54 protein-coding genes and 3 tRNA genes (2 of these 57 running past the window's edge) are annotated in these 55,563 nt (G+C 59.7%); 38 read left to right on the top strand and 19 right to left on the bottom strand.

Annotation, left to right across the window (positions count from 1 at the left end; all coding sequences use genetic code 11):
- The 4 genes from L861_RS12210 to L861_RS12200 all read left to right on the top strand — a co-directional run.
- Positions 1–410, top strand: the 3' portion of a protein-coding gene (locus L861_RS12210; protein ID WP_016416279.1) for a sulfite exporter TauE/SafE family protein. The gene continues 337 nt to the left of window position 1, outside the view; the window shows 410 of its 747 coding nt (coding positions 338–747); the start codon falls outside the window, past its left edge; the stop codon is at positions 408–410.
- Positions 411–482: 72 nt separating this feature from the next.
- Positions 483–638: an entericidin A/B family lipoprotein gene (locus L861_RS23645; RefSeq protein WP_016416278.1), complete on the top strand. Its 156-nt coding sequence runs from the start codon at positions 483–485 to the stop codon at positions 636–638.
- Between the two features lie 167 nt (positions 639–805).
- Positions 806–937 (top strand): entericidin A/B family lipoprotein, encoded by a 132-nt coding sequence (locus L861_RS12205; RefSeq protein WP_016416277.1) that lies wholly within the window; start codon positions 806–808, stop codon positions 935–937.
- An 86-nt stretch (positions 938–1,023) separates the two neighbouring features.
- On the top strand, positions 1,024–1,365 hold the full coding sequence (locus L861_RS12200; RefSeq protein WP_144063021.1) for an I78 family peptidase inhibitor: 342 nt from the start codon (positions 1,024–1,026) through the stop codon (positions 1,363–1,365).
- Positions 1,366–1,381: 16 nt separating this feature from the next.
- Here L861_RS12200 and L861_RS12195 read toward each other — a convergent pair whose 3' ends face one another.
- On the bottom strand, positions 1,382–1,999 hold the full coding sequence (locus L861_RS12195) for a LysE family translocator (protein ID WP_236617149.1): 618 nt from the start codon (positions 1,997–1,999) through the stop codon (positions 1,382–1,384).
- Between the two features lie 83 nt (positions 2,000–2,082).
- Here L861_RS12195 and L861_RS12190 point away from each other — a divergent pair, with 83 nt between their 5' ends.
- Both L861_RS12190 and L861_RS12185 read left to right on the top strand, forming a co-directional pair.
- Entirely contained in the window at positions 2,083–3,477 is a 1,395-nt protein-coding gene (locus L861_RS12190) for an aminotransferase-like domain-containing protein (protein WP_016416274.1), read from the top strand.
- A gap of 61 nt (positions 3,478–3,538) precedes the next feature.
- The gene (locus tag L861_RS12185; protein WP_016416273.1) at positions 3,539–4,582 is read left to right on the top strand and encodes a hypothetical protein; all 1,044 of its coding nucleotides are present in this window, start codon (positions 3,539–3,541) and stop codon (positions 4,580–4,582) included.
- Between the two features lie 8 nt (positions 4,583–4,590).
- Here L861_RS12185 and L861_RS12180 read toward each other — a convergent pair whose 3' ends face one another.
- The 9 genes from L861_RS12180 to L861_RS12140 form a co-directional block, all read right to left on the bottom strand.
- Positions 4,591–5,592 (bottom strand): ion transporter, encoded by a 1,002-nt coding sequence (locus L861_RS12180; RefSeq protein ID WP_016416272.1) that lies wholly within the window; start codon positions 5,590–5,592, stop codon positions 4,591–4,593.
- Positions 5,593–5,625: 33 nt separating this feature from the next.
- Complete coding sequence (locus tag L861_RS12175; protein WP_016416271.1) at positions 5,626–6,615, bottom strand: MDR family NADP-dependent oxidoreductase; 990 nt, start codon at positions 6,613–6,615, stop codon at positions 5,626–5,628.
- 11 nt (positions 6,616–6,626) lie between these two features.
- On the bottom strand, positions 6,627–7,115 hold the full coding sequence (locus L861_RS12170) for an acyl-CoA thioesterase (RefSeq protein WP_051149339.1): 489 nt from the start codon (positions 7,113–7,115) through the stop codon (positions 6,627–6,629).
- Between the two features lie 138 nt (positions 7,116–7,253).
- Entirely contained in the window at positions 7,254–8,564 is a 1,311-nt protein-coding gene (locus tag L861_RS12165; RefSeq protein ID WP_016416269.1) for a short-chain fatty acid transporter, read from the bottom strand.
- Positions 8,565–8,627: 63 nt separating this feature from the next.
- A complete protein-coding gene (locus L861_RS12160) occupies positions 8,628–9,962 on the bottom strand; it encodes an MATE family efflux transporter (RefSeq protein ID WP_016416268.1) in 1,335 nt (444 codons plus the stop codon).
- Between the two features lie 111 nt (positions 9,963–10,073).
- On the bottom strand, positions 10,074–10,703 hold the full coding sequence (locus tag L861_RS23640; RefSeq protein ID WP_016416267.1) for a porin family protein: 630 nt from the start codon (positions 10,701–10,703) through the stop codon (positions 10,074–10,076).
- 382 nt (positions 10,704–11,085) lie between these two features.
- The gene (locus tag L861_RS12150) at positions 11,086–11,334 is read right to left on the bottom strand and encodes a YfhL family 4Fe-4S dicluster ferredoxin (protein ID WP_016416266.1); all 249 of its coding nucleotides are present in this window, start codon (positions 11,332–11,334) and stop codon (positions 11,086–11,088) included.
- 32 nt (positions 11,335–11,366) lie between these two features.
- The gene (gene coaD / locus L861_RS12145) at positions 11,367–11,846 is read right to left on the bottom strand and encodes a pantetheine-phosphate adenylyltransferase (protein WP_016416265.1); all 480 of its coding nucleotides are present in this window, start codon (positions 11,844–11,846) and stop codon (positions 11,367–11,369) included.
- Between the two features lie 18 nt (positions 11,847–11,864).
- Positions 11,865–13,745 (bottom strand): beta-ketoacyl synthase, encoded by a 1,881-nt coding sequence (locus tag L861_RS12140; RefSeq protein ID WP_027947730.1) that lies wholly within the window; start codon positions 13,743–13,745, stop codon positions 11,865–11,867.
- 351 nt (positions 13,746–14,096) lie between these two features.
- Between L861_RS12140 and trmB the strand changes: the two genes are divergently transcribed.
- Genes trmB through dacB form a run of 3 tightly spaced genes read left to right on the top strand, consistent with a single transcriptional unit; the run spans position 14,097 to position 16,599 of the window.
- Complete coding sequence (trmB, locus tag L861_RS12135) at positions 14,097–14,783, top strand: tRNA (guanine(46)-N(7))-methyltransferase TrmB (protein WP_021029181.1); 687 nt, start codon at positions 14,097–14,099, stop codon at positions 14,781–14,783.
- A gap of 15 nt (positions 14,784–14,798) precedes the next feature.
- The gene (locus L861_RS12130; RefSeq protein WP_174329830.1) at positions 14,799–15,131 is read left to right on the top strand and encodes a DMT family transporter; all 333 of its coding nucleotides are present in this window, start codon (positions 14,799–14,801) and stop codon (positions 15,129–15,131) included.
- A gap of 40 nt (positions 15,132–15,171) precedes the next feature.
- The gene (gene dacB, locus L861_RS12125; protein WP_016416261.1) at positions 15,172–16,599 is read left to right on the top strand and encodes a D-alanyl-D-alanine carboxypeptidase/D-alanyl-D-alanine endopeptidase; all 1,428 of its coding nucleotides are present in this window, start codon (positions 15,172–15,174) and stop codon (positions 16,597–16,599) included.
- A 16-nt stretch (positions 16,600–16,615) separates the two neighbouring features.
- On the opposite strand, the gene L861_RS12120 is transcribed toward dacB, so the two are convergent.
- Entirely contained in the window at positions 16,616–17,590 is a 975-nt protein-coding gene (locus L861_RS12120; protein ID WP_016416260.1) for an MDR family oxidoreductase, read from the bottom strand.
- 154 nt (positions 17,591–17,744) lie between these two features.
- On the opposite strand from L861_RS12120, the gene L861_RS12115 reads away from it, so the two are divergent.
- From L861_RS12115 to aroQ, 4 genes are all read left to right on the top strand, one after another.
- On the top strand, positions 17,745–18,116 hold the full coding sequence (locus L861_RS12115; protein ID WP_016416259.1) for a diacylglycerol kinase: 372 nt from the start codon (positions 17,745–17,747) through the stop codon (positions 18,114–18,116).
- Between the two features lie 96 nt (positions 18,117–18,212).
- Complete coding sequence (glnE, locus tag L861_RS12110) at positions 18,213–21,218, top strand: bifunctional [glutamate--ammonia ligase]-adenylyl-L-tyrosine phosphorylase/[glutamate--ammonia-ligase] adenylyltransferase (protein WP_027947731.1); 3,006 nt, start codon at positions 18,213–18,215, stop codon at positions 21,216–21,218.
- 116 nt (positions 21,219–21,334) lie between these two features.
- On the top strand, positions 21,335–22,258 hold the full coding sequence (locus L861_RS12105; RefSeq protein WP_016416257.1) for a branched-chain amino acid transaminase: 924 nt from the start codon (positions 21,335–21,337) through the stop codon (positions 22,256–22,258).
- 222 nt (positions 22,259–22,480) lie between these two features.
- On the top strand, positions 22,481–22,921 hold the full coding sequence (aroQ, locus tag L861_RS12100) for a type II 3-dehydroquinate dehydratase (RefSeq protein ID WP_027947732.1): 441 nt from the start codon (positions 22,481–22,483) through the stop codon (positions 22,919–22,921).
- Between the two features lie 51 nt (positions 22,922–22,972).
- On the opposite strand, the gene L861_RS12095 is transcribed toward aroQ, so the two are convergent.
- Both L861_RS12095 and L861_RS12090 read right to left on the bottom strand, forming a co-directional pair.
- Positions 22,973–23,926, bottom strand: a complete 954-nt coding sequence (locus tag L861_RS12095; RefSeq protein WP_016416255.1) for an AEC family transporter — start codon at positions 23,924–23,926, stop codon at positions 22,973–22,975.
- Between the two features lie 117 nt (positions 23,927–24,043).
- Positions 24,044–24,835: an IclR family transcriptional regulator domain-containing protein gene (locus tag L861_RS12090; protein ID WP_016416254.1), complete on the bottom strand. Its 792-nt coding sequence runs from the start codon at positions 24,833–24,835 to the stop codon at positions 24,044–24,046.
- A gap of 471 nt (positions 24,836–25,306) precedes the next feature.
- Between L861_RS12090 and L861_RS12085 the strand changes: the two genes are divergently transcribed.
- From L861_RS12085 to eno, 7 genes are all read left to right on the top strand, one after another.
- Entirely contained in the window at positions 25,307–26,137 is an 831-nt protein-coding gene (locus L861_RS12085; RefSeq protein WP_027947733.1) for a CoA transferase subunit A, read from the top strand.
- Positions 26,137–26,913 carry a CoA-transferase subunit beta gene (locus L861_RS12080; RefSeq protein ID WP_016416252.1) on the top strand — a complete coding sequence of 259 codons (777 nt, stop codon included), beginning with the start codon at positions 26,137–26,139 and terminating at the stop codon, positions 26,911–26,913. The genes L861_RS12085 and L861_RS12080 overlap by 1 nt, the downstream gene beginning before the upstream one ends.
- A 9-nt stretch (positions 26,914–26,922) precedes the next feature.
- Positions 26,923–28,128, top strand: a complete 1,206-nt coding sequence (pcaF, locus tag L861_RS12075; protein WP_016416251.1) for a 3-oxoadipyl-CoA thiolase — start codon at positions 26,923–26,925, stop codon at positions 28,126–28,128.
- Between the two features lie 172 nt (positions 28,129–28,300).
- Positions 28,301–29,101, top strand: a complete 801-nt coding sequence (locus L861_RS12070) for an alpha/beta fold hydrolase (protein WP_016416250.1) — start codon at positions 28,301–28,303, stop codon at positions 29,099–29,101.
- A gap of 235 nt (positions 29,102–29,336) precedes the next feature.
- The gene (gene pyrG, locus L861_RS12065) at positions 29,337–30,998 is read left to right on the top strand and encodes a CTP synthase (protein WP_016416249.1); all 1,662 of its coding nucleotides are present in this window, start codon (positions 29,337–29,339) and stop codon (positions 30,996–30,998) included.
- A gap of 9 nt (positions 30,999–31,007) precedes the next feature.
- On the top strand, positions 31,008–31,859 hold the full coding sequence (gene kdsA / locus L861_RS12060; protein WP_016416248.1) for a 3-deoxy-8-phosphooctulonate synthase: 852 nt from the start codon (positions 31,008–31,010) through the stop codon (positions 31,857–31,859).
- Between the two features lie 66 nt (positions 31,860–31,925).
- Complete coding sequence (gene eno / locus L861_RS12055) at positions 31,926–33,221, top strand: phosphopyruvate hydratase (RefSeq protein WP_016416247.1); 1,296 nt, start codon at positions 31,926–31,928, stop codon at positions 33,219–33,221.
- A gap of 577 nt (positions 33,222–33,798) precedes the next feature.
- Here eno and fdxA read toward each other — a convergent pair.
- The 3 genes from fdxA to L861_RS12040 all read right to left on the bottom strand — a co-directional run bounded on the left by fdxA (position 33,799) and on the right by L861_RS12040 (position 38,963).
- Complete coding sequence (gene fdxA, locus L861_RS12050) at positions 33,799–34,122, bottom strand: ferredoxin FdxA (protein WP_016416246.1); 324 nt, start codon at positions 34,120–34,122, stop codon at positions 33,799–33,801.
- A gap of 208 nt (positions 34,123–34,330) precedes the next feature.
- Positions 34,331–36,925 carry a DNA mismatch repair protein MutS gene (gene mutS / locus L861_RS12045; RefSeq protein WP_016416245.1) on the bottom strand — a complete coding sequence of 865 codons (2,595 nt, stop codon included), beginning with the start codon at positions 36,923–36,925 and terminating at the stop codon, positions 34,331–34,333.
- Between the two features lie 160 nt (positions 36,926–37,085).
- Entirely contained in the window at positions 37,086–38,963 is a 1,878-nt protein-coding gene (locus L861_RS12040) for a HEAT repeat domain-containing protein (RefSeq protein ID WP_161629054.1), read from the bottom strand.
- 105 nt (positions 38,964–39,068) lie between these two features.
- Between L861_RS12040 and L861_RS12035 the strand changes: the two genes are divergently transcribed.
- The 9 genes from L861_RS12035 (at position 39,069) to L861_RS11995 (ending at position 46,328) form a co-directional block, all read left to right on the top strand.
- Positions 39,069–39,581 (top strand): CinA family protein, encoded by a 513-nt coding sequence (locus tag L861_RS12035; protein ID WP_016416243.1) that lies wholly within the window; start codon positions 39,069–39,071, stop codon positions 39,579–39,581.
- Positions 39,582–39,708: 127 nt separating this feature from the next.
- On the top strand, positions 39,709–40,773 hold the full coding sequence (gene recA, locus L861_RS12030) for a recombinase RecA (RefSeq protein WP_016416242.1): 1,065 nt from the start codon (positions 39,709–39,711) through the stop codon (positions 40,771–40,773).
- 3 nt (positions 40,774–40,776) lie between these two features.
- The gene (locus L861_RS12025; RefSeq protein WP_016416241.1) at positions 40,777–41,241 is read left to right on the top strand and encodes a regulatory protein RecX; all 465 of its coding nucleotides are present in this window, start codon (positions 40,777–40,779) and stop codon (positions 41,239–41,241) included.
- Between the two features lie 152 nt (positions 41,242–41,393).
- Complete coding sequence (gene alaS, locus L861_RS12020; RefSeq protein WP_016416240.1) at positions 41,394–44,003, top strand: alanine--tRNA ligase; 2,610 nt, start codon at positions 41,394–41,396, stop codon at positions 44,001–44,003.
- Between the two features lie 89 nt (positions 44,004–44,092).
- Complete coding sequence (locus tag L861_RS12015) at positions 44,093–45,343, top strand: aspartate kinase (protein ID WP_016416239.1); 1,251 nt, start codon at positions 44,093–44,095, stop codon at positions 45,341–45,343.
- Positions 45,344–45,542: 199 nt separating this feature from the next.
- Positions 45,543–45,740 carry a carbon storage regulator CsrA gene (csrA, locus tag L861_RS12010; RefSeq protein WP_016416238.1) on the top strand — a complete coding sequence of 66 codons (198 nt, stop codon included), beginning with the start codon at positions 45,543–45,545 and terminating at the stop codon, positions 45,738–45,740.
- 192 nt (positions 45,741–45,932) lie between these two features.
- Positions 45,933–46,025 (top strand) — tRNA-Ser (locus tag L861_RS12005).
- 40 nt (positions 46,026–46,065) lie between these two features.
- Positions 46,066–46,142: transfer RNA gene (locus tag L861_RS12000), tRNA-Arg, on the top strand.
- A 109-nt stretch (positions 46,143–46,251) separates the two neighbouring features.
- Positions 46,252–46,328: transfer RNA gene (locus L861_RS11995), tRNA-Arg, on the top strand.
- A 159-nt stretch (positions 46,329–46,487) separates the two neighbouring features.
- On the opposite strand, the gene L861_RS11990 is transcribed toward L861_RS11995, so the two are convergent.
- Positions 46,488–47,465, bottom strand: coding sequence for a tRNA dihydrouridine synthase (locus L861_RS11990; protein WP_016416237.1), 978 nt, complete (start codon positions 47,463–47,465; stop codon positions 46,488–46,490).
- A gap of 166 nt (positions 47,466–47,631) precedes the next feature.
- Here L861_RS11990 and L861_RS11985 point away from each other — a divergent pair, with 166 nt between their 5' ends.
- The 3 genes from L861_RS11985 (at position 47,632) to L861_RS11975 (ending at position 51,140) form a co-directional block, all read left to right on the top strand.
- Complete coding sequence (locus tag L861_RS11985; RefSeq protein ID WP_016416236.1) at positions 47,632–47,889, top strand: OadG family protein; 258 nt, start codon at positions 47,632–47,634, stop codon at positions 47,887–47,889.
- A gap of 88 nt (positions 47,890–47,977) precedes the next feature.
- The gene (oadA, locus tag L861_RS11980) at positions 47,978–49,807 is read left to right on the top strand and encodes a sodium-extruding oxaloacetate decarboxylase subunit alpha (protein WP_016416235.1); all 1,830 of its coding nucleotides are present in this window, start codon (positions 47,978–47,980) and stop codon (positions 49,805–49,807) included.
- A gap of 10 nt (positions 49,808–49,817) precedes the next feature.
- Positions 49,818–51,140: a sodium ion-translocating decarboxylase subunit beta gene (locus tag L861_RS11975; RefSeq protein WP_016416234.1), complete on the top strand. Its 1,323-nt coding sequence runs from the start codon at positions 49,818–49,820 to the stop codon at positions 51,138–51,140.
- 63 nt (positions 51,141–51,203) lie between these two features.
- On the opposite strand, the gene L861_RS11970 is transcribed toward L861_RS11975, so the two are convergent.
- On the bottom strand, positions 51,204–51,818 hold the full coding sequence (locus L861_RS11970) for an IMPACT family protein (protein WP_016416233.1): 615 nt from the start codon (positions 51,816–51,818) through the stop codon (positions 51,204–51,206).
- Positions 51,818–52,288, bottom strand: coding sequence for a transcriptional repressor LexA (lexA, locus tag L861_RS11965; protein ID WP_016416232.1), 471 nt, complete (start codon positions 52,286–52,288; stop codon positions 51,818–51,820). Before lexA ends, L861_RS11970 begins: the two co-directional genes overlap by 1 nt.
- A 249-nt stretch (positions 52,289–52,537) precedes the next feature.
- Between lexA and ccmA the strand changes: the two genes are divergently transcribed.
- The 6 genes in view from ccmA to L861_RS11935 are tightly spaced (at most 15 nt apart) and all read left to right on the top strand, a layout consistent with a single transcriptional unit that may run on beyond the window.
- Positions 52,538–53,182 carry a cytochrome c biogenesis heme-transporting ATPase CcmA gene (ccmA, locus tag L861_RS11960; RefSeq protein ID WP_016416231.1) on the top strand — a complete coding sequence of 215 codons (645 nt, stop codon included), beginning with the start codon at positions 52,538–52,540 and terminating at the stop codon, positions 53,180–53,182.
- Positions 53,169–53,885, top strand: a complete 717-nt coding sequence (gene ccmB / locus L861_RS11955) for a heme exporter protein CcmB (protein ID WP_016416230.1) — start codon at positions 53,169–53,171, stop codon at positions 53,883–53,885. Before ccmA ends, ccmB begins: the two co-directional genes overlap by 14 nt.
- A gap of 15 nt (positions 53,886–53,900) precedes the next feature.
- On the top strand, positions 53,901–54,641 hold the full coding sequence (locus tag L861_RS11950) for a heme ABC transporter permease (protein WP_016416229.1): 741 nt from the start codon (positions 53,901–53,903) through the stop codon (positions 54,639–54,641).
- Positions 54,641–54,844 carry a heme exporter protein CcmD gene (gene ccmD / locus L861_RS11945; RefSeq protein WP_016416228.1) on the top strand — a complete coding sequence of 68 codons (204 nt, stop codon included), beginning with the start codon at positions 54,641–54,643 and terminating at the stop codon, positions 54,842–54,844. The genes L861_RS11950 and ccmD overlap by 1 nt, the downstream gene beginning before the upstream one ends.
- Positions 54,834–55,352, top strand: a complete 519-nt coding sequence (gene ccmE, locus L861_RS11940) for a cytochrome c maturation protein CcmE (protein WP_016416227.1) — start codon at positions 54,834–54,836, stop codon at positions 55,350–55,352. Before ccmD ends, ccmE begins: the two co-directional genes overlap by 11 nt.
- Before the next feature lie 12 nt (positions 55,353–55,364).
- Positions 55,365–55,563, top strand: the beginning of a protein-coding gene (locus L861_RS11935; protein WP_016416226.1) for a heme lyase CcmF/NrfE family subunit. The gene runs 1,799 nt beyond the window's last position; 199 of the gene's 1,998 nt are visible here — the first part of the coding sequence; it begins with the start codon at positions 55,365–55,367; its stop codon lies beyond the right edge, outside the window.

Genomic DNA, 55,563 nt, shown 5'->3' with positions numbered 1-55,563 from the left:
TGGCGATGCTGCTACCTCGACCACATGTCGATACCCGCCCCCTTACGCCGGAGCGTTTGACGCCGACGCTGTATCTCGCCATGTTCGGTATCGGTGTGTATGGCGGCTTCATTCAAGTGGGAGTCGGTATCCTATTCATGACGGTACTCTACCGCATGCTCCGGATCGACTTGGCTCAGGTCAATGTCTTCAAGGTCTTCATTATCCTGATTTATATGCTGCCAGCTCTGGCGCTGTTCGTGTATCACGACCAAGTACGCTGGGGTTATGGCCTGTTGCTGGCTGCCGGCAGCATGGTAGGAGCCTGGTTGGCGGTCAAGGTCAATATGGGCCCGCGAGGTGCAGTTTGGATCAAGTGGCTGACTGCCGCTGTGATCGTCGCCATCATTCTCAGGCTGCTGCTGGGCTGACGAAACAAAGCGGACTAGATTGATATCAGGAGCCATGTCTGGCCTGTGATACCGAGAAGAAAGGAGACTCCCATGAAGCGCTTTTTCGCAATGGCATTGCTGGCATTGTTCTGTGCATCGGTGCTGAGTGGTTGCAACACGATTCGTGGCGCGGGGGAAGATATCGAGCGCGGTGGGGAAGCCGTGCAAGACGCTGCCGACGGTAACGGTGGCGACGGCGGTTACTGAGTGGCCCCTCATTGCCATTGATGACCCCGAATGGGGGGACGGTGTACCCGTAAGGAACATGGGCTGTCGTTGTGTAGTCCAAACCTTGCCTGCTAGGCTGAGGCCTAGGGCGAGGCACCCATACAAGCAAGGGTGCGACTGGATATCCCGTCTGTTAAGGAGGACCCATGCAAAGATTCATTTGTCTGATGTTCGTCTTGTTGATGAGCGCCAGTGTATTGAGTGGCTGCAACACCATGGAAGGCGCCGGTGAAGACATCGAGAGTGGTGGTGAGGCCATACAGAACGAGGCCGAATAATACCGGTCGTGAATGCAAAAACATTGAAGGCAGACCTTGGGTCTGCCTTCATCGTTTGACGTGATCCCCCAGCAAAGGATTCGCCAATGCCATCCTCTCTCTTTATGCGACTCCCCTTGCTAAGTGTCGTGCTGGCAATAGCGGCGTGTAGTGCCAGTTCCCAGCCAGCGGCCAACCGTGATGAAGCGCCTCCTCCTCCACGAATCGACAACGGGCCGGGAGCCGATGCCTGTGGTGCCCAGTCGGTCCAGGACCGCATTGGTCGCGCGTTCGGTGATGCCCTGCGGGAAGCCATCGCCGAAGAGAGTGGCGCCGGGCGCGTTAGGGTACTGCGTCCAGGAGACATGGCCACCATGGACCATCGCCCCGACCGGCTGAACATTCATCTGGATGACAATGATGTCATCGCCCGCATCGAGTGTGGCTGATGCATTGCCTGCTGAACTAGCCAAGGATAAAGATGACGCAGGCAGCAGTCATGGCGCCCATCAGGCCGTTGAACACCTGCCAGGCACGTGCGCTCTTGAGCAAGCGGCCGATCGCCAGGCCGAAACCGGCCCACAAGGCGATACAGGGCAGGGCAATCAGTTCGGCGAAGGCAGCCAACAGCAACGCATTGATCATGGTATCGCCGCCATGGGGCAGGAAACCGGCCATCAATGCCAGTCCCATGACCCACGCCTTGGGGTTAGCGAACTGAAAAGCTGCCGCCTGCCAAAACGTCAGAGGGCGACCTTCACTCTCCGTGCGCAAGGTTGGAGGGGGGGCGGTCGCGATCTTCCACGCCAGATAGAGCAGGTAAGCGCTACCGACGATCCGCAATAGCATCTGTACCGACGGATAACGCTCGAACAGTAAGCCTAAGCCGAGGGCGATGCCGGAGAACAGCGCGAAGCAGCCGCCCAGGATGCCGAGGATATGTGGCATGGTCCGCCAGAAACCATAATTGGCGCCCGAGGCCGTGAGCATGACGTTATTGGGCCCAGGCGTGATGGTCATGGAAAACATGTACAGTGCTGCCGGTCCCAGGAAAGCCAATCCCTCGATCATAATTGCACCCATACAATTTTGCTTGGTTAGTTTAAATTGCGTGCAATTTTGAGCATAATGGGTGCAATTTCGACGTCAATGGATTTATTGTCACCATGACAATTTGGGTGCCCGAACTACCTGAACAAGGGCCGCGTTACCGTGCCATCGTCACTGCCATTACCGAGGCTATCCATCGGGAGCAGTTGAAGCCCGGTGAACGGCTGCCGCCTCAGCGTCGCCTGGCCGATGCCTTGAGGGTTACGGTGGGTACGGTAAGCCGGGCCTATGCTGAGGCCGAACGCCAGGGGCTGGTCGAGGGCCGAGTTGGTAGTGGGACCTATGTGCATGGAGGCGAGAGGACATCGGTCGCTTTCCGTCAGACCACTCCCGATGGCGATGAAATGCTCGTCGATCTCAGTCTTAGCCTTCCACCGCCGCACCCGGATCGCCCCCAAGGATTGGGTGAGGCACTCGCTGATATCGCCCGCGATCCACTGGCACTACGGCATGCCGTGGATTACCAGCACGAGCAAGGCATGGTACGACACCGCGAAGTGCTGGCCGAATGGATGACACGCCTGGGTATTGCCGTCGATGCCGAGGAACTGGTCATCACCCAAGGGGGGCAACATGGAATTTTCCTGGCACTTCAGGCATTGGCACAGCCGGGAGAACGTATTGCTGCCAGCATGCTTACCTATCCGGGATTGATCTGTGTAGCTCAGCAACTGCACCTGAAGACGCTTCGGGTTCCCTTGGATGAAGCGGGAATGGACGTCGAGGCACTGGCTCGGTTGTGTGCTCAGCAGCCTCCACGATTGGTCTATATTACGCCGGATCAGAATAACCCCACCGGCGTGAGCCTGTCCGAGTCGCGTCGTGTGCGCTTGGCTGAGCTGGCCCGCGAACATGATTTCTGGATCGTCGAAGATGGCGTGCAATACCTTCCGCCCGAAGAGCAAGGCACGCCGCTGTATCGGTTGGCACCCGAGCGTACGCTGTATCTGTTCAGCACTTCGAAAGTGATCGCCGGTGGGCTGCGCATCGGTACCCTGCGTGCGCCGTCCATGTTACGCGAGCGGCTGGCCACCCTGCAGCGCGCCCAAAGCTGGATGGTGCCCCCGCTGATGGCCGAGGCCGTCTGTCGTTGGATCGACAGCGGTGCTGCCGAGCGACTGCTGGATTGGCAATTGGACGAAATTGCCGCCCGGCAGCGTCTGGCGAGAGAGCGGCTAGCATCCTTTCGGATCAGCGGTCAGCCCCATGGCTTCCATGTATGGTTGGAATTACCGGCAGGTCAGCGTGCCGCTGCCCTGCTCGAGCAGCTCGAGCGGCAGCATGTAAGGGTCACCAGTGCCGAGCCATTCTGTGTCGGTAGCGAACCGGCTCCCCAGGCGATTCGTTTGTGCGTAAGCGCCGCTCGTAGTCGTGAAGCCTTGACCAGGGCCCTGGATACACTGGTCGCACTGCTGGAGACGCCGCCGGATATCCCTTGGCGCACCCTGTGACTTGCATATGTCGTGAAGGCCCTTCAATGTGAAGAAGGAACCCGCCTGAAAGGAGGTACGCATGATCCGGGCTAGCGTCGTGTGTCATGGAACCCTTCACTGCTTTCCCGCTGGATTGCGCGATGAGCGAGGTAGATTGGTCAATGCCGAAGTATCGGCCGTGGTCTACGACGGGGGACGCCTGATCCTCGCCAGCGACAAGCCGATCCCAGGGCCCGGGCGCTCGGCCGTGTTCGCCGTGGATATCGATGAAGAAGGGATACCCGACGACACGACACTCGAGTACTTCACCGCCGATGCCATCGTGCGAGCCACCAAGTACGAAGACTTCGCCCTTACCGCCGATGGTCGTCATGTGCTGGCGACCACGGGTTTCGATCGTATCGATGATGTGAGCCATGACCTCAATGCCTACAATCATTTGCTGATTTGGCCACTGGGCGAACCAAACAAGGTTCAAGTGGTGGATCCAGACCCACGTGACGGCGTCGAAGGCTCGCTGGAACTACGCGCCAAGCTCGATGGGGCGATCGGTACGACCTATTACAAGATCGAGGGACTAGCGGCGATTCCTGGGAAGCGTGGAGACGGCCTGCTGCTGTTCGGGGTACGCGAGCAAGGCAATACCCATGACGATTTCGATTACGTGTGTCGTGTGGTAGGGGCCCATTATCGGATTAACGGCGTCGGTAACCTGGAGTTCGTAGACGAGCTGAGAAGTCTCTACCACTTCGAGCCGGAAGCGCATGAGGGGATACGGTACGTTTGTGGTCTGTCGAGTCTGGAATACGATCCCTTCAATGATCGTCTCTACCTGTTGACCAGTTTCGAGACCGAGGATGCTGGTATCGAGCGCATCGGTGGTTATCTGTGGCAGGTATCGCTGGCCGATTTTACCGCGGGTGGAGCGCCACAATTGGTATGTGCCGAACAGGAGGTACCACTGGAGTTCGAGCACAAGGCCGAGGGTTTGGCGGTACTGAGCGCATCTCGTTTGTTCGTTGCCTATGATAACGACCGCCACTTGGGCTTGGGGTCGATCGACGAGCGTGACGAGCGCCATGCCTGCGAGGCGCCCTATACCCTGCTCGACATGCACGCCTGATCGACAACTCAGTCATATTTATCGCGCCATTGCTTGACGTTGATCTTGTCCTTGAGCATTTCGAGCATGTCGATCAGCACCTGTTCGGTCACACGGTCGGTATGCTTGTCGACCTTCAGCCAGGCATCGAAGCCGCTGTCAGCGATACGCTCGACCAGCACATTGAACTCGGGCGAGCGTAGTCCCTCCACCGCTTCGTGGACCAGGCGGCAAGCGATGTCGCTAAGCGAGGAATCCAGGGCATTGGCGAGCTGACTGCCCATGGGCAAGCGTTTGAGGCGCTGAATTTCACGGCTCTCGGCCAAGGTGCGACCGACCAGGGCACTAACGTAGCGCATCAGGTCACCACGGTTATGGGCATAGGCATTTCCCGCCATGTCTTCGAGGCGGCGAGTGATCTCATGAATCAACTGCTGCTTGCGCGGCATGACCACATCATCGGCAAGACGTCTGGACAGGGAGTCGCTGGCACGAACCTGGTCCTGAACACCGCTCAGCATGCGTAGAGCGATGCGGTCCGAGAGCTCTTCCATCAAGATATCGTAATACTTGGCGTAGACGGCATAGAGCTGCCAGCGGCGGATGTCGATCAACCCCAGGCGCTGCAAGCGATGCAGCAGCGATATGACGCGTAAGACGCGCAGGAGCCGGAAGCCACCGACCGGGATGCAGCCCAGCACGTCGTACCAGTGCACGAAGGGGTAGAAGAACCAGCGGTGATAGCGGCGTTGAGCAATGGCGACCGCCCAGCCCAATAGTACATCGAGGATGAATACCGCCACGAATGCTAAGTCGATGACAACGAAATTGGCGTGCACATAGCGATCGTAGAGGCTGTACAAGCTTGGCGCCAACGACTCGAAGGCGGCATTGAGCGGGGGGAGCAGAAATAGGCTGTCGAACAGCAATAATGCCAAGTTGGCGATGACCAGCACGATGATCGCCAGGTCCCACGCCAAGTGGGCACGTTCCAGGATCAGGTTGAGCGGACGTAGTGTCGAAGAGGGCATGGCGCCTCCTTGTGCCGTCTGTCCTCTTCCAGCCTAGAGGGCGACGATCCGCTTGCCCAGGTTGTCACCATCGAACAACCCGATTAGGGCACCGGGAATCGCCTCGAGCCCGCCCTGCATGGTGTCCAGTCGCCAGTGAAGGCGGCCACTTGTCACCAGAGGGGACATCTCGTCCAGAAATGTCTCGAAATGCCTCTCGAAATGGGGGGCCACGAAGGGAATTACCGCCACGCCACGTTCTCCGAGTCGAGCCATGTTATGCGGGGCTCGACGCGGCGCCTCCTGCTGATACTGGCTGACCAAACCGCAGACGACGACGCGCCCGCCAGAACGCATGGCATCGATGGCGGCGGCGAAGGCCGACCCGCCTATCGTCTCGAAATCCAGGGTCAGCCCCTCGGGGGTGGTATGCCGCAATTGTTCGCTGAAATCGGCAGCACGGTGATCGAGCACGTGGTCGAAACCGATGCTCCGGAGCCAGGCACGTTTGTCCTCGCGCCCGGCAGTAACGATCACCCGTGCGCCGGCCTTGCGAGCGAGTTGTGCGGCGATGGAGCCTACCGCACCGGCGGCGGCACCTACCAGCACACAATCCGCGGGGCTCGGCTTGCCGAGAAGCTGCATGCCCAACCACGCAGTGAAACCAGTCATGCCCAGTGGATGTAGCCAGGCCAAGGGAGGTGTGCCCGCCGGGGCACGGCGTAGCCCATGGCCATCGTGTGCGACCCACTCCTGCATCGGCAAATGGCCTACCGCCCAGTCACCACGTGACCAGCCGGGTAGTCGGCTATCCATCACCTCGGCTAGGGCATAACCCGACAGCACACTTCCCGACATCCAGTGTGAGATATAGCCGTAGCCTTCCGGCTGCATGCGGGTGCGCATATAGGGATCGACACTCATGAAGCGAGGGTACAGCAGCAAGGCGCCGTCTTGCGGCCCTGGCGGGGCGACCTCCTCGAGTCGAAAGTGCTCTTGAGTGAGCTGTCGAGTCGGTCGCTTGGCCAGTACGAGGCGCTGCATTGATAGCTCGACTAACTCAAAGGCTCACCGATGCGTTGCTCGGCATAATGGTGCTCATGAGTTCGTCGCGCTTCGTCCTCAGCCTGCTTGCGCAGTTTCTTGCGCAACGCCGCCTTCTCGAAGCGCAGCTTCTGCATCGGGGTTTCCAAGCGCAGCGGCGGGACCTCCGCTGGCTTGCCATCCGTGTTCACGGCGACCATGGTCAGATAGCAGCTATTGGTATGGCGAATGACCTTTTCCTGGATATTTTCAGCAATGACCTTGATGCCGATTTCCATAGAGGAGCGGCCCACATGGTTGACCGAGGCCAGGAAGGTCACCAACTCGCCGACATGAATGGGTTGTTTGAACAGGACCTGATCCACTGAAAGCGTTACCACGTAACTACCTGAGTAACGACTGGCGCAGGCATAGGCGACTTCATCGAGTTTCTTGAGAATAGCGCCACCATGGACCTTGCCACTGAAATTGGCCATGTCGGGGGTCATCAGCACGGTCATGGTGAGTTCGTGCTGGCGCGGGAGATCATCGTAGGTCACGACGGGCGTGCTCCTGAAGTGAGAAATCTATATCCAGCATAACGTGCCGTCCCAGACCATGCATGGCCCGGGGCGACATTAGGCGTTTTTCTGCGACCTTTAGAAATAGGTCAAGCCAAGGGCGATGACCACGCCGGTAATGAAAAGCTGGATCAAACAGAAGCCCATGATGTCCTTGGCCTTGAGGCCGGCGATGGCCAGCACCGGTAGCGCCCAGAAAGGCTGCAGCAGGTTGGTCCAGGCGTCACCCCAGGCCACGGCCATGGCCACTCGGGTGATATCGGCACCCAGTGCCTCGGCGGCGGGGAGCATCACCGGTGCCTGGACTGCCCACTGGCCGCCACCCGACGGCACGAACATGTTGACCACCCCGGCACTGATGAATGACCAGAAAGGGAGGGTGTCGGAGGTGGCAAAGGATACGAAGCCTTCCGATAAGGTTTCGGCCAACCCAGACTCGATCATGATCGCCATGATGCCGGCATAGAAGGGAAATTGAATGACGATGCCCGCGCCGCCCTTTATCGCTTCGTGCAAGCTGTCCAGCAGTCGGCGTGGCGTGCGGTGTAAGACGATGGCTAAAGACAGGAACAGAAAATTGACGATGTTGAGGTTCAAGCCCCCGCCGCGTAGCAGGAAATGGTCGAGCAGGAATAGCAGACCGGGAATGCCGACCAGCCAGGCCAGGATATGGCTGTTTTCCAGATACTCGGCAGGGCGCGAGATATGCCCGACAGGTTCCGGGGTGTCATCGAGCAGTGTCGGATCGACATACACGCTTTCCTGCTCATCGGGCAGCATCAGGCGGTTGACCAGGGGCACGACAATGAACAGGCACGCCACGATAGCCAGATTGAAGAAGGAGAAGATGGTGGAACCGGTGCCGATCACCCCGATTCTGTCGACGGTGAAGTGGCCATCGGTGGCGATGGTCAGAGGAATCGAGCCAGCCAGGCCGCCGTGCCAGACAATGAATCCTGAATAGGCGCTGGCGATCAGCAGCCGGTAGTCGACACGGATCTGTCGGGCCAATTCCTTGGCGAACAGAGCACCGACTACCAGCCCGAAGCCCCAGTTGATCCAACTGGCCACCAGTGACACCAGGGTCACCAGTATGATGGCGCCACCGGCATTCTTGGCCAGTGATGCCAAACGTTGCAGCAAGCGCTTTACAGGTGGTGTATTGGCCAGCATGAAGCCGGTGACCAGTACCAGCAGCATCTGCATGGAGAACGTTAGCAGGCTCCAGAACCCATCGCCCCAATAGCGCATCACCAGCAGCGGATTCTGGCGCTCCACGGCGATGGCGGCGGCAGCGGCGATGATAGTCAGCAGCAATACGAAGATATAAGGGTCGGGTAGGTACCGCTCGACCAGCCTCACGGCAGGCCGGGACAGGAACTTGAGCATGGTATTATCGCTTTTATTGATTTAGGGAGTTCCAAATCTGGCTCTTTACCTTGCCTTGCTCCATCAGCATTGGTCAACGCCACATGTCGCCATCCAGCGTGTGCGACGGTAACGAAGATAATAGCCGGCCAGAGTCGCCGAGCGCACCATGGTGAAGGCGAAGAAGGCCAACCAAAGGCCATGATTGGCCAACGGTTGGGTCAACCACCAGACGGGCAGATAGATGGCCAGACCTGCAAAAATGCTATTTCGCATCTCGCGGGTGGCCGTGGCGCCGATGAACACCCCATCCAGTAGATAGCTCCAGACAGCGATCAGCGGCATGGCGACCATCCATGGCAAGTAGTCGGCGGCGGCGGCTCTCACCTCAGGCAAGTTGGTCAACAGCGCGATCAGCAGATTCCCCCCCAATGCGAAGACCAGCGCCGCACCACCGGCAGTCAGCAACGATAAGCGCGCTGCGGCTCGTACCGCCTGGCCGAACTCATCCCAACGGCGTCCGCCTACGGCGCGCCCGGTCACCGCTTCGGCGGCATGTGCAAAGCCATCCAGACCATAGGACGTGAGCATGATGAATTGTAGCAGCACGGCATTGGCGGCCAGCACGTTATCACCGAGGCTGGCACCTTGTGCGGTGAAGAAGGCCGTGGCGAACAGCAGGCCCAAGGTGCGCACGAACAGGTGAGCGTTGACCTGCCACAATTCACCGTAGGCAGCGAGCCTGAGAATCCGCTCGCGAAGGAAGCGTCCTTGCAGTAGGTGGAGCTGGCGGGCGACTAGCCATAGTCCGAAAGCCAGGGCCGTATAGTCGGCGATCATCGAGGCCCACGCCACACCATCGCTGGTCATCCCCAGTCCAATCACGAATGCCAGGTCGAGCACGATGTTGACGCTATTGGTCAGCACCAGGATGGCAAGTGTGACGCGCGAATTCTGCTGACCGAGAAACCAGCCAAGGATGGCATAGTTGGCCAGCACCGCCGGCGCCGAGAGAATGCGAATCTGGGCATACTCCGCAGCCAATTCGGTGGCCACCTCGCTGCCGTCGAGCAACCACAATCCAAAGGTGATCAACGGCCGGGACAGAAGGATCAACGACACGCCGATGACCGTGGCCATCAACAGCGACTGGCCGAGCAGGTTGCGCACTGCGGTGTCGTTTTCGCGGCCTACCGCCTGAGAGGTCAGCCCGGTGGTACCCATGCGCAGGAAGCCGAATCCCCAGTAGAGGAAGCTGAACAGTGTTGCGCCTAGCGTCACTCCCGCCAGATAGCGTGAGTCCGGGAGATGGCCCACCACCGCGGTATCGACCAGACCCAACAGTGGCACGGTGATGTTCGATAGGATGATCGGCCAGGCCAACAGCCAGATACGGCGGTAGGGAGAGGACGGAGACAACTGGTTTCCTTATCGGGCTTGATAGTGATTTGCCAGAATAACGCTGACCAGAAAAACAAGACAGCCCCCGAGGCGGGGCTGTCTTGATCATGCGGATGCTGATACTGATACCTAGAAAAGGTAGCCGACGCTGCCCGAAAGAAGGTCGATGGTGAAATCCTCGCCGCTGTCGCTGAGATCGTAACGTTCGTATTCGGCGCGCACCATCACCCGATTGATTACATACTCGGCGCCCACGCCATAGAAGTGGTCGGTACCATCGGCACCTTCGCTCGCCTCAAAGACTGTCTCTCCGTCGTATATGGCTTTTCCACTCAATTCAGCATCCCAAGCGATCAAACCTACTTTGGCATGGATGCTGAAGCCGCCTTGGATCGGCAGCCGCCCTAGCAATCCCAAACCAAAACCATCGATGTTTAATTTGGCATTTGCAGAGGCAGGAGTCCCATCAATGAAGCCACTGGCGCTGGCTGTGAAATCACCGAAGTCTAGGTAACTGGCTTCCAAGGCAAAGTTGGGACCGAAATCATAGCCCATGAACAGTTTGTAGCCGGTATCGCTGTCGTCAGTATTGGCACCGGCGTCACTCAGGAAGTCCAGGGTGTCGTTATCCAGCTTGGACTGTCCGATGCCAGCGCCCAGATAAAGGCCAGTATTGAGGTCTTGTTGGTAGCTCTGAGCAAGGGCCGATGCACTGAGCAGTGAGGTCAAAATCGCGGTGGCGGTGGTAAGACGCTTCATCTTACGTTCCTCTGCATGATCGGTAGGCCTAGCCTGTGGCATCCAATTGCCACATTCGCCGAGCCTTTTTTAGAGTAAGTTTTTGTAACCAAATATTACACAGAGAAGTCTAGGGGCAAGTTTTACTTAGCGCCAGAGAATTGTCTGAGCTTTCTCATGCGATTGATGGTTGTCATAAGTCGCGAGAGCGACGTAGTGCTCAGAAAAATGGGTAACTACGGTTCGAAGTCGGGGGTGCTGGGTGGGAAAATATGTAGCCAACCGCTCATACTAGCGAGTCTCCGGTCGTCGCGGCCAGGATGTTGCAAGGCAAGGAATCTGTCGCTTGGGGGTCAGTTCAGTCCGGCGGGGCGTTGGATGACAGATACCGGTTCGGTGTAGCTCAAGCGGCGGTGATGATGCGGTATTTTTCCATCAGTTCGTCGTGAGTCTCGCAATGGCCGGGGTCGAGCGGGATGCAATCCACCGGACACACCTGTTGGCACTGGGGCTCGTCGTAGTGACCGACGCACTCCGTGCACAGGTTGGAGTCGATGACATAGATCTCTTCCCCGGGCGAAATGGCGCCGTTGGGGCATTCGGGTTCGCAGACGTCGCAGTTGATGCACTCGTCGGTGATCATCAGGGCCATAGGGCTACCTCAATGCTTCCTTAGCGCAGTACTCAGGTATTGTAATGCCTGTCGAGCGCTTCGACGACCTTGGGATGCACGTGCTGAGAAATATCCCCTCCTAGCCGGGCGATCTCGCGTACGAGGGTGGAAGACACGTAGGAGTTTTCGAGCGAGGGGGTCAGAAACACGCTTTCGACATGCGGGGCCTGGGCGCGGTTCATGTTGGCGAGCTGCAACTCGTATTCGAAGTCGGAAACCGCGCGCAAACCACGCAGGATGATGCGTGCTCCCTGCTGTTCGAGCAACTCGATGAGCAGGCAGGAGAAGCCGGTGACCTCGACGTTATTCAATGGGGCCACGACCTCGCGTGCCAACGTCACCCGTGTGTCGAGGTCCAGTGCCGGTTGCTTGCCGGGACTGGCAGCGATCGCCACCACGACCTTGTCGAACATCCGCGTTGCACGCTCGATCAGGTCATAGTGGCCATTGGTGATAGGGTCGAAAGTACCGGGATAGACCACGATGTTCATGGAGCTTCCTGTGCCTCGTCAATCGTTGACGGAACCGAAAGGGTTGTCGACGGCCAGCGATACTGGCTGGGCATAGCCAGGAATCCTGATATGTTCAGCACTGATCTCTAGCTCAGTGCCTTCCAGTACGCCTTCGCCGAAGCGATAGAGTGCCTGGAAGTGCCCCTCGTCGGCCTGTCGCTCATAGGCACTGGAGGCTTCGAGGGTTGCCGCTTGGCGGGTTTTCCAGGCATCGATGGCTGCTTGCCCGTGTCGCTTGATCAGTAGCCGCTCGGTCACTTTCGGCGACAATACTAGGCCGGTGGCATTGTTGCCACCGAAGCCCTTGGCATTGATGAAGGCAGCCTCGGCATCGAAGGCTTCGGGGAGGCGCGAGAAGCGCAGACGTTCGGCATAAACATCCTCGGCCACGGCGTCCAGGGTGGGAATCCCCGGCAGAAGACCAAGTGCGAAGCTACCCAAAGCACTAGCCAATTGGTCGCCGGCGGCGCTGCCTTGCGAGTGGCCGACGAAAGCCTTGACCGCTACCACTGGCCACGCTTCGATGCCATAAGCGCGGGCGATCAAGTCGAAGACATGAGATTCCGTCACCCGGTTCTTGGGGGTACTGGTGCCATGGGCATGCAGGAAGGTGCGTTGCCTGAGTGCCTCGTCACCGAGAATCTGGCGGGCTAGCGCTACCGCTTTGCCGAGTGTGATGTAGTTGCCGATGCCGGGAGCCGAGATCGAGCGTTTCCAGCCATCGGCATTAGTGAATACACCAGGAACGGAACCGAGGATCTGGGCCCCGGTTTCCAGTGCCAGGGTATCGTCCATCAGTAGCAGGAACTGGCTGGCTTCGGCAATGGTGAAGCCGCAGTTGCGTGCGAAGGGACGACAGGCACGCTGATAGTCGGCATCGGTCAGTAGGGTGAGGGCATCCAGAACCTTGAGGCTTTCGTCATCGGCCAGCGCGCCCATGGCACGGAACCCCTCAATGATCTCGGGGGTGATCGGCGCATCGGAGGTGCCCACCATGACCACACGGCGACGTCCACTGGCGATATCCTCGATACCCAGGCGCAGATTGTAGAGAAAGGTAGCGCAGGCGCCTTGAATGGCTCCAGTGGAGCCAACACTGCCGAGTACGTAGGCGTTGAGGAAGTCGGCGGGCATTTGACCATAGCCCAGTGGCATCTGCTTGGACGTGGCGCGTTGGCCCGAAACGAAACTCTTGAGTAGGCCGCCCCAGCCTTCGTCGTCGAGTTGGCCAATCGAGTTGCCGGCATAGACGGCGATGGCATCCGGATCGAGGCGATCACGCAGAGTGTCCCAGTCGAGGCCGCTTTGTCCCAGGCAGTCGGAGGCGCCGAAGATAGCCATCGATAACCCGCGGGGGTGGTGCACGCTGCGGTAAAGCTGACTGGGCTCGAAGCCGCTGGGTATTTGCCCAGCGGCGCGAACCTGTGCAGGGCGACGTTCGGGCAGCATGACATCGAACGGGCCGGCCGGCACGGTCACTTCCAGGGTATGGCGGTCGATTTCGCGAACTTGCCACGTTTCTGGCAGGTCGTCGGGCAATTGGCGCCGACGCACTCGAAAGGTATGCGGCGAATCGAACGACAGCTGCGCCTGACGGTTGGCGGGGATACCATCGGCGTTGAAGCGGGGGTCTTCGATGCGGCGAATCAGGGTATGGTCGAGCACTTGCTGGCGATAGCGCGCTGCGAGTTCCGAGGCATCGAGAGTCGCCCCGCTGGTATCGCGCCAGTGGCCGTCGTCATGGTGGCTGGCCAGGCGCATCATCGCCGCCAGTCCGACCACAGTGCGAGTCTGGTCGTCCTTGTGCAGGGCATCGAGTACCGTACGACGATACGCTTGATGACCCGAGGTTCTGCCGGCGGCATTGACCCCGCCCATGCCGACAATCACCGGTAACTGTGACAAGCCGCGTTCCTCGTTGTGCTGTTGACGAGTCATATTGTCGATAGAGTGTCGCGATGATAGCACCGGCGCAGCCATGGCGTCATGCGGCCCGACCCAACAATAGTCGCCGAAATAGGGAAACTTGTCGTAAAACGAATGTTTGATACCAACGAGTGACCGCGCTATGATGAAACGGCTGTTTGAGTCATACGAGTTGGTATTGGCGCATCCTCGCTTCGGGGAGCGCCATTTTTTTGTAGCAATTTTTGTCCCGCCGGGCATCTTGTCCCTGGTGCCTGGTAACATGACGCCTTCGTCAAATTTGCCGTCACTCCATTAACGCCCATGCACGTTGCCTCTCGTTCCATTGTCACCAACCAAGCCGGACCTCATGAGCACTTGGCATGGCGGGTCAGTCGTGCGCTTCGGCATCCATTGCGCAAGCCAGTAGCCGAGCATAATCGCGAGGCTTTCGACGATGCCCAGCATTGGCTCGATGAGCGTCGTCTGCCCTTGATCCTGGATGCCGGTTGTGGAGTGGGACTATCGACTCGCGTGTTGGCACGGCGATATCCCGAGCATGCGGTGATCGGCGTCGATCGCAGCGCCGATCGTTTGTCTCGCAAGCACGGGAGCCTGCCTGACAACGCCTTGCTGGTGCGGGCCGATCTGGTGGATTTTTGGCGTTTGGCTCTGACGGCAGGCTGGCGTCCAGCGCAGCACTTCCTGCTCTATCCCAATCCTTATCCCAAGGCGGTACATCTCAAGATGCGCTGGCACGGGCACCCGGTCTTCCCAACCATTTTGGCACTTGGGGGACAGTTGGAACTGCGTTCCAACTGGCGACTGTATGTCGAAGAATTCTGTCTGGCATTGGGCCAGGCAACAGGCATCGAAGCAGTGGTCGAGCGCCATGTTCCGGAGGATGAATGCCTGACGCCCTTCGAGCGCAAGTACCATCTCAGCGGTCAGGCACTCTGGCGATGTCGTGTCGTCTTGCCTTACGCTCCCGGTTTTCCACCCGCTCGTTGACAGTCGAAGGATACGATCATGGTCTACGTCTATCTGGGGTTGGCGATCGTTGCCGAAGTGATCGCCACCAGCGCCCTCAAAGCGTCCAACGAATTCACGAGATTGTGGCCTAGCGTGCTGGTGTTGGTGGGGTATGCCATGGCGTTCTATATGCTGACGCTGGTACTGCGCACGCTACCCGTGGGGATCGCTTATGCCTTCTGGGCGGGGTTAGGCATCGTGCTGATTACTCTGATCGGCATCCTGGTCTATGGCGAGACACTGGATCTGCCCGCCATTCTGGGGTTGGCGATGATCATCGGCGGAGTGGTCGTGATTCAGGTATTTTCCAAGGTTTCCACGCACTAAGCGTGGCATATCATCATCAAAAGGTTGTGGGTTCTCCTCTATGTTGCGTCTGTCGTTATTCGTGCTCTGCCTGCTACCGCTCACCGTCTTGGGCGCTGGCTTTTCCCACCTTTCCCAACTCGCCAACAAAGGTTTCGTGATCGGCGCCCAGGCACGCTTGCTGGATGATGGTGAAGTGCTGGGGGAGATCGACGCCAATCGGCTTTTGTCACCGGCATCGGTGTCCAAGCTGTATGTGTCGGCAGCGGCGCTGAAGCGCTGGGGGCCGCAACACACCTTCTCCACGCGGCTGGTCTCAGTCGGCGAGATCGACGCCAATGGCATTCTGCAGGGCGACTTGGTGTTGGAAGGCGGCGGCGATCCGGCGCTGGCCTCGGAGGATCTGTGGCGGTTGGTTCAGGAGCTGCGTCAGCGTGGCGTACGAGGGGTCAATGGACAGCTGGTGGTCAGCCAATGGCGCTTCGGGCCGGTGGAGTGCATCACCACCGACCGTTGCGAGTCACGCTCTCGTTCAGCGAATACCTATAGTGCGCAGCTCTCCTCGGCGGGAGTCAACTTCGGCAGTTGGTGCATGAATGTGGCGCCCGGTTCACAACCGGGGGAAGCCGCACGCCTATCGAGCTGCGATACCGTGGTGCCGACCACTGAGGTCGAGAATGGGGTGTCGACCGTTGCTGCTGATGGGAGCACTGAACTCGATGCCGAGCGAGTGACCAATGGCCATGGCGATGTCATGGTATTTCGTGGCGCAATTGCACAGGAGACGTTGCCTCGCACGGTCTATCGCTCGAGTTCCGACCCGGCGATCCAGAGCGCTCAGATTCTGTCGTCGTTGCTTGAGCAGGCTGGCGTCAGCGTCAGCGGCGGCTATACCACCAGCATCACTCAACCGCCGCCAAGTGCTCGACAGCTGGCCGCCGTGGAGAGCAAACCCTTACAGGAACTGTTACTGCGCACCCTCAACTATTCCAACAACTTCATGGCCGATGTGCTGAGCCTCGATCTGGTGAAGACGCCGCGGGCATCGTTGAGCGATGCCGGCGCGGTGCTCGAGAGCTTCGCCCAAGAACTGCCAGCCCACGGTCCTCTGCACTTGCTCAGCGGCAGCGGCCTGACCCCTGAGAATCGTACTTCCGCGCTTGGCGTCAATGCCTTGCTGGAGCACATGTACCACCAGCCGTCATTGTTTCCCAGCTTCGTTGCCGGCCTGCAGTCGCCGTCCAATGGCGTGATGCGCTTCATCCGCCGTGGAAGCCATGTCTTCCAGGACCATGTGATGCTCAAGACGGGGACGCTCAACGAGCCTGTCTCGGTGCGTTCCGTCGGGGGCTACTTTCGTACCCAGAGCGGGCGCTGGGGCGTCTTCACCGTATTGGTCAACGGTACTGGCAGTACACCTTACCTGAGTTGGTCCCAGGTTCTGGATCCGTTGACGGAAGATCTCGAGGCGATGATCCTGTCCCGTTGAGAACTGCCGGTGAGCCCTATTTTTTCGGGTTGATCAGGACTCGGCCGTGCACCTTGCCAGCAAGCATGTCTTCGGCTCGTTGCTCGATCTGCTCGAGGCCAATCTCGTCGACCGCCATGCGTTCGAACAAGCCGTTGGGCAAGGCGGAGAGTCGTTGCCAGGCGGCCCGCCGGCGTTCGAAGGGAATCATCACGCTGTCGGTACCGAGCAGGGACACACCACGTAGGATGAAGGGCATGACCGTGGTTGGCAGGTCAGTGCCACCAGCCAAGCCCACTGCAGCAACGCGGCCGTGATACGTCATTCGTGCCAGGACATTGGCCAGCGTACGCCCGCCAACGGTATCGATGGCACCGACCCAACGCCCTTTTTCGAGCGGCAGCGGTTCACCCTCGAATTCACTGCGGTCGAGAACTTCGCGGGCGCCCAGCGACTCCAGCCATTCGCGCTGTTCTGGCTTGCCGGTTACCGCGTGTACCTCGTAGTCCAGATGATGCAGGATCGAAACCGCCCAGCTTCCTACACCGCCGGTGGCGCCGGTCACCAGTACTGCCGCGCCGGGTGGCAACCCGGCTTCTTCAAGGCGCATCATGCAAAGCATCGCGGTCAGGCCAGCCGTACCCAGTAGCATGGCCTTACGTGAATTCAACGGCGAGGGGCAGGGGACTAGCCACTCGGGATCAACGTTCATGGCCTCCGCGTAGCCACCCCAATATCGCTCCCCCACCCCCCAACCGGTAAGGATGACCCTATCACCGGAAGCGTATTGTTCATGGTGGGATTCACGCACAGTGCCGACGAAGTCGATGCCCGGCACGAAAGGATAATCGCGCACGATTTTGCCTTTGCCGGTAACGGCCAAGGCATCCTTATAGTTGAGGTCGGAATAATCGATATCGACACTTATGGCCCGGTGCGGGAGGTCGGCAAGGGGGAGGTCGACGACCCGGCAGCGCGGCGATTCGTCGTGAAGCATGAGAACCCGGGGCATGATGGACTCCTCAAAGTAGGACATCCTGATACCCTAGCCTTGCCATTGCGACACCGCCAACGTGAGACGATACGCTACCCTCCGGCGGCTTTTTGGTAACATCCTGGCGGCAGCCGGGCACCTGGCAAGGGCGATTAGCGACAAGGGAAACATGATGAAACCTGGTCATACCGGATGGCGCCATCTCATATATGCGGCGTATTACTCATTCAAAGGACTGCGCGCGGCCTTCCGCAACGAGTCGGCGTTTCGTCAGGAAATCGCGGTGTGCCTGGTGTTATTGCCCATCGCCATCTGGCTTGGCCGTACCCCAGTGGAGTGGATCCTGTTGATGGGGAGCTGCCTGCTGGTACTGATCGTCGAACTGATCAACAGTGCCATCGAGAGCGTGGTCGATCGTATCGGCTCCGAACATCACGAGCTTTCCGGGCGGGCCAAGGATATCGGTTCGGCAGCGGTGATGATGGCCCTGCTGATTCCAGGGATCACCTGGGGATTGTTGGCTTGGCAACGTTTCTTCATGTAGTGCGTTTCATGTAAGCGTGTCTAACTGGGTATCCCTTCGCTATGCTGGGGCCATGACCCTTGCTTTTTCATTGCCCCTGAGCTGCGCGAGATGCCCATGGCGTTACCCGAAGATTTCTTACCGCTAACCGATATTCCCGAGCCGCTGTGGGCGGCGCTGGGCAAGACCAGGGAGCGTCTGGACGAGGTTCTGACGAGAGCCGATAACCTGGCATCGATGCAGGAGCTCGATCCTCCCAGCGAAAGCTGGCTGGCCCTGGCACCGGCTCGTCGTGAGCAACTTGCTCGGGTGTTGGCGATTTCCGATTTCGTCGTCGACACGCTGATACGCTATCCCGATTGGTTGTCGAGCCTGGATGCCAATGGGGAGCTGGACGAAGCACCGGATGCCGAGACCCTGAGCCAATGGCTTGATGAGGCGCTGGAAGATGTCGAGGACGAGGTCGGCATGCAGGCGGTGATCCGCCGATTTCGGCGGGCACGCATGCTGGGCATCGTATGGCGTGATCTGTCTCGCCCTGAGGGAACTGACATGTGGCAGATCGCGGCCAGCGTGTCATGCCTGGCCGAGACGTGTCTGGAGGGCGCACTGGCCTGGCTCGAGGCACATTTCGCTCCGCGTTGGGGGCGCCCCGCGCCGCGTGCGGATGGCAGCTCGCAGCGTCTGGTGGTGTTGGGCATGGGCAAACTCGGTGCCGGTGAGCTCAACCTGTCGTCGGATATCGACTTGATCTTCGCCTTTCCCGAGAAAGGGATGACGCAAGGCGGCAAGCGGGAGTTCGACCATTACGAGTATTTCACCAAGCTTGGGCAGAAACTGATTTCGGCACTGGATGCAGTAACCGCCGACGGTTTTGCTTTCCGTGTCGACATGCGGCTGCGCCCGCTGGGCGACGGTGGCCCACTGGTGGGCAGTTTCTCCATGCTGTCGAGTTATTACCAGGACCAGGGGCGTGAATGGGAACGCTACGCCATGCTCAAGTCCCGGCCAGTTGCCGGTGACCGGGAGGGCGGTGCCGAGCTGCTGGCCAGCTTGCGCCCTTTCGTCTATCGCAAGTATCTGGACTTTGGAGCCATCGAGTCGTTGCGGGAGATGAAGGCGCTGATCAACCGTGAGGTCAAGCGCAAGGGCATGAGCGACAACATCAAGCTTGGGCCCGGGGGTATTCGGGAAGTGGAATTCGTGGTCCAGGCCTTTCAACTGATTCGTGGCGGACGCGATACCGAGTTGCAGGTCACCTCGCTGAAAACCGCGCTCGAGAGCCTTCCGCCGCTGGACTTATTGCCACAGGAAGTCGTCGATGAACTGATCCCGGCTTATGTATTCCTGCGCGATCTGGAGCATGCCTTACAGGCACTGGAAGATCGCCAGACCCAGACACTGCCCATGGAGTCCGTTGACCGCGAGCGTGTGGCGTTGGCACTGGAAATGGAAGACTGGCCGGCGGTGATGGCACGCCTGGCCGAAGTTCGCGAGCAGGTACGTGGTCATTTCGATGCCGTGATCGCCGACCCGGAGGAGGAACTCGAAGCACCTTCCATGAAAGCAACGGAAGGTGCCGGCGGCGGGACTTCCCTCGATGAATGGCGTGCGCTATGGCGAGGAGAACTGGGACGTGGCGAAAACGGTGACGAGGCCTACGAGATCTTGGCGGGTGCAGGCTTCGGCCAGCCCGATGTGGCAGCAAGACGACTGAACGACCTGCGTCAGTCGCGCCAAATTCAGAGTATGCAGCGCATTGGGTACGAACGTCTCGATGCCCTGATGCCGATGTTGTTGGCTGCCATTGCCGACAGCGATGATCCTGACCGGGTGCTCGAGCGGGTGTTGCCATTGATCGAGGCAGTGCTACGGCGCACCGCCTACCTGGCGTTGCTGCGCGAGAACCCCGACGCCCTTGAACACCTGATGCGGCTATGCGGTGCCAGCCCTTGGATCGCCGAGCAATTGGCCCGCTATCCGATTCTGCTCGATGAATTGCTGAATCCGGCCACCTTATACACACCCGCCGACAAGGACCGCCTGGCCGACGAACTGCGCCAGGAGCTGGCGCGCATCCCGGAGGACGATGAGGAGTCCCAACTCGAGACCTTGCGAGTCTTCAAACATGCCCAGGTGCTGCACGTGGCAGCCTCGGACATCGCTGGGGCTCGTCACTTGATGAAGGTCAGCGATTACCTGACCTTCATCGCTGAAGTGATATTGGAGCAAGTGCTGGCCATGGCTTGGAAGCACATGGTGCGCAAGCATGGCCATCCCCAGCGTCGCAATGATGCACCGGGAGACACCCACTTCATCATTGTCGGTTACGGCAAGCTCGGCGGTATCGAGCTGGGCTACGGTTCGGACCTGGATCTGGTGTTCATTCATGACGCCGACTCGCAGGGCAGCACCGATGGCGAACGCCCTATCGATAATGCGGTGTTCTTCACTCGTCTGGGCCAACGCATCATCCATTTGTTGACTGCGGTGACGCCGGCTGGATCGCTTTACGAGGTCGATATGCGCTTGCGCCCCTCGGGTAACTCGGGACTTTTGGTCACCACTCTGGATGCCTTTGCCGATTATCAGCGACAGCAGGCCTGGACGTGGGAACACCAAGCCCTGGTTCGAGCACGGGTGGTGGCTGGCGACCGTGCCCTGGCCGAGCGTTTCGACGCCGTTCGGCGTGAAATCCTGGGGCGTCGCCGCGACCCGGATGCACTGCGCGATGACGTGGTGAAGATGCGCTACAAGATGCGCGAACACCTGGGTACGAGTCCGGTGGACCAAAAGGAAGGGCGCTTCGATATCAAGCAGGATGCCGGTGGCATGGTCGATATCGAATTCCTGTGCCAATATGCGGTGCTTGCCATGGGCCATGAGACTCACGGCCTATTGGCGTGGAGCGACAATATTCGTATTCTGGAGACTTTGGAGTCTAGCGAGCGTTTGCCCGCCGAGGATTGCCGTCGCTTGCGCGAGGCGTATCTAGCCTACCGCAACGCCTCCCATCATGCGGCATTGACCAAGCAGGAAGCTCATGGCGAAGGCGACACCTTCGATGAATACCGTCGCCATGTCAGCGAATTGTGGACGCGACTGCTGGAATCCCCGACCTGAGGGAATGGCTGCGCGTCTTTTTTCGTCACCGCTAGTGCTGGCGAGCGGCAGACACCAACTGTTCATGAACGTTACGTGACGCATAACCGTCAAGTTTGAGTAAGAAGGAAATCCTTATGTCGATGGCTGACCGCGACGGCCTGATCTGGTTCGACGGCGAACTGCTTCCCTGGCGTGATGCCAAGGTCCATGTACTGACTCATACCTTGCACTATGGTATGGGCTGTTTCGAGGGGGTGCGCGCTTATGCCACCGAGCAAGGGACGGCCATCTTCCGCCTCAAGGAACACACCGACCGTTTGTTCGATTCGGCCAAGATCCTGGGTATGCCGATGCCGTTCAGCAAGACCCAGATCAACGATGCCTGCCGCGCTGCCGTACGCGAGAATGACCTGGAGGAAGCCTATCTGCGGCCCATGGTGTTCTTCGGCAGCGAAGGCATGGGGCTGCGCGCTGACAATCTCAAAACTCACGTGATCGTTGCTGCCTGGGAGTGGCCCTCCTACATGTCGCCGGAATCCCGCGAGCTGGGTATCAAAGTGCAGACCTCGTCGTTCACGCGTCATCACGTCAACATTGCCGTGACCCGTGCCAAGGCCAATGGCCAGTACATCAACTCGATGATGGCACTGGCCGAGGCTCAGCGCGGCGGTTACGACGAGGCGCTACTGCTCGATCCGCAAGGCTATGCCGCAGAAGGCTCGGGCGAGAACCTGTTCGTGGTCAAGGATGGCGTCATCTATACCCCGATGTTGACCTCCTGCCTCAACGGCATTACCCGCAATACCGTGTTGCAGATGGCCGACCACTTGGGATTCCCGCTACAGGAGAAGTTGCTTACTCGCGATGAGATCTATATCGCCGACGAAGCCTTCTTCACCGGCACCGCCGCCGAGGTACTGCCGATCCGTGAGCTCGATGGTCGTACCATCGGTGAGGGGCGCCGTGGCCCGATTACCGAGAAGGTCCAGTCACTATACTTCGATCTGGTACGTGGCAAGCAGGTACTGAATGCCGAGTGGCTGACGCCGGTGGCGTGAGTGATAGCAGTGGCATGGAAGGTAAAGACGCCCCGCCGGATATAATAACGGCGGGGCGTCTTTGTTTCTGCCAATCACAGTCTGACCAACGTCATTTCCAAGGCGTGGACGCCTTCAAGCTGTTCTGCGAGGATGCTGAAAAGCGTGCCGCTGCCGAGGCGAGGAACAGGCCGCGACGCTGTTCACCCACTACAAGCGGGAACTGCTGAAGGAGAATGAATGATGAGCGCAGGCAAGGTCCTGGTCCTGCACGGCCCCAATCTCAACTTGCTGGGCACCCGCCAGCCGGAGATCTACGGCCATGAAACCCTCGACGACATCAACAACTCTCTCTATGAGAAGGCGGCGATCAATGGCTGGGATATCGCGTGCCGGCAGAGCAACCACGAGGGCGAATTGATCGATGCTATCCATGCGGCGCGCCAAGATGGCACCGTGGCAATCATCATCAACCCCGCAGCTTACACCCATACTTCGGTAGCGATCCTCGATGCCTTGAACGCCTTCGACGGCAAGGTGATCGAAGTGCACCTCTCCAACGTGCACAAGCGCGAGAGATTCCGTCACCACTCCTACGTCTCGCTGCGCGCCGACGGCGTGATCGCTGGGCTCGGCAGTCAGGGCTATCACGCCGCACTGGATGCGCTGATCAAGGCTAGCTGACTTTTCTACCTTCACTTCGAGGCCCTCTCGCTTGTCGTAAGAGCTGGCCAATCAGGAAACGACAAACAGCGAGCTGGCCTGCAATAGCCAGATCGCCAAGCTGATGGTGAGGAAGGCCGCCAGAGTGGTCACCATTAGGGTGGCGGCCGTGATCTCGCCGAGGCCATAGCGCTGGCCGAAAATTGGGTAGACGCTGATCATGGGAGCACAGGCGAAAAGGATACCGGTGGTCATTAGTACCGGATCGATGGGGGGTAGGGCCAGGAAGGCTAGCAGCACGGCCAGCGGGTGGACGATCAACTTGCCGATCGCGATTTGCGTCACATCACCTGCCATGCCTCGCGCCTTGAGCCCATAGAGGGTGCCACCGATCACGAACAGCGCCGTGGGAGCCGCCGCCATGGCTAGCATATCAATGGCACGGAACACCGGCGTCGGTAGGCTCAGGCCAGAGAGCGCCAGGCTGGTACCGGCGAGGATGGCGAGAATGATCGGGTTCTTGAGCAATTGCCGGGCGGTACGTATCAGCACGACTCGCGCGCTGGAGCCGCGCTGAGAACTGACTTCGGCCAACGTGAGTGCTGCCGGAATGATCAGTAGGTTCTCGATGAGGAAGTTCAGGGCCATGGCAGCCACCGCCGGTGAGCCGACCACCAGTGCTGCCACCGGGTAGCCGATGAAGCCGCTGTTGGAGGCCGACATGCCCAGTGCATAGAGGGCGCTAGCATCCAGCGGCTTATGCCGCCGCCGACGGGCGATGAACAGGGCGCCGATGAACACCACCAGTGAGCCAAGGCCATAGGCGAGTAGGTAGTAGAGGTTGAAGGTTTCATCCAGCGGACGGCTGACCAGTGCCCTGACGATCAGTGCTGGCAGCGCGCAGTGGATGACGAAAACCCCGAGACCGCGAACCTGTGGCTTGTCGATGATGCGGAGGCGGACCGCAAGGTAGCCGACACCTATCAGTAAGAAGATCGGTAGGGTGATGCCGAAGATATCGAGCACTCGTCATCCTTAACTGCGCCCACGCGCAATACGGGAGGAAAGGCCCGTGGGTGTTCATCATCCCTTTCCAGGATGAAACGGCAAGGGCCGTCAGACCCAGGGGTCCAAGGGCTTCATTCAACTGATATTGGCACGGATCAGCCGCGCCTTTTCCTGCAGCAACGGCAGGAAGGTCCGCGTCAATGTGTCGAGGTCGACACGTGCGGCATTGGTACTGATGTTGATGGCGCCAAGCAGGCGGTCATTGGCATTGAAAGTGGGCACCGCCAGCGAACGCAACCCGGAATCCAGCTCTTGATCGGCGATCGCGTAACCTTGCTGGCGCACCTTGAGAATGCACTGGCGTAGCTCGGCCTTGTCGGTAATGGTCTTGTCGGTATAGGGGATAAGTTCCACCCGCTCCAGATAGGCATCCAGTTCGGTATCCGACAATTGGGCCAGCAATACTCGGCCCATCGAAGTATGCGCTGCGGGCAAACGAGTACCCACCGAGAGGGTGATGGCCATCAGCCGGTGCTTGGCGGCGGAGCGAGCCACATACATGACGTCATCGCCGTCGAGCACACCCAACGACGAGGACTCGCCACTTTCGGCGGTGATATCCTCGAGATACTGTTGAATCACCGAACGGTAATTGTTGGCCGAGAGGAACGAATAACCTAGTTGCAACACCTTGGGGGCGAGTTCGAAATGACGCTGCTGTTTGCGCACATAACCCAGCGCATGCAGCGTCAGCAGGAAGCGTCGGGCACGGGCTCGGTTCATGCCGGTACGCGCAGCGACCTCGCTCAGTGTCATGCGCGGGTGGGTGCCATCGAAGGCCAAGATCACTTCCAGCCCGCTAGCTAGGGCGGTGACGAAGTCGCGGTCCTCGGGGGTCAGAGTCTCATCTTGCGGTTGTGCATCCATCCGTCGGGGTCCCGATCGATTTGCGTGAGTCGATGACACCAATCTAGCATAGGGTTCGTTTCGCGAACACTTGTACGAATTGTGGTGGGGAGCCCGCATTGCGTGCGTCTATGAGCCAGCATTCCTTCATGAATCAGGAGGCTAACCGACTGTAACACTGAGGTTTGGGTTGGGGCTGAGTTGTTGGAAGAAACAGCCTCCCCAGAATCATACCTTAGTAGTAGCAAGGCCCAGGTGGCACGGGCTCTTGTCTGGCTGATGAATATCTAACTAATTGTTACGTAAGAGCTTCGCGTGTGGCGATATTCAGGGAAGGCTTGCCTTCCTTTTTTTGTGGTTTGACGAGCGAGCGATTGAGGATTAATTTGTTCGTATAACAAACCTATGTTCACTAGCCGAACATTGGCAGCGAAACAAAAGCCAACCCAGGAGCTGGTGAATATCGAGTCGACCACCAAGAGGCGAACCAACATGGCCGAGTTCCTCAGCTTGCATGACGCGGTCGCGCGCTACGTCGAAGACGGTGCCACCGTGGCCATGGAAGGCTTTACCCACCTGATTCCTTTCGCGGCGGGCCACGAAGTGATCCGCCAGAGAAAGCGCGACCTGACCCTGATCCGCATGACTCCCGATCTGGTCTATGACCAATTGATCGGTGCCGGTTGCGTCAAGAAACTGATCTTCTCCTGGGGCGGAAATCCGGGGGTCGGTTCGCTGCACCGTCTGCGCGATGCGGTGGAGAAAGGCTGGCCACACAAGATCGAGATCCACGAGCACAGCCACGCCGCCATGGCCTGTGCCTTCGAGGCCGGGGCCGCTGGCCTGCCGCTGGCGGTGCTGCGTGGCTACGTGGGTAGCGAGTTGCCCAACGTCAATGACCAGATCAAGTTCATCGAATGCCCGTTCACCGGAGAACGCCTGGCGGCGGTACCATCGGTGCGCCCGGACGTGTCCATCGTGCATGCCCAGAAGGCTGATCGTAAGGGCAACGTATTGGTGGAAGGCATCATTGGCGTGCAGAAGGAGGCCGTGCTGGCGGCCAAATACAGCATCGTCACCGTCGAGGAGATCGTCGACGACTTGATGACGCTGCCCGACTATCACCCCAATGCTTGCGTGATCCCGGGTTGGGCGATCAGCGCCATCGCCGTGGCCGAGAAGGGCTCCTACCCCTCCTACGCGCATGGCTATTACCCGCGCGACAACCGTTTCTACAAGGAGTGGGACACCATCGCCCGCGATCGTGAAGTCTTCACTCAGTGGCTTGAAGAAAACGTCTACAACGCAGGAGGACAGTCCTGATGAGTCTCGAATACACCTCCGCGGAAATGATGACCGTCACCGCCGCACGGGCGCTTGAGAACGGCATGACCTGCTTCGTCGGCATCGGTTTGCCCAGCGAGGCTGCTAACCTGGCGCGCTTGACCCATGCCCCCGAGGTGGTGCTGATATATGAATCCGGCACCTTGCAGACGAAGCCGGATGTGCTGCCGCTGTCGATCGGCGACGGTGAATTGTGCGAGTCGGCGCTGACCACCGTCTCGGTACCAGAGATGTTCCGCTATTGGCTGCAGGGTGGCCACATCAGCGTGGGCTTCCTGGGCACCGCCCAGATCGACCGCTACTGTAACCTCAATACCACGTTGATCGGCGACTACCATGATCCCAAGGTTCGACTACCAGGCGGCGGTGGGGCGCCGGAAATTGCAACCAACGCCCACGAGGTCTTCATTACCCTGAAGCACTCCAAGCGTACCTTCGTCAAGGACGTGGACTTCATCACCACCCTGGGCTTTGGTCGCGACGGCAAGGGCCGCGACGGCGTGCCAAACATCGGCAAGGGCCCGACCCGGGCGATCACCGACCTCTGCGTGATGAAACCCGATCCCGAGACCAAGGAACTGGTGGTCGTGTCGCTGCATCCGGGTGTGTCCCGCGAGGACGTGTATGATGCCACCGGCTGGGAGATCCGCTTTGCCGAGCAGTTGGAATCCACTCCGGAGCCCAACGCCCATGAGCTCGAGGTGCTTCGTGAGCTGAAGGAACGGACCGCCCGAAAACATACAGGGGAGGTCTGAGGAGGCCTTATGAGCAACGTCTACTTGTGTCACCCAAGGCGTACCGCCGTGGGCCGCTTCGGCGGAACACTTGCCGCCGTGCGTCCCGACGATTTTGCCGCCAGCGTGTTCAAGGCGGTGCTGGCCGAAGCGCCGAATCTCGACCCTGCTGCCATCGATGAGGTGATCATGGGCTGCGCCAACCAGGCCGGTGAGGACAACCGTAACGTGGCACGCATGTCGTCGCTGCTGGCGGGTCTGCCGACCACGGTGCCCGGCACCACCATGAACCGCCTGTGTGGCTCGGGCATGGACGCGGTGGGCACTGCCTTCCGCGCCATCAAGGCCGGTGAGTTCGAACTGGCCCTGGCCGGCGGCGTGGAGTCCATGTCCCGCGCGCCCTATGTGATGGGCAAGGCTGAGACCGCCTTCTCACGCACCCAGGCCATTGAGGACACCACCATCGGCTGGCGTTTCATCAACCCGTTGATGAAGAAGCAGTATGGCGTCGACTCTATGCCGGAGACCGCCGAGAACGTCGCCGAGCAACACCGCATCTCGCGCGAGGACCAGGACGCCTTTGCCCTGCGCTCCCAGCAGAAGGCCGAACTCGCCCAGCAATCGGGACGCTTCGCCGAGGAGATCACCCCGATAGAGATCCCGCGCCGCAAGCAGGAGCCGCTGATCTTCGACCAGGACGAGCACCTTCGCCCCGGCACCACCCTCGAGAAGCTGGCCAAGTTGCCGACCCCGTTCCGCGACGGCGGCAGCGTCACCGCCGGCAATGCTTCGGGCGTCAACGACGGGGCCGCGGCGATGCTGGTCGCCAGCCAGGCCGCCGTGGACAAGCACGGACTCAAGCCCATGGCACGTATCCTGGGTATGGCCACCGCCGGGGTCGAGCCGCGCACCATGGGCATCGGTCCAGTGCCAGCGGTGCGCAAGCTGCTGGACCGCCTGGAGATCTCGCTGGACGAGATCGACATCATCGAACTCAACGAAGCCTTTGCCTCCCAGGCCCTGGCCTGTCTGCGCGAGCTGGGCATCGCCGACAACGATCCGCGGGTCAATCCCAACGGCGGCGGCATCGCCCTGGGCCACCCGCTGGGCATGTCCGGCGCGCGCCTGCTGCTGACCGCCGCCCATGAGCTGCACAAACAGAACAAGCGCTATGCGCTGTGCACCATGTGCGTGGGTGTGGGGCAGGGGATCGCGACCTTGATCGAGAGGGCGTAAAAGAGGGAAGACGGAAGAAGGAAGATGGAAGAGAGCGGTAACTGTATTCTCGAGACGCATAGCGTCTCTCTTCCATCTTCTAGCTTCTAGGGGCGCAGCCCCGTTCTTCCTTCTTTTGTATGCATTTCACGCCGAGGTCTCACTCGGCGCTTTGCTATGAGAGAGGCTCTATATGTCATTTCTGACTATCGCTGGCCGCAGCGTCGCCTATCGCCTGCTGGGCGCCGAGGCGAATCCGCTGGTGATGCTGGCGCACCCACTGGGCATGACCCAGGCGGTGTGGGACGACATCCTGCCGGCCCTGTTGCCGCGCTATCGGGTACTGACCTGGGACCTGCCCGGCCATGGCGCCAGCCAGGCCTGGCCGCATGATGATGGCGAGATCACACCGGCTGCGCTGGCGACCGAGGCCTTGGCCCTGGCCGACCACGCCGGCGCGTCACGTTTCCACTTCGTCGGCACCTCCATCGGCGGAGTGGTTGGCCAGCAGTTGCTTGCCGAACATGCCGAGCGGCTGCTGTCGTCAATCCTGACCAACACCGGCGCGGTGATCGGCACCAGCGAGTTGTGGACGACGCGGGCCACACGCGTGCGCAACGAGGGACTCTCCGCCATTTCCGGCGAGATCGTGCCGCGTTGGTTTTCCGCCGAGCGGCTTGAGTCGGAGCCGGCGCTGGAAAGCGGCTGGCGTACCCAGATGGCACGCACCGATGGCGAGAGCTACGCGCGACTGTGCGAAATGCTGGGGCGCACCGATTTCCGCGGCAGGCTGAGAGGGCATGGGGTCGAAGTGCATCTACTGGGTGGCAGCGACGATGTGGCCACGCCGCCCGCTACCATGCAGACTCTGGCCAACGAGTGCGATGGCGCGCCGCTGGAGATTCTCGAAGGTTTCGCCCATGTGCCTTCGGTGGAAGACCCCGAGACCGTGGCCAAGCGCCTGTTGTTATGGCTGGCCACCGAGCACGCCTAGGTTGGCTTCAGCGTGAGGGGAGACAGTATTCTTCGACTTCTGAGGGATCGTCGGAGCTCCTGCACTGCCGTACGTGCCGTCACCCTGTGGGTGGCGGCGCTTGCATTTGGCCGGAGTAAGCGATTCCATTGTAGTCGGCTCAAAATTGAGCCGTAAGGCCGAATCTGCTACTCTGTCGACCCATCCTGGCGTGGCTTCCTGCTGTGCCTTCTGATCACGTTTCGACAGGTTCTTCATGACACGATATATCTTCGTGACCGGCGGCGTTGTGTCCTCCCTAGGCAAGGGCATTGCGTCGGCATCGCTGGCGGCGATTCTCGAGGCGCGCGGCCTCAAGGTCACCATGCTCAAGCTGGATCCGTACATCAATGTCGATCCCGGCACTATGAGTCCCTTCCAGCATGGCGAAGTATTCGTCACTGAGGATGGCGCCGAGACCGACCTCGATCTGGGCCACTACGAGCGCTTCATTCGCACCAAGATGACCCAGGGCAACAACTTCACCACCGGTCGTGTCTATGAACACGTGCTGCGCAAGGAGCGTCGTGGCGATTACCTGGGCGGTACCGTGCAGGTGATTCCGCATATCACCGACGAGATCAAGCGCCGTGTTTATGCTGGCGGTGAGGGCTTCGATGTAGCGTTGGTCGAGATCGGCGGTACCGTGGGTGACATCGAGTCGCTGCCGTTCCTCGAATCAATCCGTCAGATCAGAAGTGAGCTGGGCGCCAATAATGCCATCTTCATGCATTTGACCTTGGTGCCTTACATCAAGACGGCCGGTGAGACCAAGACCAAGCCGACCCAGCACAGCGTCAAGGAGTTGCGCTCGATCGGTATCCAGCCGGATATCCTGATCTGCCGCAGCGAGGTGGAACTGGAAGAGAGCGAGCGGCGCAAGATTGCCCTGTTCACCAACGTCGAAGAGCGCGCCGTGGTGCCGCTGCAGGATGCCGATACCATCTATCGTATCCCATTGATGCTGCATGAACATCGTCTCGACGAGATCGTCTGCGACAAACTACGCCTCAATGCCGACGAAGCCGACCTTTCCGAATGGATCCGAGTGCTGGATGCCAAGCTCAACCCGCTCAAGTCGGTCAATATCGCTATGGTCGGTAAGTACATGGATCTGCTCGATGCTTACAAGTCGCTCAACGAGGCCTTGATCCACGCGGGTATTCAAGGGCGGGTCAAGATCAACATCGACTATATCGACTCCGAAGACATCGAACGCCATGGCACCGAGCGCTTGGCCGGTAAGGACGCTATCCTGGTGCCTGGTGGTTTCGGTGAGCGCGGCGTGGAAGGCAAGATCGCCACGGCCCGTTACGCTCGTGAGAACAACGTGCCCTATCTGGGAATCTGTCTGGGCATGCAGGTGGCAGTGATCGAATTCGCGCGCCACATCGTGGGCTGGGCGGATGCCAATTCCACCGAATTCACACATGATACCCAGCATCCCGTGGTCGGTCTGATCACCGAGTGGATCAATGCTGAAGGCAAGATCGAACTGCGCGACGAGGCCTCCGATCTAGGGGGAACCATGCGTCTCGGTGGGCAGGTCTGCCATCTTGAGTCTGGTACCAAGGCCCGCGAGGCGTATGGTGCCGATGAGATCGTCGAGCGTCATCGCCATCGTTTCGAAGTCAACAATCAGTTCATCGAGGAACTGGAAAAAGCTGGGCTGGTAGTATCGGGCAAGAGCGTTGACCAGTCGCTGGTGGAGATGATCGAATTGCCGAACCACCCTTGGTTCGTCGCCTGTCAGTTTCACCCCGAGTTCACCTCCACACCGCGCGACGGGCATCCGCTGTTCTCCGGTTTCATCAAGGCGGCGCTGGAGCACAAGAACGAGCGTGCGCGTCAACATGCCCAGGCACAGCCGCAAGGTTGAGGAGGCGCTATGCCAGTCCAGGAGAAAACCATTGAATTTGCCGGCCTCAAGGCCGGCAATTCATTGCCGCTGATGCTGTTCGGCGGCATGAATGTACTCGAATCCCGCGACATGGCCATGGAAGTGGCCGAGGCCTATGTCGATGTGACCGGAAAACTGGGCATTCCCTACGTCTTCAAGGCCAGCTTCGACAAGGCCAACCGCAGCTCGATCCATTCCTTCCGCGGCCCGGGGTTGGAAAAGGGCCTGGAGATCCTCGCCGAGGTAAAGGCACGCTTCAATGTCCCCGTCCTGACTGATGTCCATGAGCCATGGCAGGCCGAGCCGGCGGCCCAGGCCGTCGATATCATTCAGTTGCCGGCCTTCCTGGCCCGGCAGACCGATCTGGTAGTGGCCATGGCCGAAACCGGGGCGGTGATCAATATCAAGAAGCCACAGTTCCTGGCCCCCCATGAGATGCGCCATATCATCAGCAAGTGCGAGGAAGCCGGCAATCGGCGGTTGGTCCTCTGCGAGCGGGGCTCAAGCTTCGGCTACAACAACCTGATAGTCGACATGCTTGGCTTTGGTGACATGAAACAGACCGGCTACCCGGTGTTCTTCGATGTCACCCACTCGCTGCAACGCCCCGGCGGACGTGCCGACAGCGCTGGCGGTCGTCGTCAGCAGGTCGCCGAGTTGGCCAGGGCCGGTGTCGCCGTGGGCTTGGCTGGGCTATTTCTCGAGGCGCACCCTGACCCCGATAATGCCAAATGCGATGGCCCCTGTGCCTTGCCTTTGGATAAACTCGAGCCGTTTCTCACCCAGCTCAAGGCCCTCGATGACCTGGTCAAGGGCTTTCCAGAGCTGGAAATTTCCTGAGCGGAGCCGTGAACCACCGACTCAATCAAGATCAACGCTGACTCATACATAAAGGACGACACCACCATGACCAAGATTGTCGATATCCGTGCCCTCGAGGTGCTCGATTCTCGCGGCAACCCTACGGTGCAGGCCGAGGTGACGCTGGAAGGCGGGGCCAAGGGTGTGGCTTGCGCGCCAAGCGGTGCATCCACTGGTTCTCGCGAGGCTCTGGAGCTGCGTGATGGCGACAAGTCCCGTTATCTGGGCAAGGGTGTACTCAAGGCCGTAGATGCCGTGAACGGCAAGATTCGCGAGCGTCTGTTGGGAATGGAAGCTCAGGATCAGCGTGCACTCGACAACGCCATGCTCGATCTCGACGGTACCGACAACAAGGCCAACCTCGGTGCCAACGCCATTTTGGCCGTGTCGCTGGCCGCCGCCAAGGCCGCTGCCGCTGGCAAGGGCGTCGCACTCTACGCTCACATCGCTGAGCTGTACGGTCAGCCGGGCCAGTACAACATGCCGGTGCCGATGATGAACATCCTCAACGGCGGTGAGCATGCCGACAATAATGTCGATATCCAGGAGTTCATGGTCCAGCCGGTGGGGGCCCCGAACTTCCGCGAGGCGCTGCGCATGGGCGCCGAGATATTCCACGCGCTGAAGAAGGTGCTCTCCGCTCGCGGTCTCGCCACTGCCGTGGGTGACGAGGGCGGTTTCGCTCCCAATCTGGCGTCCAACGCCGAGGCTCTGGAAGTGATCAAGCAGGCCGTCGAGGATGCTGGTTACACCTTGGGCAAGGACGTGACGCTGGCGCTTGACTGCGCTTCCTCCGAGTTCTACAAGAACGGCCAGTACGACCTGGCTGGCGAGGGCAAGAGCTACGATGCCAATGGCTTCGTCGACTATCTCGCCGAGCTTTGCGATCAGTACCCGATCGTCTCCATCGAGGATGGCATGGACGAGTCCGACTGGGCCGGCTGGAAGGCGCTCACCGACAAGTTGGGCGACCGCGTGCAACTGGTCGGCGATGACTTGTTCGTCACCAACACCAGGATCCTCAAGCGTGGTATCGACGAGAAGATCGGCAACTCGATCCTCATCAAGTTCAACCAGATCGGATCGCTGTCCGAGACGCTTGATGCCATCAAGATGGCTCAGGATGCCGGCTTCACGGCGGTGATCTCTCACCGTAGCGGTGAGACCGAGGACACCACCATCGCTGACCTGGCCGTGGCTACCTCCGCTGGCCAGATCAAGACCGGTTCGCTGTGCCGCTCCGATCGTGTCGCCAAGTACAACCGCCTTCTGGTGATTGAGCAGGAGCTGGGCGAGCAGGCAGCTTACCCTGGTCTAGCGGCCATCAAGGCCCAAGGCTGAGTTTCCTCCTTGGGTGAAGCTACGATCTTCACCTTGCCGACACATCACCGCAGCTGGTTCTGGCTGCGGTGTTTTTTATCGTTTCGGAGTCGATTGTTGTCGGCAATGTCTCCATTTCTTGTAAGACATTTCCTACATTTGCCCGTCGAAGCTGCCTATTCTGATCAAAAAATAACCAGTCAAGATTTGGCGAATTTGCATAACTCATTGATTTTTAAGTGCTGTAAACCCTGGCGTGTTAGTTGGGATAACTGTCGAGGCGAGATGAGACCCAGTTGAGAAGTCCTGCGTAACTGCCACAATGACTCTGGGATTTGGAGAGGCGAGGAGCGCTTTTCCGGCAGGATGCAACGGGATGCTAGTCATGGTGCGCCAGGTGCGACAGGATGCCGCCTCTTGGCAAGGACGTCACCATAGGAGTTTGGGTAGAGGGATCTGCCCTAGGGATCGGCTAGGAGCGGGCGACCTTCGGGTCGCCTTTTTCATGGCTGGTAGCAAGAGTCGCCGGCCAAAAGCAAACGCCGAATGTCATGGACATTCGGCGTTTTCCGTATTCAGAGGGCAAGGGCGTGGTTCCTCAGCGTTCGAGAAATTCCAGCTTCCCTGACTTCCCATCCCACTCTTCGGCGTCGTCCGGCGGATCCTTCTTCTCGGTGATGTTCGGCCACACCTCGGCGAGTTCGGCATTGAGTTCGAGGAAGGATTTCTGATCGTCAGGCAATTCATCCTCCGAGAAGATGGCTTCGGCGGGACACTCCGGTTCGCACAGGGCACAGTCGATGCACTCGTCGGGGTGGATGACCAGGAAGTTGGGGCCTTCGTAGAAGCAATCCACTGGGCATACTTCGACACAGTCGGTGTATTTGCACTTGATGCAGTTTTCGGTGACGACGAATGTCATTGGGTCTCCCTCATCATGATCAGCGCGGCGAAACCGGGTGCGCCGACACCTGGATAAGCCGAGTTATAAGCGGATGCCAGTATTATAAGCCGCTCTTCTAATGGCGACACATTCTAGTCGTGCCGCCAAGGCCTGGGCAAGCCGCATGCCGAGGCGTTTCCAGACCGATTCGGCATGCTTTCATGCCACTTTTCCCTCATGTTGATACCTATAGTGCTTCACGCCAAGTGTAAAGCAGCTCCAACGCCTGTCGCGGCGACAGGCTATCGATATCCAGCGCGGTCAGCTCGTCCAGCAACGGGTGCGGCGCACTGGCGAACAGGTCGGCTTGCTGAGGTGGTACAGGTGACCCACCGGGTGCTGAAGGCTCGACCGACGATACGCGCCGACTTCCCTGATCGATTTCATGCTGTTCGAGGGCGGCCAGCTTCTCGCGGGCACGGGCGATTACCATCTGGGGTACGCCGGCGAGTTGGGCCACTTGCAGGCCATAACTCTGGCTAGCGGGCCCTTCTTCCACTCGATGCATGAAGACGATGCCGTCCTTGTGTTCGGCAGCGGTCAGATGGACATTGGCCACCCCCTCGGCCTGCTCGGCCAAGGCAGTCATCTCGAAGTAGTGGGTAGCGAATAGCGTGAAAGCCCGTGAGCGAGTCAGATGTTCGGCACTGGCCCAGGCCAATGATAAACCATCGAAGGTGCTGGTGCCGCGACCGATCTCGTCCATCAATACCAGGCTATGATCGGTGGCGTTGTGCAGGATACTGGCCGTCTCGGTCATCTCGACCATGAAGGTCGAGCGTCCACCAGCCAAGTCGTCGCTGGAGCCGATGCGAGTGAAGATGCGATCCACTGGGCCTATCTCCGCATGGTCTGCGGGCACGAAGCTGCCGGTATGCGCGAGCAGGGTGATTAGTGCCGCTTGGCGCATATAGGTGGATTTGCCGCCCATGTTAGGGCCGGTGATCACCAGCATGCGTCGTGAATCATCGAGCAGCAGGTCGTTGGGCACGAAGGGAGTATCGCTGACGTGTTCGACCACCGGATGGCGGCCACCGCGGATCTCGATGCCCGGTGTTTCGGCAAGTCGTGGGCGTACGAAATCCAACGCCTGGGCGCGGTCGGCGAAGGCCGTCAGCACGTCCAGGGTGGCAAGAGCACGGCCACTGGCCTGCAATGCCTCCAAGTCGGCATTGAGAGTGTCAAGGAGCGATTCGTAGAGCAGCTTCTCACGTGCCAGGGCACGGCTTTTGGCCGACAGCGCCTTGTCTTCGAATTCCTTGAGTTCGGGGATGATGAAGCGCTCAGCATTCTTCAGCGTTTGGCGGCGGATGTAATCGCTGGGCGCCTCTTGGGCCTGAGCACGGGGGATCTCGATATAGTAGCCATGCACTCGGTTGTAACCCACTTTGAGTCCTGGCAGGCCGGTGCGCTCGCGTTCGCGTGTCTCGAGCTTGACCAGGAAATCGCCGGCATGCTCGGCCAGGCCTCGGTATTCATCGAGCTCGGCATCGAAGCCAGCGGCAATGACTCCCCCATCCCGGATCACCACCGGCGGATTCTCGATCAGGGCACGGGTCAAGGTGTCGGCGAGTTCGGGGTAGGGGCAGATATGGCGCTTGATGTCATCGAGCGTCGTGCCTTCGGTGAAGTCGGCCAGAGCCTCTTGTAGTTCGGGTAAGGCATTGAGCGCATCGCGCAAGCGTGCCAAATCGCGCGGTCGGGCACTGCGCAGGGCGACGCGTGCGAGAATGCGCTCGACATCACCGATGCGCTTGAGACTGTCACGTAGTGGCACGAAACTCTCGTCGTCGAGCAACAACTGTACCGCTGCCTGGCGTGCGCTTACCTGCGCATGATCGCGCAGTGGCCGGTTCAGCCAGCGCTTCATCAGCCGCGAGCCCATGGCGGTGGCGGTGGTGTCCAGTACACTGGCCAGCGTATTGTCAGTACCGCCACCCAGATTGGTGTCGATCTCCAGGTTGCGACGACTGGCGGCATCGATCACCACCGCGTCGTCACGGTTCTCGACACCGATGGCGGTGACATGCGGCAGGCGTGAACGCTGGGTGTCGCGAGCGTAGTCGATCAATACCCCGGCGGCGGTGATAGCGGTTTCCAGATGGGCGCAGCCAAAGCCCCGCAGGTCCTGGACCTCGAGTTGGTCGCACAGGGTGCGTGTAGCCGTCTCGAGGTCGAATAACCAGTCGCTCTGGTGACGCAGGCCACTGCGATCTGTCAGCACCGGAGGCAGATCAAGGCCATCAGCGACCAGCAACTCGGCGGGATCGAGACGTTGTACCTCGGCCAGCATCTCCGTCTCGCCATCGATTTCCAGGACACTGAAGCGGCCGCTGGAGAGCTCCAGCCAGGCGATACCCCAGCGTTCGCCTTGGGTGTGCAGTGCCACCAGCAGGTTATCGCGACGCGCATCGAGCAGGGCTTCGTCGTACAGGGTGCCGGGGGTGACGATACGCACCACCTTGCGCTCCACCGGGCCTTTACTGGTATTCGGATCGCCAATCTGCTCGCAGATGGCCACTGACTCTCCAGCCTTGACCAGTCGTGCCAGGTAGCCTTCCACGCTGTGATAGGGTACGCCGGCCATGGGGATCGGCTTGCCCGCCGACTGGCCGCGCTGGGTCAAGGTGATGTCGAGCAGGGCGGCGGCGCGTTTAGCGTCCTCGAAGAACAACTCGTAGAAATCGCCCATGCGATAGAAGAGCAGCACGTCCGGATGCTCGCGCTTGATCTTCAGGAACTGGCTCATCATCGGCGTATGCTGGGCGCTGACCTGTGACATGGGCGTCCTTGTATCCATGGAAATCGTCTCGCGGCTGAGTCTGCATTCGGCTGCAAAAGGCATTATTCTACGCCGATGAAAACGTCGCGTCAGGATCACTCTCCTGTTCGTTCTCGATTCACACCCCGGCACTCATCAACGTCAAGTTCTTCCGGCTTTACTATGCGTGCATCTCCGAAACTCGAGCCTCTACGGCCTTGCGCGCCGCCGATCGAATGCTTTCATCCGGGTCGTTCGTGATTGCTTGAAGGGCGGAGAGCGACGCTTCGTCGTTGCAATCCCGAAGAACCCGAATCGCTTCGAGGCGTACATTCCAGTACTTGCTCTGGAGCGCTTCGATGGCCACTGTCAGTCCCCGCTCGTCGCCCATTTCAACGAGTGCGCACCCGGCGTGGGGACGGTCATCTGGATCATCCAGACGCTTGAGCAACGTCGTCAGGCTCCGCTTGTCTCCGAGACGCACGAGAGCGGTAAGGAGGTCTACCGTTTTCCTCTTTCCTGGAACTTGCTTGAGTATTTCGATATGGTTTGTGTCGCCGAGCTGCCCCACAGCGTCGATAGCATGGTTCTTCACGGAATATTGCTCATCCTGGAGTCGTCCGAGAATCCGAGGGAGGTATTCCGTTGCCTTCAGTTTCGTCAAAGCCTCGATTGCAGACCCTCGCACGAACTCGTGCTCATCCTCGAGTCGCGCCGCAATCACTGATATTTCCTCGCGATCTCCCGGACCAAGAATCCGCCCAAGGCCCCACACTGCTCGCCAACGTACACTGTAGTCATGAAGGGGGGCATCGGGTTCCCGCAAGATCGTTAAAAAAGGTTCTCGTGCGGCATGGGACTTCTGTCGAGCGAGAGCGAGCGCGGCGTATTCGCGTACACCTCGCTCCTCATCGGACAAGCGACGAATCAGAACCTCATCCGCACCATGGTTCTCAAGCTTCCCGAGCGCTTCGAGAGACCACCTCCTAACTCTTTCACGCCGATCATCTGCCCCCTTGATGAGCGCCGGGATGGCCAGCCGACTCCCCAAGCGGCCGAGACCAATGGCTGCTTCGCTGTGCGCTCCCGGCTCATCAAAGTCCGCCAACAGGTATTCCGCCATGGGTTCAACCGCGCGTTCGTCCCCCAGGTGGCCCAACTGTCGCGCGCAGGTCGAGCGAACACTCTCCTCGTCCTCATGTGTCCGGAGGATCCGGATCATCGGTTCCACCGCTCGCTCGTCTCCGGCCGCGCCGAGAGCTTCTCCCGCCTTGAAACGCACGACAGCAGGTTCGCTTCGGTCTTCCAGAAGCTCGATCAAACGGGGAATCGCCTGCTTCTGCGGGTTCGCCGCTAACTTCTTGCAGGCATCCCGGCGCACCACTGGGTCGTCCGAGGCAAGATCACTCAGAGCGTCGTACTCATCCGGTTCCAGTGTCGCGAGAAGCTGCTTGGCGGTCTCCTTCAGATCGCCGCCCTGTTCATCGTGAACCCGACGTAGAAAACGGATGTTCTCCTCAGCCTTGATGGAAGCCAGGCCATAGAGTGCATACGTCTTCACCTGGTGATCGGGATCGTGCGTGAACACCTCTTTGTAGAATGCGTGCGGTGCATCATGCGCGAACTCGGTCAGAGCGGAGAGACAATGACGGCGTAATTTGGCGTCCGAATCCCGTAGTGAAAAGGTCTCATAAAGGCGCTTCACGTGGGCGAAGAACGCCTCGATCCCCAAGATGTCCTTCACCGCCCACCAGGAGTTGTACCAAAGATCTTCATCATCATAATGAAGTCCCACCCGAGTCAGCGGCTCGATTGCCTTCTCGTCGCCAAGCTCGTCCAGCTTGAGGATCGCTGTCCACATGATGTCGAAGTCGTCGCTTTCGAGGTCGAGGATCCAATCGTCAAGCGTCTTCATGTCCTGATCTTTCATCCCGTTCAGCATTTCAAAGAGAAATCCAGAAAAGCGCAAAGCCGTTCGACCTTGTAGCAATTGCCGGACTGGTGGTCGCCATATGGCTTCATTACCAAGAGAATCCTGGATTGCCGAGCAGATATCCATGGAATCGCCTCGCGACTGAGTCTGCATTCGGCTGCAAAAGGCATTATTCTACATGCCGATGAAAACGTCGCGTCAGGATCACTCTGCCCAACCATAGGAGTTGCCATGGACGTATCCGTCGCCAGCTTGAGTCACCTGGACCTGATCACCCTTGCCGAGCGGTTGGGCGAGTTATGCCGGACCAAGGGAGTGCGCGTCACCGCCGCCGAGTCCTGTACCGGTGGTGGCGTGGCTAGTGCGATCACCGCCGTAGCCGGCAGTTCCGACTACTTCGAGACCGGTTACGTGACCTATTCCAATGCCGCCAAGACCCGGTTGTTGGGGGTGCCCCAAAGCCTGCTCGAGGCGCATGGCGCAGTCAGTCGCGAAGTGGTCGAGGCCATGGTTGCCGGGGCGTGCCGTGACAGCGGTGCGGAACTCGGCGTGGCCATCAGTGGTGTCGCCGGCCCTGGCGGCGGCAGTGACGCCAAGCCAGTAGGCACGGTGTGGTTGGCGTGGGGCGATGAGCGGCATCGGGAAGCCGAGCATCGCCTTTTCCCCGGCGATCGGCAGGCGATACGCGAGCAGGCAGTGCGCGAGGCGTTGATCGGGTTGATCGTACGGCTCGACGCCGGCTAAAAAATTCGCCATACTGCCCGACATTGACTACTGTGCAACCATACAGTGATTGGCTCGTTGACCGGCTCGGCCAATCGCCACGCAACCGTAGCGTTCGTTCCCGTTTCGAGATTTCAGGAGGCCATCGATGGCACAGGACGACAACCGTTCCAAGGCGCTGAATGCCGCCCTTTCGCAGATCGAGCGTCAATTCGGCAAGGGTACCGTAATGCGCTTGGGGGATACGCCGCGGGTGGTGATGCCGTCGGTTTCCACCGGCTCGCTTGGGCTGGATATCGCATTGGGCATCGGCGGCCTGCCCTATGGTCGGGTAGTGGAGATCTTCGGGCCCGAGTCCTCGGGTAAGACCACTCTGACCCTGTCGGTGATCGCCCAGGCCCAGAAACAAGGCAAGACCTGCGCCTTCATCGATGCCGAACATGCATTGGATCCAAGCTACGCCGAGAAGCTGGGCGTCAATCTCGACGACCTGCTGGTCTCACAGCCGGATACCGGTGAACAGGCTCTGGAAATCTGTGACATGCTGGTGCGCTCCGGTGGTGTCGACGTAATCATCATCGACTCGGTAGCCGCGTTGACCCCGCGCGCCGAGATCGAGGGCGAAATGGGCGACTCTCACGTTGGCCTGCAGGCACGCCTGATGTCGCAGGCGCTGCGCAAGATCACCGGTCACATCAAGAATGCCAACTGCATGGTGGTGTTCATCAACCAGATCCGCATGAAGATTGGCGTGATGTTCGGCAGCCCCGAAACCACCACCGGCGGTAATGCCCTGAAGTTCTACTCCAGCGTGCGCCTGGACATCCGGCGCACCGGCTCGGTCAAGGCGGGCGATGAAGTCACCGGCAACGAGACGCGGGTCAAGGTGGTCAAGAACAAGGTGGCGCCGCCGTTCCGCCAGGCGGAATTCCAGATCCTCTACGGCAAGGGCATCTATCATGCCGGTGAAGTGGTCGACCTCGGTGTGCAGTGCAACCTGATCGACAAGGCCGGCGCTTGGTACAGCTATCAGGGCAACAAGATCGGCCAGGGTAAGGCCAATGCTGCGCAGTTTCTGGAAGATAACCCGGCGATCATGGACGAGATCGAGTCCCAGATCCGCGCTCAGTTGCTGGCCACCCCCGAGCCCAAGGAAAAGGAAGCCGAAGCCGAGGTTGTGGCAGAGGGCGATCGCGACGACGATTTGCTGTAAACCATGCTGGAAAGTCAGGCCTCGCCATACAACGATGCCATCCGACTGTTGGCTCGGCGCGAGTATTCTCGTGCCGAGCTGGAAGCCCGGCTGATGGCCAAGGGATATGATGACGAAGACGTGGCGGCCTGCCTCGAACGTCTTGCTGAGGAAAAGTTGCAGAGTGACGCCCGTTTCTCCGAGCATTTCATCCGCTCGCGTGTGGGGCGTGGCCAAGGGCCATTGAAGATACTTGCCGAACTGGGTAACCGGGGCATTGCCGGGGAGTTCGCCCGATCTGCCTTGGCAGAGTACGAAGCCAGCGAAGCTGTCGACTGGTATTGGCTAGCCTGCGATACACTGAGCCGGCGTTTTTCCTCTCCTGGCGATTCCCCTCGCGAACGTGCCCGCCGCGAACGCTTCCTGGCCGGACGTGGCTTCGACTTCGAACAGGTACGCCACGCCCTGTCCCATGCTTGGGACGCATGATTCCTGCCTATCTCCCCACTGAAAGTTCCTTGACGACTGCGTTATAATAATGGCCCTTGCGACGACGCCGGGCAGTGCCAAGGCCTGGTTGTGGGCGGATTTGCCGGTGAGAGCACCGCCTGCGTCATTACGCTTATCGTTATGGATTACCTATGAAAAGCGCAGACATCAGACAGGCCTTTCTGAAATTCTTCGAGGAGCAGGGGCATACCATCGTGCCCTCCAGCTCGCTGGTGCCGGACAACGATCCGACCCTGCTGTTCACCAATGCCGGCATGGTGCCGTTCAAGGACGTTTTCCTGGGACGTGACCCGCGTCCCTACGTGCGTGCTGCTTCGGCCCAGCGTTGCGTGCGTGCCGGCGGCAAGCACAATGACTTGGATAACGTCGGCTATACCGCACGCCACCACACCTTCTTCGAGATGTTGGGCAACTTCAGCTTCGGCGACTACTTCAAGCGTGAGGCCATTCGTTTTGCCTGGACCTTATTGACCGAGCGCTTGGGGCTGCCGGCGGAGAAGCTGTGGGTGACTGTGCATATCAGTGACGACGAGGCCGAGCGCATCTGGAAGGATGAGATCGGGGTCGATCCCGAGCGTTTCTCCAAGCTCGACGAGGATAACTTCTGGCAGATGGGCGATACCGGCCCCTGCGGGCCGAGTTCGGAGATCTTCTATGATCATGGTCCCGAGGTGTGGGGTGGCCCTCCCGGCAGCCCTGAGGAAGATGGCGATCGCTACATCGAGATCTGGAACCTGGTATTCATGCAGTTCGACCGCGACTCCCAGGGCAACATGAATCCGTTGCCCAAGCCGTCGATCGATACCGGCATGGGCCTGGAGCGTATCGCCGCCGTGCTGCAAGGCGTGCATTCCAACTACGAGATCGATCTGTTCCAGAACCTGTTGAAGGCCGCCGCCGAGGCGACGGGACACGCCGACACCACCACCCCATCGCTGCGCGTGATTGCCGATCATATCCGCTCCTGCGCTTTCCTGATAGCCGACGGCGTGCTGCCCTCCAACGAAGGGCGCGGCTATGTCCTGCGGCGCATCATCCGTCGCGCGATCCGCCACGGTCACAAGCTGGGCGCCAAGGAACCGTTCTTCCACAAGCTAGTGGCGGCGCTGGATGCCGAGATGGGGGAGGCCTACCCCGAGCTGCGCCGGACACGCGATCAGATCGAGAGGGTCTTGGCCAAGGAAGAAGAACAGTTCGCGCGTACTCTCGATCATGGCATGGGCCTACTCGAAGAGGCGCTTGGTGAGCTCAAGGGCGATGTGTTGCCCGGTGAGACGGTATTCAAACTCTACGATACCTATGGCTTCCCGTTCGACCTGACGGCCGATGTCTGCCGCGAGCGTGGCGTGACACTCGATGAGATTGGCTTCCAGCGTGAACTGGAAGCACAGCGCAAGCGTGCCCGTGCGGCCAGCCAGTTCGGGGCCGACTATACGGCGGCATTGGAAGTTGAAGGCGAGACCACCTTCACCGGTTACGAGCGGCTCGAGGATACGGCCAAGGTGGTCGCCGTGGTCGATGGCGAAGGTAACGCGCTGGCGGCGCTGGACGAAGGCGGGAAGGGCGTGGTGGTGCTCGACCGTACGCCGTTCTATGGCGAGTCCGGTGGACAAGTGGGCGATACCGGCTATCTGCACGTCAACGGTGGGCGCTTCCAGGTCACCGATACCCAGAAACAGGGTGGCCATCATTTGCATCATGGCCTGATGGTCGAAGGACGGCTCGAGGTCGGCGCTACCGTCACTCCGCAAGTCGATGCCAGTCTGCGTGCCGCCACCGTGCGCAATCACTCGGCCACTCACTTGCTTCATCAGGCGCTGAAGATGGTGCTGGGCGAACATGTTCAGCAGAAGGGCTCGCTGGTCAGCGCCGAACGCCTGCGCTTCGACTTCAGCCATTTCGAGGCCATGACACCGGCCCAGCTAGCTGAGGTGGAGGCGATCGTCAACGCCCAGATCCTCGAGAACGCTGAGACACGCATCGAGCATATGAGCCTCGACGAGGCCAAGGACAAGGGGGCGGCGGCATTGTTCGAGGCCAAGTACACGGATAATGTGCGTGTGCTGACCATCGGGGCCGACGACTTCTCGGTCGAGCTGTGTGGTGGTACCCATGTCAAGCGCAGCGGTGACATCGGCTGCTTCCATATCGTCTCTGAAACCGGCATCGCTGCTGGAGTGCGACGCATCGAGGCCATCACCGGCGAATCGGCTCTGGCTTATTTCCAGGAGCAGGAAGCGCGACTGGCTCGCATCGGTGAGCGCCTCAAGGCCAAACCTGAGCAGGTCGAGAGCCGGGTCGAGTCGTTGGTCGAGCGCAACCGTAGCCTGGAGAAGGAACTCGAGCGTCTCAAGGCCAAGCTGGCCAGTGCTACCGGTAGCGACATGCTTAGCGAGGCCCGTGAAGTGGCTGGCGTCAAGCTGTTGGCCAAACAGCTCGAAGGCGTATCCGGCAAGGAGCTGCGCGGCGTACTCGATCAGCTCAAGCAGAAGCTGGGCTCCGGTGTGATCGTGCTGGGTGTCGCCGATGGCGATGCCGGCAAGGTCAACCTGATTGCTGGCGTGACCGATGACCTGACCGGGCGAATTCGCGCCGGCGAGTTGGTCAATCACGTAGCCGCCCAGGTGGGAGGCAAAGGGGGCGGACGCGCTGACATGGCTCAAGCTGGTGGCAGCGATACCGCCGCGCTTCCCCAGGCATTGGCTAGTGTGCCGAACTGGGTCGAAGCACAGCTCACCTGATCTTTCCGGGCCGGGCAACACTTGCACCGGCCCATTTTCTTCCCATTCACCCGTTCGACTACGGGTCGAACCTGAACCAGGGCAATCCTATGGCGCTATACGTACAGAAATTCGGCGGCACCTCGGTGGGCTCGGTGGAGCGCATCAAGGCCGTGGCCGAGAAGGTCAAGCGTTTCCGCGATGAAGGGCATCAAGTCGTGGTAGTGGTGTCGGCGATGAGCGGTGAAACCAACCGTTTGATCGACCTGGCCAGCCAGATCAACGATGAACCAACGCCGCGTGAGATGGACATGTTGGTTTCCACCGGTGAGCAGGTGACCATTTCGCTGCTGGCCATGGCGCTTCACAAACTTGGCGTGCCGGCGACCTCCTATACCGGTGCCCAGGTCGGTATCCAGACCGACAGCGCACATACCAAGGCGCGCATCCAGCGCATCGAAACCGATGACCTGCGCGCCGACCTGGATGATGGCCAGGTAGTGGTGGTAGCCGGCTTCCAGGGGGTCGACGAGGACGGCAATATCACCACGCTGGGGCGTGGTGGCTCGGATACCACTGGTGTGGCCTTGGCAGCGGCACTCAAGGCCGACGAATGCCAGATATACACCGATGTCGATGGTGTCTATACCACTGACCCGCGTGTCTGCTCCAAGGCCCGGCGCCTGGAGACAGTCACTGTCGAGGAAATGCTCGAACTGGCCAGTCTCGGCTCCAAGGTGCTGCAAATCCGCGCCGTGGAATTCGCCGGCAAGTACAACGTGCCGCTTCGCGTGCTGTCCAGCTTCGAGGACGGCCCTGGCACCCTGATCGTCGCTGACACAGATGAAGAAGAGGACTCCATGGAAGAACCGCTGATCTCCGGTATCGCCTTCACCTCCAACGAGGCCAAGTTGACCCTGCTCAATACACCGGATATTCCGGGTGTGGCTTCGCGCATTCTCGGGCCGATCGCCGATGCCAATATCGAAGTCGACATGATCGTGCAGAACGTGGCGCCGGTGGGCGACTATACCGACTTCACGTTTACCGTTGCCAAGGGTGATTACAAACAAACCATGAAGATCATCCAGGAACAGGTGATTCCCGACCTGGGTGGCGGAGAATTGCGTGGTGACGACAATATTGCCAAAGTATCATTGGTAGGTGTGGGTATGCGCTCCCATGCGGGGGTGGCGTCTAAAATGTTCCGCGCCTTGGCCGATGAAAATATCAATATCCGAATGGTGTCGACCTCGGAGATCAAGATCTCCGTAGTGATCGATGAAAAGCACATGGAGCTTGCGGTGCGCGCTCTGCACCAGGCATTCGGCCTTGACAAGAACGACATTGAGGCCGAGTAAGGGAACCCGAAAGGCGCGAACAGGTTCTACGCTTAAAGGGAGCCGCCTGGATACCTGTTTGACCTTGTTTCTGCAAGAGAGTCGGGTGTCATGGAGCTGGTGCATTTGGCCGAAGGGCATGCATGACGCATAATGCGCTGTCGCATTGTCTTTTGGCTGTGCGCATCCCGTTGCTAGAAGTCTGAGAAGGAGATCAGCCATGCTCATCCTGACCCGCCGAGTCGGCGAAACCCTAATGATCGGTGATGACATCACCGTGACTGTGCTGGGAGTAAAAGGGAATCAAGTCCGAATCGGTGTCAATGCACCAAAAGATGTTGCCGTTCATCGTGAAGAGATCTACCAGCGCATTCAGCGTGAAAAGACCGAAGGTGATGAAGGTGGCTCCCAAGGGTGAGACTTTCTTGGTCTTGCCAAACAGTCGCGTGGAGCCGGTGAAGGTATTCGTACCTCGCCGGCTTTTTTGCCGTATACATGGCTTGTTGCCCTGCCGGTGAACGCTGCGAAGGGCGTGGGGAGAAGTAAAAAGTTGTCGTCGAGGTTGGACAATGACCTTCCGAAACGGTAACATACGCGCCGTGTTGATGAGGGAGAGATGGCCGAGTGGCTGAAGGCGCTCCCCTGCTAAGGGAGTATGGGGTTTATAGCCCCATCGAGGGTTCGAATCCCTCTCTCTCCGCCATTCCCTGCTACGAGGGGATGAGCGTCGGCACTGAAGACTCGCGCCCGTAGCTCAGCTGGATAGAGTACCTGACTACGAATCAGGTGGTCGGAGGTTCGAATCCTCCCGGGCGCGCCATCTTCATATGAACGAATGCCCACCGAGTCTTCGTTCAGTGTCAGTGACACGAGATATGGCGCCATTACGTGAAGGAAGAATGGCGGCATCATCATGAGTCGCGATATCCGCGCCCGTAGCTCAGCTGGATAGAGTACCTGACTACGAATCAGGTGGTCGGAGGTTCGAATCCTCCCGGGCGCGCCAGATTTCGACCCGTCCTTCCGAGGGCGGGTTTCTGCGTTTCAGCCAGTGCTGTTCTGTTTCTGCTAGCCGAGTCGACAAGTATTGTCTCTACAGGAGTGGGGTCGATAGACTCAGCGATCGTTCGAGGCGCCGTAACAGGCGCCTTTTTTTGACCATTCCTCAAGCGAATTGATGCCGTGAAGCGCTGCCTGTCAAAAGGTGGGCCATGCTCGGTGCACGCAACCCGGTGAGGAATGCCTCTAGCTCGGTCAGGCGGCGTAGCTCCTGGAAGCGGCGCGCTGCTTCAGTATCGCGAGTCCGCATGTGATTCAACCATTGTTTAAGAAGCGAAACCACAACACGATCGGGAAGTATGTTACGCTGCAATGCAGCATAGGCGCACAATATCTCGGCGCGGGTTTGCCAATTTGTCTCGGCAAGGCGCTCACCGGTGCATTGCCAATGGCGAATGCGTGATGCCAGCCATGGGTCGGCGAGCGCTCCTCGGCCTAGCATCACGTCCTCGCAACCGGACAGGGTACGAGCCTTCCAGTAGTCTTCGAGGCTCCATATGTCGCCGTTGGCGATGACCGGGATGCTGAGGTGGCGTCGGATGCGGCCGATCCACTCCCAGTGAGCAGGTGGCCGATAGCCCTCGTCGCGAGTGCGCCCATGGACGACCAGGTGTGAGGCGCCACCATCTTCCGCTGCTCGCGCACATTCGAGGGCCAGGCGGCGATCGGCAAAGCCTAGTCGGATCTTGGCGGTCACGGGGATGGAATCGTCGACGGCACGATGCACGGCGGCCACGGCATGGCGTACCCTGAGCGGGTCGCGCAGCAGGGAGGCGCCGCCATCGTGGCGATTGACCAGCTTGGCGGGACAGCCGAAATTGAGGTCCAGGCTCACGGCACCAAGCTGCATTGCCTGACGAGCGTTGGCAGCCAACGCCTCTGGGTCCGAGCCGAGGAGTTGCAAGTGCACCGGAATGCCGCTTGGGGTGGCCACTCGAGCATGGTTGAGTTCTGGGCAGTGCTTGAGGAAGACGCGCGGTGGCAGCCGGGCATCGACGACGCGCACGAATTCGGTGACCGTCCAGTCGAACCCGGGAGCGGCGGTCAATAGGGCACGGGTATGGGCATCGATTACGCCCTCCATGGGCGCTAGGCCGATGCGACCCTTGTGTAGTAAATTAACAACCTGCTGCTCAACCATGGTGTCATTGCAATATTGAAAAAATCAGGCAGGTTATTGTACCAGCCAAAAGAGGTGCTCGTAGGCCAGTGATAACACTGCTGCGGAGCAGAGCTAGGGGATTTGAATCATGCTGGATATCGAGCTGCTACAGGAAGGCCTGTATCTGATGGTCTTCGGAATGGGCTTCGTCTTCGTCTTCTTGACCCTGTTGGTGATCGCCACCAGCCTGATGTCATCCTTCGTCGGGCGCCTGGTGCCTGTGCCCGCCAAGAACGAAGACACGTTACCCGGGCGTGCCCCGGCACCCGCCCAGAATAATGACGACGACTTGATGGTGGTAATCAGCGCTGCCTTGCATCGTTACCGCCAGCGCCATCGTCGCTGACTCTGGCGGTCGGTTCGCCGAACGCGTCCGAGTCATTGCTTTCGCGCTACGCTCTCAAGCTACTCACTAGAGTCATAAGGATAAGGTCATGAGTGAGACCAAACGCCCGCTGGGTATCACCGATGTGGTGCTGCGTGACGCGCATCAGTCGTTATTCGCCACCCGCATGCGTCTTGACGACATGCTGCCGATTGCCGAAAAGCTCGACCGTGTTGGCTTCTGGTCGGTGGAATCCTGGGGTGGCGCGACCTTCGATGCCTGTATCCGTTATTTGGGTGAGGACCCTTGGGCGCGCATTCGCGCCTTGAAAGAGGCGATGCCCAACACACGTCAGCAGATGCTGCTGCGTGCCCAGAACCTGTTGGGTTACCGCCACTACGCCGATGACGTGGTCGACAAGTTCGTCGAGCGCGCACGTGCCAACGGGGTCGACGTGTTCCGCGTCTTCGACGCCATGAATGATCCGCGTAACCTGGAGCATCCGATCAGAGCGGTCCTCGAACAAGGCGGCCACGCCCAGGGGGCCATCTCCTATACCGTCAGCCCGGTACATACCATCGAGGGTTGGGTAGAGTTGGCCAAGCGCATCGAGGATATGGGCGCCCATTCGGTGATGATCAAGGACATGGCCGGCCTGCTCACGCCATATACCGCCTTTGAACTGGTCTCACGGCTCAAGAAGGCGTTGTCGGTACCCATTCACATGCAGAGTCATGCCACCACCGGCATGTCCACGGCCACTGCAATCAAGGCGGTCGAGGCTGGCATCGACAACGTCGACACCGCGATTTCCTCGATGTCGATGACCTATGGCCATAGCCCTACAGAATCGGTAGTGGCGATCCTCAAGGAGACCGATCGCGACACGGGTCTCGACCTCGAATTGCTCGAAGAGATCGCTGCCTACTTCCGCGAAGTGCGCAAGAAGTATGCTGCCTTCGAAGGTTCACTCAAGGGTATCGATTCTCGCATCCTGGTTGCCCAGGTACCCGGTGGCATGCTTACCAATATGGAAAGCCAGCTCAAGGAGCAGGGGGCTGGCGACAAGCTCGACGACGTCCTCGCCGAAATTCCCAAGGTGCGCGAAGACTTGGGCTTCATTCCGCTGGTCACCCCGACCTCGCAGATCGTCGGTACCCAGGCGGTGATGAACGTGATGATGGGCGAGCGATACAAGTCGATTTCCAAGGAAGTCCAGGCGCTGCTCAGGGGTGAATACGGTGCCGCTCCGTCCGCGTACAACAAGGAGCTGCAGGCCCGCGTGCTGGAAGGCAAGGAACCGATCACCTGCCGTCCGGCGGATTTGCTCGAACCGGAGATGGGCCGTCTGCGTGAAGAATTGCGGACCAAGGCTCGCGAGGAAGGCATTCGTCTCGAAGAAGGCGAGCGCGAGATCGACGATGTCCTGACCTATGCCCTGTTCCCGCAAATCGGTCTCAAGTTCCTCAAGAATCGCGACAATCCCGATGCCTTCGAGCCTGCACCGCAAGCGCCGGAGAACAACGGCCAAACCAATAACCTGCCGGCCAAGGCCAGTGCCAAGATGCCCGCTGCCCCGTCTACCGGCCCCGAGACCTATACCATTACCGTCAATGGCAAGCAGTATGTGGTCGAGGTCGCCGAGGGTGGTCAGATCGAGCAGGTCCAGGCACAGCAGGGTGCCGCTCAGTCCGCGGTAGCTCCAGTTGCCAGCGCTCCGGCATCCACTGGCGAAGCCATTGCCGCACCACTGGCTGGCAATATCTTCAAGGTCAACGTCAAGCCAGGTGACACCGTCGCCGAGGGTGACGTGGTGATCATTCTCGAAGCCATGAAGATGGAAACCGAGGTGCGCACTGCCAGTGCCGGTACGGTCTCCGAGGTCAAGGTCAAGGAAGGCGACAGCGTATCGGTTGGCGATGCGTTGATCGTTCTTTAAGGACGGGGTAATGGAAAAGCTGTTGACCCTTTGGTACGGCTCGGGGCTCTACAACATGAGCCTCGGCCAAGCGGTGATGCTCGTCATTGGCTTGCTGCTGCTATACCTAGCCATTCACAAAAGATTCGAACCGTTGTTGCTGGTGCCGATCGGCTTTGGCGGTATCCTGGCCAATATTCCCGAGGCTGGGCTGGCCTTGTCGGCCGCCGAACAGGCGGCACATCTGGCTCGCCCCGGAGTTCTCGATCAGTTGAGTGGGGCATTGGGGCTGAATCCCGAACCCGGCATGGGACTGGAGGCTTGGCGCCATGCGATTAGCGAGGCGTTGCATGGCGACCTCTCGCCTGAGCAATTGCGACATGCCAACGATCTCGCCATGGATGCCGGCTACACCCACGGCATGCTGTATCACTTCTACAGCGTGGCGATCGCGTCTGGCATCGCGCCATTGGTGATTTTCATGGGCGTCGGCGCGATGACCGATTTCGGCCCGCTGCTTGCCAACCCTCGCACTCTGTTCCTGGGTGCGGCAGCGCAGTTCGGTATCTTCGCGACTCTGCTCGGTGCCGTTGGTCTCTCGGCCATCGGGGTCATGGACTTCTCGCTCAACCAGGCTGCTGCCATCGGCATCATCGGTGGTGCCGATGGCCCGACCTCGATCTACGTGTCGAGCATATTGGCACCGGAACTGCTGGGGGCGATCGCCGTGGCGTCGTATTCCTATATGGCACTGGTGCCCTTGATCCAGCCGCCGATCATGCGTGCCTTGACCACGACCAAGGAACGCCAGATCGTCATGACGCAGCTGCGCCCGGTACCAAAGCTCGAGAAAATCAGCTTCCCGCTGGTATTGCTGATCCTGGTGGTGTTATTCCTGCCGGATGCCGCGCCGCTGCTGGGGATGTTCTGCTTCGGCAACCTGATGCGTGAGTGCGGTGTGGTGGAGCGTCTTTCGGACACCGCCCAGAATGCACTGATCAATATCGTCACCATCTTCCTTGGGCTTTCGGTAGGCTCCAAGCTGGTTGCCGACCGTTTCCTGGCGGTAGAGACGTTAGGGATTCTGGGGTTGGGGATCGTGGCCTTCGCCATCGGGACTGCCTGTGGTGTGCTGATGGCCAAGCTGATGAATACCATGAGCAAAATGCCGATCAACCCGTTGATCGGCTCAGCCGGTGTCTCGGCGGTGCCCATGGCGGCGCGGGTTTCCAATAAGATCGGGCTCGAGTACAACCCCCACAATTTCCTGTTGATGCATGCCATGGGCCCCAATGTGGCAGGCGTCATCGGCTCGGCGGTAGCCGCGGGGGTAATGATCAAGTATCTGGGGTAAGCGACCTGGCTATGAAATGACCACGGCGCCCGATTGGGCGCCGTGGTCGTGTATGAGGCTGGCTCAATCGAGTGCTTCCAGGCGTCCTTTGAGCCGCGCCTCGAGTGGCTCCAGATTCTTGGGTGTGTTCTGTGGCCAGCCCACGGTGAGGATCACGCCATCGGCACCGTAGTCGACGTGCTCGATAGGCACGTCTTGGCTTTCGAGCCAAGCGCGGGCTTCCGCTTCGCCGGAGAAGTCGAGCTTCAAACGCAAGGGCGCGCGTGGAGTGAAATCGAGGGTCGCCAGGCGTTCCAGAGCCTGGGCGACCGCTTGTGAATAGGCGCGGGCCAAGCCCCCGGTGCCGAGTTTGGTGCCACCAAAATAACGGATGACCACACAGCCGATCTGCCCCATGCCCGAACCCTCGAGCACTTGGTACATGGGGCGACCCGCCGTGCCGCCGGGTTCTCCGTCATCCGAGAATCCAATGGCCTGCTGCTCACCAGGCGGGCCGGCGATGAAGGCGCTGCAATGATGACTGGCGCTGGGGTGGGCTTGGCGTGCCGCAGCCAGTAGCCTTTCGAAGGCGGATGTCTCCGGTGCATGGCAGACCCAGGTGATGAATCGGCTCCTCTCTACCTCCAGCTCGCTTTCCTGCCACTCGCCGGCGGGGAGGTCGGGGATCGGATAAGACATCAGGCAGCGCTGGCGGGTTGCCGCATCACGCCCATCACCAGGCCCAGCACCTGGATGTCATCGTTCTTTAGATAGATGGGGGGCATACTTTCGTTGGCTGGTTGCAGACGCACGCCGGATTTCTCGATATACAGTTTCTTCAGGGTAACTTCCTGGCTGTTGATCATCACCACCGCGGTTTCGCCATTTTCGGCGCTCTCTTGGCGTTCGATGATGATTACGTCACCGTCGTGGATATTACAGTCGATCATCGAATCTCCGCACACCCGCAAGGCATAGGTATTGCGCCGTACCATACGTGAAGGAATATAGACACTCGACTGATCGGGACAGGCCTCGATCGGCAACCCGGCGGAGACGCGCCCCAGTAATGGCACTTCGACCAGATCGGTGGCGTCGATCTCTTCCCAGGCATCGGTCAGCGGCAAATTGGCCAGGCGGTGAAGGTAATGCGGTGTGGTGTGCGGCATGTGTTGTTCTCCCTTGAGGCGTCGAGGCGCGTGGAGACCTGTTGATATTTACAGCACTTTCCGCATCATAGCAGTCCGCACGCGGCTGGCAAGCTTAGTCGACGTAAGGTTAGGCGCCGATGTGGGACAAAAATGGCATGATAGAAAAATTGGCACGTTGAACTGCGACCGGCTGACGCAGCCGGTGCGCTGGCGAGGCGTGGGCATTCCATGTAAAGTGCCGGGCTGATTCCCGGCTTGGAGACTGCGGTGACCTTTCGCCTGGAGGCGAGACATCTGGCGTGTGAGCGCGATGATCGCTGGTTGTTCGCCGACCTGGACATCGTGGTCGGTGCCGGCGAGATCGTACGCATCGAAGGTCCCAATGGCAGTGGCAAGACCACGCTGCTGAAGATCCTCTCAGGACAGTTGACCGACTATCAGGGGGAACTCTACTGGTGTGATTCCCCGATGCGTCAAGTGCGCAGCGACTTTCTCGCCAATCTGCTCTATATGGGGCATGCTCCCGGAGTCAAGGCCGCCCTGTCTCCGCTGGAAAATCTGGCCTGGTATCAGGCGTTGGCCGGTGAGTCCGGAAGCGAGTCCGCGCGCATGAAGGCACTCGCGGCCGTGGGGCTGACGGGATTCGAGGATATCCCTGCCGCTCAGTTATCGGCAGGTCAGCAACGTCGAATCGCACTGGCCAGGCTGGAATTGATCGAGCGCCCCTTATGGGTACTCGATGAACCGTTCACGGCCATCGACCGCGATGGCGTCGCCGAGCTCGAGCAACGATTGTTGGCTCATGCGCGGCGCGGAGGCAGTGTGTTGGTGACCACGCATCATGATCTGACCTCCCTGGGAGAGTTACGGCGCATTCGACTGGGCCGGGGAGTGGTACATGCAGGTCAGTGAATCGATGACGGCAATGGAGCCAAGAGGCGGTCTCGGAGTGGCCATCGCGGCCACCGTGCGGCGAGACCTGATTCTGATGCTGCGTCGGCGCAGCGAGATCATCAACCCGCTGGTGTTCTTTGCGCTGGTCATCACACTGTTTCCGCTGGGTATTTCGCCGGATCCCGACCTGTTGGCAACGATCGCCCCGGGCTTGCTGTGGGTGGCGGCTTTGTTGGCCACGCTATTGTCGCTCGATTCACTGTTTCGCGCCGATTTCGACGATGGTTGCCTGGAGCAATTGCTGCTGGCCCCTCAACCCTTGCCAGCGATGGTGTTGGCCAAGGTGGCCGTGCATTGGCTGCTGACCGGATTGCCACTGGCACTGATGGCGCCGGTACTGGGACTGATGCTGTCACTTCCGACGGGCAGCTATCTGATGTTGGCAGCCTCGCTGGCGCTGGGCAGTGCCAGCCTGAGCTTGATTGGTGCCATCGGAGCGGCGTTGACGGTGGGGTTGTCGCGGGGCGGGGTACTGCTGTCGCTACTGGTTCTGCCACTCTACATCCCGGTGCTGATCTTTGGTGCCGGGGCGGTGCAGGCGGCGATTCTTGGCGATGGCGGTATGGCCCACCTGGCAATTCTAGGAGCGCTGCTGGCGACGGCTCTGATGCTGGCGCCCTGGGCCATTGCCGCCGCGTTGCGCATCAGTATCAATGGTTAAGAGGTAAGATGGGTCATGTGGGCCTTCATTCATAAACTTGGATCTCCCAAGTGGTTTTACGATATCAGTGAGCGCCTGCAGCCTTGGTTCTGGGCTGCGGCTGCACTGTTGATCCTGGTGGGGAGTGTCTGGGGCCTGGCCTTTGCCCCGGCGGATTACCAGCAGGGCAACAGTTTTCGTATCATCTACGTGCATGTTCCGGCGGCGTTCCTGGCGCAGTCCATCTTCGTTGGCCTGGCAGTGGCGGCATTGGTATTCATGGTGTGGAAGATCAAGGTCGCTGACATGGCGGCGGCAGTGATGGCCCCACTGGGAGCAGCGATGACCTTCATCGCCCTGTTTTCCGGGTCGGTGTGGGGTGTGCCGACATGGGGAACCTGGTGGATGTGGGACGCACGCCTGACGTCGATGTTGATTCTGCTGTTCCTTTACTTTGGTGTGATTGCTTTGCGTGGCGCTTTCGCCAGCCGTGACAGCGGTTCCCGCGCGGCTTCGGTATTGGCCATGGTCGGGGTCATCAACATCCCGATCATCAAGTATTCTGTCGACTGGTGGTATACCCTGCATCAGCCGGCATCCTTTACCATCACTTCGCGTCCCTCTATGCCCGTTGAAATGTGGTGGCCGCTATTGCTGATGGTGCTGGGTTTTTACAGTTTCTTTATCGCCTTGACCCTGATGCGCACGCGTAGCGAGATATTGCGCCGAGAATCGAACAAGCGCTGGGTGAGAGACCTGGTTCGGGAGGACGGGTGATGGCCTTCGACTCCCTGCAAGCATTCTTGGCGATGGGGGGGCACGCCCCCTATGTGTGGACCGCCTGGTGCGTGACGGCGGCCCTGATGCTTGGCTCTCTGGTTCATGCCAGGGCTGAGCGGCGCAGCCTGCTGCGTGATCTCAAGCGTCGCGAACGGCGGGCCAGGAGTGAGTTGTCGAGGGAAGAAGTGGATGACACCTAAACGCAAACAGCGACTGTTCGTAATCCTGGGGTTGGTGTCGTTGGCAGCGATTGCCGTGGGGCTGACGCTGTATGCGCTGCGTGCCAATATCAACCTGTTTTTCAGCCCGATCCAGATCGCGGCTGGTGAAGCGCCCATCGAGCGCCAGATTCGTGCTGGAGGCATGGTCAAGGAGGGTAGTGTTTCGCGCAACCCCGACAGTCTCGACGTGGAATTCGTCATCACCGACTTCGTCGAGGAGGTCGAGGTCCACTACAGCGGTATCTTGCCTGACCTGTTTCGCGAAGGGCAGGGCGTGGTCGTCGTCGGGCAATTGAGCGAAAACGGTCGTCTCCATGCCGATCAAGTACTGGCCAAGCATGACGAGAACTACATGCCTAGCGAAGTTGCCGAGGCCCTGGAGGCGGCTGGGTACTCGTCATCCGACTATGCCGAGAAGTACAACAGCGCCGACAAATACGACAGTGCCGATGAGTACTCAGGTACGAAGAACGAGGGCGCCGACTAGCCCGGAGTTGCCATGTTGACAAAGATGATTCCCGAAATCGGCCATTTCGCCTTGGTGATCGCCCTGTTGATGGCGTTCTTCCAGGCGGTGATGCCGCTGGCCGGTGCCGCCACGCGCCGTCCCCTGTGGATGGCTTTCGCCCGGCCCATGGCGGCTGGACAGTTCCTGTTCGTGGCGGTTGCTTATCTTTGTCTCACCACGAGTTACATGC

Source organism: Litchfieldella anticariensis FP35 = DSM 16096 (assembly GCF_000409775.1).
Lineage (GTDB): Bacteria > Pseudomonadota > Gammaproteobacteria > Pseudomonadales > Halomonadaceae > Litchfieldella > Litchfieldella anticariensis.
Note: the sequence above shows the minus strand (reverse complement) of the source record. Positions and strands in the feature narration are given on the sequence as shown.

What these genes read in the sequence shown, in the direction of transcription:
- L861_RS23645 (WP_016416278.1), top strand. Translation starts at nt 483, where the DNA reads ATGAAGCGCTTTTTCGCAATGGCATTGCTGGCATTGTTCTGTGCATCG.
- L861_RS12205 (WP_016416277.1), top strand. Translation starts at nt 806, where the DNA reads ATGCAAAGATTCATTTGTCTGATGTTCGTCTTGTTGATGAGCGCCAGT.
- L861_RS12200 (WP_144063021.1), top strand. Translation starts at nt 1,024, where the DNA reads ATGCCATCCTCTCTCTTTATGCGACTCCCCTTGCTAAGTGTCGTGCTG.
- L861_RS12195 (WP_236617149.1), bottom strand. Translation starts at nt 1,999, where the DNA reads ATGGGTGCAATTATGATCGAGGGATTGGCTTTCCTGGGACCGGCAGCA.
- L861_RS12190 (WP_016416274.1), top strand. Translation starts at nt 2,083, where the DNA reads ATGACAATTTGGGTGCCCGAACTACCTGAACAAGGGCCGCGTTACCGT.
- L861_RS12185 (WP_016416273.1), top strand. Translation starts at nt 3,539, where the DNA reads ATGATCCGGGCTAGCGTCGTGTGTCATGGAACCCTTCACTGCTTTCCC.
- L861_RS12180 (WP_016416272.1), bottom strand. Translation starts at nt 5,592, where the DNA reads ATGCCCTCTTCGACACTACGTCCGCTCAACCTGATCCTGGAACGTGCC.
- L861_RS12175 (WP_016416271.1), bottom strand. Translation starts at nt 6,615, where the DNA reads ATGCAGCGCCTCGTACTGGCCAAGCGACCGACTCGACAGCTCACTCAA.
- L861_RS12170 (WP_051149339.1), bottom strand. Translation starts at nt 7,115, where the DNA reads ATGACCGTGCTGATGACCCCCGACATGGCCAATTTCAGTGGCAAGGTC.
- L861_RS12165 (WP_016416269.1), bottom strand. Translation starts at nt 8,564, where the DNA reads ATGCTCAAGTTCCTGTCCCGGCCTGCCGTGAGGCTGGTCGAGCGGTAC.
- L861_RS23640 (WP_016416267.1), bottom strand. Translation starts at nt 10,703, where the DNA reads ATGAAGCGTCTTACCACCGCCACCGCGATTTTGACCTCACTGCTCAGT.
- L861_RS12150 (WP_016416266.1), bottom strand. Translation starts at nt 11,334, where the DNA reads ATGGCCCTGATGATCACCGACGAGTGCATCAACTGCGACGTCTGCGAA.
- coaD (WP_016416265.1), bottom strand. Translation starts at nt 11,846, where the DNA reads ATGAACATCGTGGTCTATCCCGGTACTTTCGACCCTATCACCAATGGC.
- L861_RS12140 (WP_027947730.1), bottom strand. Translation starts at nt 13,745, where the DNA reads ATGGGCGGGGTCAATGCCGCCGGCAGAACCTCGGGTCATCAAGCGTAT.
- trmB (WP_021029181.1), top strand. Translation starts at nt 14,097, where the DNA reads ATGCACGTTGCCTCTCGTTCCATTGTCACCAACCAAGCCGGACCTCAT.
- dacB (WP_016416261.1), top strand. Translation starts at nt 15,172, where the DNA reads ATGTTGCGTCTGTCGTTATTCGTGCTCTGCCTGCTACCGCTCACCGTC.
- L861_RS12120 (WP_016416260.1), bottom strand. Translation starts at nt 17,590, where the DNA reads ATGCCCCGGGTTCTCATGCTTCACGACGAATCGCCGCGCTGCCGGGTC.
- L861_RS12115 (WP_016416259.1), top strand. Translation starts at nt 17,745, where the DNA reads ATGAAACCTGGTCATACCGGATGGCGCCATCTCATATATGCGGCGTAT.
- glnE (WP_027947731.1), top strand. Translation starts at nt 18,213, where the DNA reads ATGGCGTTACCCGAAGATTTCTTACCGCTAACCGATATTCCCGAGCCG.
- L861_RS12105 (WP_016416257.1), top strand. Translation starts at nt 21,335, where the DNA reads ATGTCGATGGCTGACCGCGACGGCCTGATCTGGTTCGACGGCGAACTG.
- aroQ (WP_027947732.1), top strand. Translation starts at nt 22,481, where the DNA reads ATGAGCGCAGGCAAGGTCCTGGTCCTGCACGGCCCCAATCTCAACTTG.
- L861_RS12090 (WP_016416254.1), bottom strand. Translation starts at nt 24,835, where the DNA reads ATGGATGCACAACCGCAAGATGAGACTCTGACCCCCGAGGACCGCGAC.
- L861_RS12085 (WP_027947733.1), top strand. Translation starts at nt 25,307, where the DNA reads ATGGCCGAGTTCCTCAGCTTGCATGACGCGGTCGCGCGCTACGTCGAA.
- L861_RS12080 (WP_016416252.1), top strand. Translation starts at nt 26,137, where the DNA reads ATGAGTCTCGAATACACCTCCGCGGAAATGATGACCGTCACCGCCGCA.
- pcaF (WP_016416251.1), top strand. Translation starts at nt 26,923, where the DNA reads ATGAGCAACGTCTACTTGTGTCACCCAAGGCGTACCGCCGTGGGCCGC.
- L861_RS12070 (WP_016416250.1), top strand. Translation starts at nt 28,301, where the DNA reads ATGTCATTTCTGACTATCGCTGGCCGCAGCGTCGCCTATCGCCTGCTG.
- pyrG (WP_016416249.1), top strand. Translation starts at nt 29,337, where the DNA reads ATGACACGATATATCTTCGTGACCGGCGGCGTTGTGTCCTCCCTAGGC.
- kdsA (WP_016416248.1), top strand. Translation starts at nt 31,008, where the DNA reads ATGCCAGTCCAGGAGAAAACCATTGAATTTGCCGGCCTCAAGGCCGGC.
- eno (WP_016416247.1), top strand. Translation starts at nt 31,926, where the DNA reads ATGACCAAGATTGTCGATATCCGTGCCCTCGAGGTGCTCGATTCTCGC.
- fdxA (WP_016416246.1), bottom strand. Translation starts at nt 34,122, where the DNA reads ATGACATTCGTCGTCACCGAAAACTGCATCAAGTGCAAATACACCGAC.
- mutS (WP_016416245.1), bottom strand. Translation starts at nt 36,925, where the DNA reads ATGTCACAGGTCAGCGCCCAGCATACGCCGATGATGAGCCAGTTCCTG.
- L861_RS12040 (WP_161629054.1), bottom strand. Translation starts at nt 38,963, where the DNA reads ATGGATATCTGCTCGGCAATCCAGGATTCTCTTGGTAATGAAGCCATA.
- L861_RS12035 (WP_016416243.1), top strand. Translation starts at nt 39,069, where the DNA reads ATGGACGTATCCGTCGCCAGCTTGAGTCACCTGGACCTGATCACCCTT.
- recA (WP_016416242.1), top strand. Translation starts at nt 39,709, where the DNA reads ATGGCACAGGACGACAACCGTTCCAAGGCGCTGAATGCCGCCCTTTCG.
- L861_RS12025 (WP_016416241.1), top strand. Translation starts at nt 40,777, where the DNA reads ATGCTGGAAAGTCAGGCCTCGCCATACAACGATGCCATCCGACTGTTG.
- alaS (WP_016416240.1), top strand. Translation starts at nt 41,394, where the DNA reads ATGAAAAGCGCAGACATCAGACAGGCCTTTCTGAAATTCTTCGAGGAG.
- L861_RS12015 (WP_016416239.1), top strand. Translation starts at nt 44,093, where the DNA reads ATGGCGCTATACGTACAGAAATTCGGCGGCACCTCGGTGGGCTCGGTG.
- csrA (WP_016416238.1), top strand. Translation starts at nt 45,543, where the DNA reads ATGCTCATCCTGACCCGCCGAGTCGGCGAAACCCTAATGATCGGTGAT.
- L861_RS11990 (WP_016416237.1), bottom strand. Translation starts at nt 47,465, where the DNA reads ATGGAGGGCGTAATCGATGCCCATACCCGTGCCCTATTGACCGCCGCT.
- L861_RS11985 (WP_016416236.1), top strand. Translation starts at nt 47,632, where the DNA reads ATGCTGGATATCGAGCTGCTACAGGAAGGCCTGTATCTGATGGTCTTC.
- oadA (WP_016416235.1), top strand. Translation starts at nt 47,978, where the DNA reads ATGAGTGAGACCAAACGCCCGCTGGGTATCACCGATGTGGTGCTGCGT.
- L861_RS11975 (WP_016416234.1), top strand. Translation starts at nt 49,818, where the DNA reads ATGGAAAAGCTGTTGACCCTTTGGTACGGCTCGGGGCTCTACAACATG.
- L861_RS11970 (WP_016416233.1), bottom strand. Translation starts at nt 51,818, where the DNA reads ATGTCTTATCCGATCCCCGACCTCCCCGCCGGCGAGTGGCAGGAAAGC.
- lexA (WP_016416232.1), bottom strand. Translation starts at nt 52,288, where the DNA reads ATGCCGCACACCACACCGCATTACCTTCACCGCCTGGCCAATTTGCCG.
- ccmB (WP_016416230.1), top strand. Translation starts at nt 53,169, where the DNA reads ATGCAGGTCAGTGAATCGATGACGGCAATGGAGCCAAGAGGCGGTCTC.
- L861_RS11950 (WP_016416229.1), top strand. Translation starts at nt 53,901, where the DNA reads ATGTGGGCCTTCATTCATAAACTTGGATCTCCCAAGTGGTTTTACGAT.
- ccmD (WP_016416228.1), top strand. Translation starts at nt 54,641, where the DNA reads ATGGCCTTCGACTCCCTGCAAGCATTCTTGGCGATGGGGGGGCACGCC.
- ccmE (WP_016416227.1), top strand. Translation starts at nt 54,834, where the DNA reads ATGACACCTAAACGCAAACAGCGACTGTTCGTAATCCTGGGGTTGGTG.